A 56114-nucleotide genomic window follows, 5' to 3' on the forward strand; every position below is an offset into this window, starting at 1 on the left:
CCTGAAGGTGGGAGGAGATTTGAGCGAGCTGGTTGCAACAGCGACTACTCACACCTTCAGGGGGAGGCCGGGAGGGGGGGCCGCGTGCCCGTTCCTTTTACAACTCGCTCTTCTGGTACTGCGCCTTGTCCAGCCAGTCCTTGCGGATTTCGACGCCCCAGCCGGGACCTTCGGGGATCTGCACCTTGCCGTCCTTGGCGACTAGCACGGGATCGAAGAGGCCGATTTCCCAAGGGTAATAATCGAGGCCTTCGATCGAGTACTCGACATAGGGGCCGGCATTCTCGATGGCGCCCATCAGATGGAGCGTGAAGACGGTGACCAGTGACTGGTTGGCCGAATGCGGCGTTATCGGCAGGCCGGCGGCCTTGGCCATGTCGACGACCTTCATCGTGCGGTTGATGCCGCCGAGATAGCAGATATCGGGCTGCGCCACGTCGACCGCGCGCATGTCGATGGCGAAGCGCCACAAAGCGAGGTCGCAATCCTGCTCGCCGCCGGTGACGTCGAGGTTCAAGGCTTCCTTCACCTCTTTGGTCCAGTGATATTCCCAATAGGGGCAGGGCTCCTCGAAATGAATGATGCCGTGCTGCTCCAGCATGCGGCCCACTTCGATGGCCTTCTGCGGGCTGTAGCCGCTGTTGCCGTCGACCAGCAGGCGCACATCGTGCCCTAGTGTCTTGCGGATCAGGGGTACGATCTCGTCGGTGCGGCCGGGCCATTCGTCCTGGTCGTGGCCGCATTCCTTCCCCACCCGGAACTTGAAGGCGTCATAGCCATGCTTGTCGCGCAGCTCGATGAAGCGCGCGGCCTCGTCCTTGGGCGTGATTTCGCCGCGCTTCATGCTGGAGGCGTAGACCGGGAAGGGGCGGGGTTTGCCCCCTAAGAGTTCGCAGACCGATTTGCCCTCGATCTTGCCGCGCAGATCCCAGAGCGCGGTATCGAGGCCGGTCAGTGCCCGCATCAGATAAGAACCGGGGAACTTGTGTTCGCGTTCCGGGATCGCGGTCACCAGGGCCTCGATATCGAGCGCGTCGGCGCCCAAAGCATGGCGCGCGACCTGGCGATGGAAGATCTGGCAGGTGATGTCGGCATTGTAGGTCGAGACCTGGCCCCATCCCTGGCGCCCGTCATCGGTCGTGACGCGGACGAAACCCACATATTGATTGGAGAAGGTCTCCAGGCTTTTGATCTTCATGTACACGCGCCCCCAAAACCCACGATTGAATTCGCGTGCAATCTAGTCCGTGGTTCCTAAGGCTGCAATCGATGCGGTGTTGCCGGGCTCTCCCATCGCATGACACTTTCATGACGCGGGTGCGGGGCGGCGGTGTGCCGAACTGGCCCCAGAATTGGCGATCCATTGGGTCTTGGAGCGGCCAGTGGCCGGCCCTATGAGTGCTATCGGTCCGGGTCGGCTTGCAGGTGTTTCGCGGCTGCGGTAAAACCCTCGGCCAGATCAGCGATCCCTTTGCGGAGAGACCGATGTCGTGTGATTTCACGTTTCCGGTGGCTTGCGGCAGGGCGCTGGCGCGCGCCGTTCCCCAATATCTCAGTATCGATCGGTCGCAGGAATTTCTCGCGATGCGCGCGCCAAGGGCTGGTTCCATCGCCGCGAGCTTCGTATCGCTTTCGCGGCGAAACCAAGAGCATTCACTTTTTTTGGCGGCGATGTAAAAATATGCGCCTCATCCAACGATCCGCGATGGCGCAAACTAAATAGGAGTGGTTCAAAAAACAGCAACATCTAACGGTGAATGATTGCCGCGGCCGGGCATTCCGTCGGGTCGCCAACAGGGAGGTTTGAATGACAAAGAAAATTCTGAGTTCGGCGCAGGAGACGATGCGCGCTGCCAATTTGTCTCGCCGTACCATGCTTCGTTCCGCTGCCGCCGTCGGTGCCGTCGGGCTGAGCTCGCCGATGCTGGTGAAGAACGCCTTCTCGTCCTCGGGCGAACTCAACCTGCTGATGTGGTCCGACGAATTTCCGGATCCGGTGATCCCGAACTTCGAAAAGGCGAGCGGCATCAAGGTCAACCAGACGCCGTTCTCGCAGAACGAAGAGCAGATCAACAAGCTGCAGGCGACTGGCGGCGAAGGCTTCGACCTGTGCCAGCCGACCTGCAACCGCGCCCCGCAATACAAGGACCTCGCCGTCCTGGCGCCGATCGACACCAACAAGCTGAAGAACATGTCGGCTCTGGTGCCGTCGATGATCGACAGTTCGCAGAAGCTCTGGACCTGGGAAGACGGCCTCTATCATGTGCCGCATTGCTGGGGTTCGGAAGCGATCTCGTATCGCACCGACCTCTACAAGGGCGACCTCGCCAATCTCAGCTACGGCTCGCTCTGGGCCGACGATGTGAAAGGCCATACGCAGGGCCGCGGCCATTCCTTCCTGCTCGGTATCGGCCTGTGGATGGATGCCACCGGCAAGCTGCCCAGCAACCGCATGCTCGACGGCTACAAGGACGAAGAGAATTTCAAGAAGATCTGGGATCCGATCCTGGCCTTCGCGATCGAGCACAAATCCTGGGTCAAGCAGTTCTGGGATTCGGCTGATAACACGAAGTCCGGCCTGATGGAGAACGATGTGTGGATCGGCCAGACCTGGGACGGTCCGCCGCTCTCGCTCAAGAAGGAAGGCAAGCCGGTCAACTACACCTCGCCCAAGGAAGGCGCCATCGTGTGGCTCGACGGCCTGTCGCTGATGAAGGCTGCCAAGAACACCGATCAGGTCTACGAATTCCTCAACTACCTGATGACGCCGGAAGTTTCGGCCCAGGTCGCCGAAGGCTCGGGCTACAACCCGGTCGTCACCGGCGGCGATGCGCTGACCTCGGAAGTCTTCAAGAAGAACTTCCAGGAAGCCTATCCTGGCGATGCGCTGAAGAACGTCTGGCCGTGGCCGGCGGAGCCCGCCTGGTATGCGGAAATCCGCAGCCAGTACGTCGACCAGTTCAAAGCCGCGTAACAGCGACTGCCTAAATTGTAGTCAGCCTCGGTTCGCCGAGGCTGACTCTTTTTTAGCTGAGGTCCGATCGAGCTTGATCTCGATTGAGCAAGCGCGGAAACTCGGCTCAACGACAAAAGTATAAAAGTTAAAAAACAGGGATGACATATGAGTGCGGGCGTCGAGCTTGACCACATAACGGTCCGCTTCGGTGAATTCACGGCTGTCGACAATGCGACACTCGACATCAAGGGCGGCGAGTTCTTTTCCTTCCTGGGGCCGTCCGGCTGCGGGAAGACCACGATATTGCGCACCGTGTCCGGCTTCCTGGAGCCGTCCGAAGGGACAGTGAGGATCGGTGGCCAGGACATGCGCGGCAGCGGTCCGAACAAGCGGCCGACCGCGCTGATCTTCCAGAACCTCGCGCTCTTTCCCCTGATGAGCGTTGCCGAGAACATCACCTATGGCTTGCGCGTGCGCGGGGTGGACAAGGCCACGCGCATGAAGAAGGCGGGCGAGCTGCTCGATCTCATCGCGCTCCCCGGTCAGGGCGACAAATTGGTGAGCGAGCTATCGGGCGGGCAGAAGCAGCGTGTCGCCATTGCGCGCGCACTTGCCGTGCAGCCCAAGGTGCTGTTGCTCGACGAGCCGCTCTCGGCGCTCGACTTGAAGCTGCGCCAGCATATGCGCAATGAACTCCGCGCCATTCAGCAGATGGTCGGCATCACTTTCATCTACATCACCCACGACCAGGGCGAAGCGCTCACCATGTCGGACCGTATCGCGGTCATGAGCGACGGCGTCATCCAGCAGGTGGGCGACGGCAAGGCGGTCTATGACAGTCCGACCACGGCTTTCGTCGCATCCTTCGTCGGCGAGAACAACGCCTTCGCCGGCACCGTCAGCCGCGCCGAGGGCGATTATGCCGTGGTCGATTCACCGCTCGGCGCGTTGCGCGGCCGCAACCTCCACGGATTGAAGGCCGGCGCCAAGGCGATCCTCTTCGTGCGGCCGGAATCGGTCAAGCTCGGCTCGGGCCCCGCCGATACGACTTTCTCCACCAAGGTGAAGAGCGTCGCCTTCGAGGGCAATATGACCCACGTCTTCCTCGAAGGCATCGGCAAGAAGGATGTCACGGTTACCGTCGGGCGCCACAGCAACGACACCATCCCGGAGCAGGATGAGATGGCGGCGGTGACCTACGATCCCGATCTCGGCCTGGTGCTGCCGGAAGGGAAGATGGCCCGTGAGTAGTCGTCTTTTCGTCTTCATCCTTCCCATCGTCGTCATCGCCATCTTCTGGGCGATGGCGCGCCGGGAAGTCAAGCGCGGCGTCGATCCCACGCATAAGAGCTTCTTCGAGCGCAACGGCACGACGCTGGGCATCGTGTTCATCATGCTGGTTGCGTTCTGGACGCTCTTCCTGGTGGCGTTGCCATACCTCTACATGGTGGTGGAAAGCTTCCATCCCCAACTGCCGCCGCTGAAGCGTGGCGGACCCGACGACTATCTGACGATCGCACAGTACAAATCCTTCTTCGTCACGCCGAACAGCGGCCTGGCGAATGCGACGCATATGTGGGCGTTCGTCTTCTCGATCCTCGCTTCCATGGCGGTGACGGCGCTCAATTTCGCGATCTGCTATCCGCTTGCCTATTACATGGCCCAGGCCGGCACACCCCAGAAGGTGCGCCTGATCATGCTGGGGCTGATCGTGCCCTATTGGGTCAACGAGATCCTGCGGGCCTTTTCGCTGCGCCTGCTGCTGGCATCCAAGGGGCTCATCAACCAGGTGCTGATGGCGAGCGGCATCACCGATACGCCGATCGATTTCCTCGGCAACAATACCGGCCTCTATGTCGGCCTCTCCTATGCCTATCTGCTGGTGATGATGTTCCCGCTCTACAATGCGATCGAGAGCCTGGACAAGAACCAGATCGAGGCGGCGCGCGACCTTGGTGCCCCCTGGTGGCGGATCCACAAGGACGTCGTCATTCCCTATGCCAAGCCGGGCATCGCATCCGGCTGCACGATGGTGTTCATGCTGTCGGCAGGATCCCTGGCGGCGCCCCAATTCCTGGGCGGTCCGCGCACGCTGTGGTTCACGGCGATCATCTATGACTTCTTCTTCCAGAACTTCAACTGGGCGCGCGGGGCGGCTTATTCCTTCATTCTGCTCTTTGCCTGCATCGCGTTGGTGATGGCCATGTTGCGTCTCTTCAAAGTGTCGCTTGGGGAGACGATAAAATGAGCTCGAAATTCGTGATGAAGGGGATGATCGGTTTCTACATCGCTCTCTTCTTCCTCTATCTCTTCGGGCCGCTCATGGTGATGGGCATCACGGCCTTCAATACGCCGTCCTATCCGCAGGCCTATCCGTTCGAGGCATTCACGCTGGACTGGTTCGTCAAGCTGTGGAACCACCGGGCCATGATGGAGGGCTTGCGCAACTCCATCATCATCGGCCTCGGCGTGGTGGCGATCTCGGTGCCGGTGGGGCTTGCCGCCTCGATCATCATGAGTCAGATCTATCATAGGGCGCGGAGCCTCTATTACCTCATCACCATCTCGCCATTGCTCACCCCGGGCGTCATCATCGGCATCTCGACAGTGATCTTCTGGAAGGATGTTCTGGGCCTCACCGAGGTCACCAAGGCCGTGTTCTACAAGGGCATGATCCTTGCCATCCTGGGTCAGGCGAGCTTCGTCTCGGCCTATTGCCTGCTCATCTTCATGGCGCGCCTCACCCGGTTCGACCGCTCGCAGGAGGAGGCGGCACTCGACCTCGGCGCTTCCTATCCGCAGGTCTTCTGGCACATCCTGCTGCCCTTCCTGAAGCCTGCGGTCGTGTCGGCCTTCGTCATCGGTTTCCTGTCCTCGTTCGAGAACTACAACACGACGACCTTCGCCATCCTCGCCGACAAGACGCTGGTGACGGTGCTGGCCGGCGAAGTCCGGCAGGGCACGACGCCGGCCCTGTCGGCGCTGGCGGTCATCATCATCGGCGTCTCGCTGCTCGGCGCCATCGTCTACGAAGTCCTGAAGCGCCGGGAACAGATGCGGGCCGAGCGGGCGCAGCGCGAGGCCATGATTGCCGAACGCGAGGAGGTGCCCGCTTAGCCGGTTGCCTTCGGGCCAAGCTTGTGGTGACGTGGTGCCAATGGGGCCAGATCGGTCTGGCCGACGGGTAGGGGGCATTCGCATTGGGCCACGACAGCCGCGCAATATTGTTTCACCTGGAGCATGACCGGACGACGACGCTGCAGGCGCAGCTGCGGCGCATGCTGGTTTCGGCCATCCTGGACGGCCAGATTCCCGCCGGCAGCCCCTTGCCTTCCTGCCGGGCCCTGGCCCAATCGCTGAAGATCGCGCGCAACACGGTGGTCCTGGCCTATCAGGATTTGACCGAAGAGGGCTTCCTGATCGCCAAGGAGCGGAGCGGATTCTTCGTCAATCCGGATGTCCTCTCGTCCCGGCCCAAGGAATCGCCGGTCCGTGGCGAGCCCGGCGCGGCGGACGAACCGGACTGGCTGACCCGTTTCAAATGCCGGCCGACCCTGCAGCGCAACGTGGTGAAGCCCGCCAACTGGCAGGACCATCCCTATCCCTTCATCTACGGACAGATCGACCAGACACTGTTTCCGCTGGCGGCCTGGCGGGAATGTTCGCGCCAGGCCCTGAGCGTCAATTCGGTGCGCGAATGGGCCAACGATCGCTTCGCCGAGGACGACCCGCTTCTCATCGAGCAGATCCGCACCCGTTTGCTGCCGCGCCGCGGTGTGCGCGTGGGCGCCGATGAGATCCTGGTGACGGTCGGTGCGCAGCAGGCGCTCTATCTGCTCTCGGCTCTGCTCTTCGACCATAAGACCATGTTCGGCATCGAGGATCCCGGCTATACCGACGCCCGCAACATTGCCGGCCTGCGCGGCAGCCGGCTGGTCTCGCTTCCTGTCGACGAACAGGGCCTCGTCCTCGGCCCGCAGCTCGACGGCTGCGACTATGTCCATGTGACCCCCAGCCATCAGTTCCCGACCACGGTCACCATGTCGCTGGAGCGCCGCCATGCGTTGCTCGAACGGGCGATGGCGAAGGATTTCCTCCTGATCGAGGACGATTACGAAAGCGAACTCACCCATGCCGGCTCGCCGCAGCCGGCGTTGAAGTCGCTCGACCGGCATGGCCGCGTCATCTTCATCTCCAGCCTCTCCAAGACGCTGGCGCCGGGCCTGCGCATGGGCTTCCTGGTGGCGCCCAGGCCGCTCATCGCCGAGCTGCGCGCACTGCGGCGCCTGATGATCCGGCACCCGGCCGCCAACAATCAGCGCACGGTGGCCCTGTTCCTGGCCGACGGCCATCACGACACGCTGCTGCGGCGCCTGTGCAACGTCTACCGCGAGCGTCTGGCGGCGGCGGTGACGGCGCTGGCCAAGCATCTGCCGGAATTCACCGTCAATCTCACCGCCGGCGGCACGGCCCTCTGGATCAAGGGACCGAAGGAGTGCGACATGGCGGCGATCGCGGCGGCGGCGGAGCGGCGCGGTGTCGTCATCGAACCCGGCGCCGTGCATTTCCTCAATCAGCCGGGCCCGGCCAATTTCTGTCGCCTCGGCGTCTCCTCGATTCCCACCGAGCGGATCGAAACCGGCATCCGCCTGCTGGCCGATGCCGTGCGCGAAGTTGCGACCAGATAGCTGGCCCATAGCTGTGCCCATGGCTGGACCTATGAAGGTGCCAGCCCACTGCCTATCGTGGCGGCATCTTTTCGACTTTCTAACGGAATGGACAATTCACCATGAAGATGACGACTGAAGAGGCCTTCGTGAAGGTCCTGCAGATGCATGGCATCGAGCACGCTTTCGGCATTATCGGTTCGGCTTTCATGCCGATTTCCGACCTCTTCCCCAAGGCCGGGATCAAATTCTGGGACGTCGCTCATGAATGCAATGGCGGCTATATCTGCGACGGTTATACGCGTGCCACGGGCAAGATCGCGATGTGCATCGCCCAGAACGGTCCCGGCATCACCAATTTCGTGACGGCGGTGAAGACGGCCTATTGGAACCACTCGCCGATGTTGCTGGTGACGCCCCAGGCCGCCAACAAGACCATCGGCCAGGGTGGCTTCCAGGAAGTCGAGCAGATGGCGCTCTTCAAGGACATGGTCTGCTATCAGGAGGAAGTGCGCGACCCCAGCCGCATCGCCGAAGTGCTCAACCGCGTCATCCTGAAGTCGCTCCGGAACTCGGCGCCGGCCCAGATCAACGTGCCGCGCGATATGTACACCCAGGTCATCGACATCGAACTGCCGCAGATCGTCGAGGTCGAACGCCCGGCCGGTGGCGCGGAAGCGATTTCGCGCGCGGCCAAGCTGCTCTCTGGCGCCAAGTTCCCGGTCATCCTGTCCGGTGCCGGCGTCGTCATCGGTGGCGCCATTCCGGAAGCCCAGGCCCTGGCCGAGCGTCTCGATGCGCCGGTCTGCAGTTCCTACCAGCACAATGACAGTTTCCCCGGTTCGCATCCGCTGGCGGCCGGTCCGCTCGGCTACAATGGCTCCAAGGCGGCGATGGAACTCATCGCCAAGGCCGACGTCGTGCTGGCACTGGGCACGCGCCTCAATCCGTTCTCGACCCTGCCGGGATACGGCATCGACTATTGGCCGAAGAATGCCAGCATCATCCAGGTCGACATCAACCCGGACCGCATCGGACTCACCAAGAAGGTGACGGTGGGTATCGCCGGCGACGCCAAGCAGGTGGCGCGGTCGATCCTCGCGCAACTCGACGCGTCCGCCGGCAATGCCGGCCGGGCCGAACGGAAGGCACTCATTCACCAGACCAAGTCCGCCTGGCTGCAGACGCTCTCCAGCATGGATCATGAGGATGACGATCCCGGCACCGCCTGGAACGCCAATGCGCGCGCGCGCCAGCCCGAGCGTCTCAGCCCACGCAAGGCGTGGCGCGCGGTCCAGGCCGGGCTGCCCAAGGACGCGATCATTTCCAGTGACATCGGCAACAATTGCGCCATCGGCAACGCCTATCCGACGTTCGAGGCGGGCCGGAAATATCTGGCGCCCGGACTGTTCGGCCCCTGCGGATACGGCTTCCCGTCGATCCTCGGCGCCAAGATCGGCTGCCCGGATACGCCCGTCGTGGGCTTTGCCGGCGACGGCGCCTTCGGCATCAGCATGAACGAAATGACCTCGATCGGCCGCAAGGAATGGCCGGGCATCACCATGGTCGTCTTCCGCAACTACCAATGGGGCGCCGAGAAACGCAACACGACCTTGTGGTACGACAACAATTTCGTCGGCACCGAGCTCGATCCGGATTTGAGCTATGCCAGGATCGCCGATGCCTGCGGCCTCAAGGGCGTGCAAGCGCGTACCCAGGCCGAGCTCACCGCGGCGCTGAAGGAATCCTGCGAGGCACAGAAGAAGGGGGTCACCACCTTCATCGAAGTGATCCTCAACCAGGAACTCGGCGAACCCTTCCGCCGCGACGCCATGAAGAAGCCGGTCGTCGTCGCCGGCATCGACCCAAAGGATATGCGGCCCCAGAAGGGGGCGTGAGGCCGGATATCGGAATGCTGCAAGGGGCGGGCCTTCGGACCCGCCCTTTTTCGTCAGGCGTAGATCCAATCGTAGATTGCCTTGCCGAGAGTGAGCAAGGCGAGCCCCATGAGAATGACAAGAACCATCCGGCGGAAAAGCGCCTGATCGATGTGGCGGAAGCCGTGGGCGCCGGCCCAGACGCCGACCAGCAGGGCCGGCAGCCAGACGGCGAACTGGGCGAAGCTCTGCGCCGTCAGCAATCCTTCGAAATAGTGGCCGGTGAGGCCGAGCAGGTCGGTCGACAGGAAAAAGGCGATCACCGAAGCCCGGCTGACAGCGGCGGCGGCGGGGGTCGAGAAGAAGAACAGGACGACCGGCGGGCCGCCGATCCCGAAAGCCCCATTGAAAATGCCGGAAGCAGCACCCGTCGCCGTCGTGGCCGAGGCTCCCGGTGTCTTTTGCAGGCGGAACCCATGCAGCATCATGATCGCGGTCGCCAGCACGAAGATCGACATGGCGAGCTGCATCGGCGGCTCCGGGAAGCGGGCGAGCGCGAAGATGCCGAAGGGCAGGGCGACGATGTAGCCGAGCAACAGCCAGCGGATCGAGCGCCAGTCGATCTCGCGCCAGATGCTGGGAATGAGATTGATGGAGGCCGCGACCTCCAGCAGGAAGATGGAAGGCACGATCTCGCGCGCGGGCAGCAGCAGCGAAATGGCGGTGATGCTGAGCAGCGAGAAGCCGAAGCCCGAAAAGCCGCGCACGATCGCCGCCAGGAAGATGGCGGCGCTGCTGATGGCTAGAGTCTGCCAATTGTCGGCGGCGTAACCGAGCAGAGTGTCGATCATTGGACGGCCACTCTATCCGAGCCTGGAACCGCTCGATAGGCCAGCATTCGAATTTTGATGGGGGCAGAACTAGGGCGTTTCACCGTTACTCAGAATCGCTCGCCCTACTACGTCATCCCCGGGCTTGACCCGGCGATCAGCTTGCAACTGAAGAACAGAGCCCAGTCGTACATGATCCCCGGGTCAAGCCCGGGGATGACGGAAAAGGAAACAGCGTTTCCGCCAAACTGTGAAACGCTCTAGGGAAGCTGGTCGAGCGCCGAGGCGGCATCGATGCGGCCGGCACCGAAGGCCGGGTCGCGTGCCGGGGCGCCGAGATCCACGGCGGAACCTTCCACCGCCTTGCGCAGCTGCGTCACGGTGAGGCCCTTTTCACTTGCCATCAGGAGTGCCGCGACGCCGGTGACGTAGCCCGTCGCCATGGACGTGCCGCTGAAAAAGTCATAGGTGCCGCCCGGCCTGGCGCCAAGGATATCGACGCCGGGTGCCGCGACGGAAATATAGTCGCCGTGATTGGCTTTCTTGTAGAGGCGGTCCGCGGCATCGGTCGCGGTGACGGCGATGACGCCGTCCTGCGCCGCTGGGTAGGCCGGGCCGGCTTTCGGTCCCTCGTTGCCGGCTGCCGCGATGACGCTGACCTTGTGCAGCAGGGTTTCATTGACCATCTGCGCGACCAGCTTGTCCTGCGGGCCGGTGAGGCTGAGATTGACGACCCGGGCGCCGTTCCTGACCGCCGTATCGATCCCCAGCGACAGCAGGAAGGACGAGCTCTGCGCCGCCCCGAGCTTGGGCTCCACTTCCCGAAAGGCGCGGATCGCCACGAGATCGGCCGCCGGGGCGACGCCATGCAGCGGACCTTGCCCCACCAGGATGCTGGCGATGACGGTCCCGTGGGTCTCGGGTGCAACCGCGTCACCGTCTATGACATCGATCGCCTTGATGCGCGCGCCGCGCAGGGATTCGTGGGACATGTCCACGCCGCTATCGACCAGTCCGATGACGATTCCCGCACCACCCGCGGCCTGCGCGGCGGCGGCATCGGCGCGAATCTGCTGCAGTGCATATTGCTGGCCGGCGGTATCGCCGGTGCTGCTGCGATAGACATAGTTCTTCTGTACCCAAAGCGGCCGCTCATCCGCCGAAGCGCGCGTGAAGACCTCGTCCGGATCGGCGCCGTCGCCGATGCGCATCAGGTGAACGCGCAGGCCCAGGCCGCTCATGGTGAAGTCGCGCGTCGGCTCCAGGTCGAAGTCGCCGGCGAAGCGCTGTGCCGTATCGGCATCCGCCGAAGGCGCGAAGATCACGCACAGTTCGTTGGGCACCGTTTCGCCGCCGCCGGCTTTCTTGCGTTTGTCGTCCCCATCGGCGGACGGCTCATCCAGAATATCGGGGACCGAGGCATCCGGCCCCTGGCCGGGCATGTTGATGGTCGGCGTCACCGGCGCGGGAACCGAAGGCCGGGTTTGGGCCAGGCTTGTCCCGTGCAGGCCGGCGAGGATGAGTAACACCGCCGGCAGGATGTTCATTGGCAGCCGCATGGTGGTCTGGCTTGTCCTCAGCGCCGCTGCGCACTGGCGACCAGATCGGGCCGCGACTGCAGCTTGGCGATCGCATTGTCCGCGCTTGCGGCATCCGCGAGGCCCAGGATGAAGGTCTGGCCGGGCTTGGGCCCATCGATCACCGTGGCGTCGATCTCGCTCAGCATCTGCGTAAGCTGCGCGGCCGTTACGTCCGGCCGGAAGGAGACGATGAGGCTCGCCGCCGGCTGGGCCAATTCGCCGCCGGCGCTGGCCGTTGCATAGCTCTCGCTCCCCGGCTTCGTAGAGAAGCCGCCCAACTGATAGAGGAAGACACCTTGCGCGACGATGAGGGCGCAGGCGGCGACCAGGGCGAGTTGCAGAGCCGGGCGGGGTGCCGCCCAGGAACCCAGCAGGCGTTCGAAGAAGCCGGGTTCGTCGGCCACCACATAGCGGCGCTGCTTGGTACTTTCGATCTGCTGCAGCAGCTTTGTCAGATTGCCGGCGCTGGGGGCTCCCGCCGCCTCGCTGCTGTCGATCACGGCGCGCTGCTGGGCGCTGGCGGTATCCAGCTGCCCGCGCAGGTCGGCCGAGTTCTTCAGCATGTCGTCGATGGCGTCACTCTCAGCACGGGAGAGCTTGCCGGTCAGATACCAGGGCAGCAGCTCCTGCGCATCTTCCAGGCTGAGGGGGCGCTTCTCGTTGTTCCGGGAAATCATGCCACCGCTCCTTTCACGCCGGCCTGCTCGAGCAACGCCTTCAGACGCTGGCGGGCGTAGAACATTCGGGTCTTCACTGTGTTTTCCGGCAGGTCCAGCACCTCGGCGATCTCCTGGACCGAAAACTCCTGATAGTAGGCGAGCTGCAATATCTCGCGGTGATCCAGGGACAGGCATTCGATCAGCCGAGCGAGCAGCCGCGACATGTCCTTGTCGGAAGCCTGCTTGTCCGGTGTCGGACCGCTATCCTCGATATTCGCCGCCACCTCCTCGTCCAGCGCCACTTCGCGCATGCGGCGCAGGCGGCTGACGGCCTTGTGGTGGCCGATCGAGAAGAGCCAGGTGGTAACGGACGATTTACCCTCGAAGCGCCCGGCCTGGCGCCAAACGTCGAGCATGGTCTCGCTAAGAACCTCTTCAGCCAGTTCGCGGTCCCGGACCATTTTGACCAGGAATGCGAACAGCGAGCGGTTATGCCGCTGATAAAATTCGGTAAACGCTGCCCGGTCGCCCTTGGCAATGCCGTCCAGGAGCTTTCCGTCGGGGATAACGCCGCCCGCCTCCAGCTTCATAAAGCGTCCGCCATGTTGAAAGATCCGTCGTCCAGTTGGAGAAAATGGTTCAAATCGACTGCCGGGAAAGTAATCCGACCGCCCTGGCTTGTATAGGCTGCTTGCCAGGGCGGGGTCCCTGGGCTAATCGGGTCGAAACGGGTCCGCCATGAGCCCCGATTTGACCTCTTACCGGAGCAACCATAGATGGGTCGCGTCGTAGATTGCGCTATTTATGAGGGTGGTCGCCGGGTGGGCAGCCTGGACATCAACGATCCCGAGCAGATGAAGGTCCAGCCGGGCCGCGTCATCTGGATCGGCATCTACGAGCCGGACCATGAAGAGCTGTTGAAGCTGCAGCGCTATTTCGGCCTCCACGAACTGGCGGTCGAAGATGCCTACCGCGCTCATCAGCGGCCCAAGCTCGAACTCTACGGCGAAACCCTGTTCGTGGTCATGAAGACGGCGCAGCTGGACGGGGTCCATGTCGCCATGGGCGAGACCAGCTTCTTCATCGGCCGCGGCTATGTCATCACGGTGCGTCACGGACCGTCGGTGAGTTATTCCGACGTGCGGATGCGCTGCGAGAGTTCGCCGGAGAATTTCAAGAAGGGCGAGGATTTCATCCTCTATGCGCTGATGGATTTCATCGTCGACCGTTATTTTCCGATCGTCGAGAGTATCGAAGACGATATCGAGAGGCTGGAGGAGGCGGTGCTGGACGGCCGCAGCACGATGGATGTGCTGGAGGAGATCACGGTCCTGCGGCGCGACCTCCTGCATATGCGTCACGCGGTAGCGCCCTTGCCGGAGATCTGCCAGCGCCTGATGCGCTACGACATGGCGCTCATCGACCGCAATACGCATCCCTATTTCCGCGATGTGTTCGACCACAGCACCATTCTGCTCGACCGGATCGAGAACCTGCGCGAACTGATCAAGACGGTGGTCGATACCAAGATGCTGATGAGCGCCATGAAGCAGAACGAGGTCATGCGGCAGCTGGCTGCCTGGGCCGCCATGCTCGCCGTCCCCACCGCGGTCGCCGGCATCTATGGCATGAACTTCGACCATATGCCGGAATTGACCTGGCAATACGGCTATTTCGGCGTGATCGGCATCATCGTCGTCATTTGCGCCCTGCTGTTCTGGCGCTTCAAGCGTTCGGGCTGGCTATAGCTTGTATTTCCGCAGCAGCCGCCGGAATTGATGATAGCTGAGGCCAAGCTGCCTGGCAGCGGTGGTCTGATTGCCGCCGGCCACCTGCAGCGCTTCTTGCAGAAGCTCTTTCTCGAATGCCGCCACCGACGGCGCAAAGCCGGTTGACGAGCGCGGACGCGGCGGAGCCGCGGGGACCACCCCGCCGAGCCGCCAGGGGCTTTCGAATGGATCGATCTGAATCTCCGCGATCGGCAGTTCGGTGGGGCCGGCGCGATAGACCGCGCGTTCGACCACGTTGCGCAGCTCGCGCACATTTCCTGGCCATTGATAGGCGAGCAGCGCCTTCCGGCAGGACGGTGTGAAGCCCGGGAAGAGCGGGTGGCTCAATGCCTTTGCCATGCGGATGCCGAACGCGTCGCTGAGGTCCACGATATCGGCCGGCCGTGCGCGCAGGGGCGGCAGGGTGACGACATCGAAAGCGAGGCGGTCGAGCAGGTCGGCCCGGAATTTTCCCTCGGCGGCGCATGCCGGCAGATCGACATTGGTGGCGCCGACGACGCGGACATCGACCTTCAGCGTCTGTTCTCCGCCGACACGCTCGAACTCGCCATATTCGATGACGCGCAGGATCTGCTCTTGGAGGCGCGGCGAGGCCGTTGCAACCTCGTCGAGGAACAGCGTGCCGCCATCGGCCCGCTCGAACCGTCCGCGCCGCCGGTTGCGCGCGCCGGTGAAGGCGCCGGCCTCATGGCCGAAGAGCTCGCTCTCCAGCAAGGTCTCGGTCAGCGCGGCGCAATTGACCTTGGCAAACGGCCCCTCCCAACGGGGAGAGAGATAGTGCAGGCGTTCGGCAAAGAGCTCCTTGCCCGTGCCACGCTCGCCGACGACCAGGGCTGGACGGTCCAACGGGGCCAGGCGTGAGACATGCTCCAGCGCCTCCAGAAAGGCAGGGTCCGATCCCAGCAGGGGCGCCGGCTCGGCGGACGGATGGCGCGGATTCATTTCCATGTGGCGAATATAGATGAATATGGCGAAATCCGATAGGCAGATTTAGCAATTCACATATCTGAAATGTTCTAACTAATTGATATATAATAAAACAGTCGTTGGCACGCCCTCTGCAATGTCACTGGCATCGCAATTCGAGGAGACGCAGATGACCGACGATACGAGCCCAGCCTTCCGCCGCAGCATTGCCGCCGATCTCGACCGGGCCGTGAGCTGGTGCCGGGCCTATCTCAGCAGCCGGACGGCATCGGACTGGGTTTTCTTCGCCTGCGGCGTGGCGCTCGGCCATTTCCTCTTCTGACCGTCTCTCCCTCTCCCTACCTCTGATTCTCAATAAAGGACTTCGACATGGGTATTTTTTCGCGCCTCAGCGATATCGTGAACGCCAACCTCAATGCACTGCTGGACCGGGCGGAAGATCCGGAAAAGATGGCCAAGCTGATGATCCAGGAAATGGAAGACACGCTGGTCGAAGTGCGTTCGGCGGCAGTGAAGAACATTTCGGAAAAGAAGGAAATCCAGCGCCGGCTGGAGCAGTTGGCGGCGGCGGAGGCCGATTGGGCGCAGAAGGCTGAGTTCGCCATTGCCAAGGGCCGCGACGACCTCGCCAAGGGGGCGTTGCTGGCCAAACGCAAGCTGGCCGAGAGCGCCGATAGCCTGCGCGGGGAACTGACGGCCGTCGAAGAGGCGCTGGCGCGCCACGACGAGGATCTTGCCCGCCTGCAGTCCAAACTGCAGGAGGCCAAGGCCAAGCAGAAGGCGCTGCTGATCCGCCTCAACGCCGCGCAGAAGCGGGTCCAGGTCCGCCGCACCCTGGCGGACGGCCGGGTCGACGATGCCCTGGCCCGCTACGAAACGCTGCACCGCAAGATTGACGAGCTTGAAGGTCGGGCCGAGGTTTACGATATGGGTCAGGCAAAGACCCTGGAACAGGAATTCGCCAATCTTGAAGCCGAAACCGGCCTTGATGCAGAGTTGGACGCGCTCAAGGAAAAGCTCCGTTCCGAGCGCAAGGCGTGAGCCCCATGTTCTGGCTGAGCGCCGTCGCTGCAACCGCCCACTCGACCAAAGGGATCGTCGATGAGTTTCCTGGAGTTCATGTCCGTTCCCGCCATTCTGTTCATGGTGATCGTGGCGCCGCTGTGGCTGATCTTTCACTACAAGACGCAGTGGAAGAGCCAGAAGGCCGACAGCAGCGCCGACGAGAAATCGGTGAAGGAGATGTGGGCGGTGGCGCAGCGGCTTGAGAGCCGCGTTGCCAATCTGGAAAAACTGCTCGACGCCGAGGCGCCGGGCTGGCGGGAGAGCAATCTATGAGTTGGGACAATTCCTCTGAGACGTCGCGCCCGTTCTGGGCATTCAATGGCCTGAGGCGCATCCCGGAAAAAGGTCGCATCAGCGGCATCTGCGCCGGCATCGCCCGGCACTGGGGCGTCAATCTGAGGTGGGTACGTATTTTCGCGGTCGTCGCCCTGATCTTCGCGCCGATGTTCACCCTGATCGCCTATGGTCTTGGCACCTTCTTCCTGAAGCCGGTCGATGAGGCGCCGGTGGCACCGAAGGCGGCCGCGAAGGACGATTGGGCGACGGGCGACCTGCCGCCGGATCTGAGCTTCCCCAATCTGCGGCGCAAGTTCCGCGAATTGGAAGAACGCGCCGGCGCCATGGAAACACAAGTCACGTCGCAGGAATTTCACCTGCGGCGCGATTTCAGGCAGATGGGTGGCGCGTAAGGCAAAATAGATCCGTCACTTGGCGCCCCCACCCTAACCCTCCCCCTGAAGGGAGAGGGAATTGGAGCGAGGTGTCGGTGCGAACTCAGGCATGGTCCCCTCTCCCTTCAGGGGGAGGGTTAGGGTGGGGGCGGAGCTGCTGTCGATCTATCAGCTTAAAGCACTTTCCCCGGAAACGGGTTGGACCCAGTGCGATCCTCGATCTCGACCACCCAGAGATCGGGGTCGCGCTGGATCGACTTTGTGATATAGGCATCGGCGTCCGCTTCGCTGAGCAGAGCACCGGCCATAACCGGCAGCCAGGCAATCTCGCCATCGGCATCGCGTGTCTGGTTGAGCAGCTTGCATCCCGGTCCCAGCAGATTGAGCTTCACCAGGATGGCGCCGCCCCAGGCATCGCCCCTATGCGCGACGACAGCCGTCAATCCTTTGGAAAAGCACTGACGGATATGTGCCTGGACGTAGAGCTCGGTCGAGAGCCGGTCGTTCAAGCCTTCTGTGCCTTCAATGCCGCCTCGCGCAGGTCGGTGAGCGAGGCCTTGGGGGTGATCGCTTCCGGATCGATGCGCAATTCCAGCAATGCGGGCTTCCCGGCAGCCAGGGCGCGCTCGAAGGCCGGCGCGAAATCGGCCGTCTTCTCAACCAGTTCCGCATAAGCACCGTAAGCCTTGCCGAGCGCCACGAAGTCGGGGTTGTGGAGTTCGGTGCCGCTGACGCGGCCGGGATAGGTCTTTTCCTGGTGCATGCGGATGGTGCCGTACATGCCGTTATTGATGACCAGGAAGACGACATTGGCGCCGTATTGCACGGCGGTTGCCAGTTCCTGGCCGTTCATCATGAAGCAGCCGTCGCCGTTGAAGGAGACCACGATGCGGCCGGGCGCCGCGAGCTTCGCCGCCACGCCGGCCGGGACTCCGTAACCCATCGAGCCGTTGGTGGGGCCGAGCTGCGTGCGGTACTTGCGATACTGATAGAAGCGGTGACTCCAGGTCGCGTAATTGCCGGCGCCGTTGGTGAGGATGGCATCGGCCGGCAGGCGCTCGCGCAGCCAGGCCATGATATCGCCCATCTGCAGGGCGCCGGGAATGGCACTGTGCTTGATATTGTCGAGATAGTCGCTGCGCGCACCAGAGGTCCAGGAATCCCAGGCCTTGTGATCGACCGGCGCCAGTTTCCGGGCCGCACGGGCAAAGGCCGCCATGCCGCTGTTGATGGGCAGGGTCGCCTGATAGACGCGGCCCAGTTCCTCGACGCTCGCATGCACATGGACGAGCTTCTGTGCCGGCACCGGAATGTCGATCAGCGTATAGCCTGAGGTGGTCATTTCGCCGAGGCGCGCGCCGACGGCGATGAGGAGATCGCTTTCCTTGACGCGCTGGGCGAGCTTGGGATTGATGCCGATGCCGACATCGCCGACATAGTTCGGCAATGTGTTGTCGAAAAGATCCTGGCAGCGGAAGGCGCAGCCGACCGGCAGATTGTTGGCCTCGGCAAAGGCGCGGAAGTCGGCCACGGCTTCGGCATCCCAGCCGCCGCCACCCAGAATGACCAGCGGGCGCTGCGCCTTGGAAAGGAGCGTGCGGAACTCCGCCATATCCGTGTCGCCCGGATGGGCGCGGCTCACCTTGTAGTGCATCGCATCGCCCACTTCGGCGATGTCGGTCAGCATGTCTTCGGGGAGCGCCAGCACGACCGGTCCCGGGCGGCCGTTGACGGCGCGATGGAAGGCCTGGCTCACCAGTTCCGGGATGCGCGCGGCGTCGTCGATCTCGGCCACCCATTTCACCATCGGGCCGTACATGCGGCGGAAGTCGATTTCCTGAAACGCCTCGCGCTCGACCTGATCGCGTGCCACCTGGCCGATGAAAAGGATCATCGGAGTCGAATCCTGGAAGGCGGTATGAACGCCGACCGAGGCGTTGGTGGCACCGGGCCCGCGGGTCACGAAGCAGATGCCGGGCTTGCCGGTGAGCTTCCCGTAGGCATCGGCCATGTAGGCGGCGCCACCTTCCTGGCGACAGACGATCAGCTTGATCTTGTCCTTGGAATCATGGAGCGCGTCGAGGGCCGCCAGATAGCTTTCACCCGGCACGCAGAAGGCCATTTCGACACCGTGAGAGATCAAGGCATCGATCAGGATTCGGCCACCATTGCGCGGCTTAACGTTCTTGGTCATCGGGGCACCCAGGATTGAAGGTCGGAAGTGTGAAACGCGGGGCTAGGGCTAGCGCCTTTTGCCTCATTTTGGCAAGGGCTGGCCTCAGAGAGGCGGCCGTTTGTCCCACCAGGGGGCCAGTTTTTCCAGCGCCGCCCCCAGACCGAGGACGCCCCGGTCGTCATGGCGGCGACCGATGATCTGCAGGCCGATGGGCAGTTTGTCGCTGGTGAAGCCGGCCGGCACCGACAGGGCCGGGCAGGGGCTGACGAAGTTCCAGACGGAGGTGAAATCGAGGGCGTGATAGCGGCCTTGCGCGTCCAGCTGCCAATATTCGGTATCGTTGCGGCCGACCTTGGCCGCCGGCTGGCACATGGTGCCGGTAATGATTGCCTCGTTGCGGGCAAGGATCGGCTGGATCTCGCCCCACATGCGCGTGCGCACGATTTCGATCTTCTTGAATTCGACCGCGTTCATGGCGAGGCCGTTCTCCATCAACCGCACGACGTTGGGATCCATCCTGGCGCGGTAGTCCTTCAGCACATGACCGAAGAAAGTAGCGAGGTAGACGCCCCAATGCTGCGACCACAGATCGTCCTCGTCCTTGCCCCAGGAGATCGAGACTTCCTCGATGATGGCACCGGCCTTGGCATAGGTGTCGGCGGCGCGGCGCACGGCGGCTTCGACCTCCACGTTCCAGACATGATTGCCGGCCTTGAGCAGAAGCGCCAGGCGACGGCCCTTGAGATCGGTCGATAGCGGCGCCATGAAATCTTGTGGAGACGTGAGCGATTGAATGTCGCGATCGTCCGGCCCTTGCGTGATCTGCATGAACAGGCAGGCGTCGCCGATGGTGCGTGCGAGCGGCCCGAAATGCGAGAGCTGGTCGAACTGGCTGGGCAGGATGGTGAAAGGGATGCGGCCGAAGCTCGGCTTCAGGCCGACAATGCCACAGAAGCTTGCCGGGATGCGGACCGAGCCACCCATGTCGGAACCTTCCGCGAAGGGCACGCAGCCGCTGGCGACCGCCGCGCCCGAGCCGCCGGACGAACCGCCAGCGGTGCGTTCGGTATTCCACGGGTTGCGCGTGATGCCCCAGAGCGGACTTTCGGTGAAGCTCGAATAGGCGAATTCCGGCGTCGTCGTCTTGCCGATGAGAATGCCGCCGGCATTGGCCAGGGCCTCCGCGATCGGCGCGTCATGGTCCGGCACCCAATGCTCGTAGGCGTATGAACCGAGCGTGGTGCGCTTGCCCCTGGTGGGCGTCAGATCCTTCAGCGCATAGGGGACGCCATGGAGCGGCCCGCGGAAGTGGCCGGCCTTGGCCTCGGCCTCCATCCGTTCGGCGAGTGCCAGGGCTTCGTCCGCATAAACGAAGCAGAAGCAGTTCAAGGTCGGGTTGACCTCGGCGATGCGGTCGAGCGCATTCTTGACCAGGGTCATCGGCGACAGGCTGCCGGCGCGGATGCGGGCGGTAAGTTCGGTGGCGGGCGTGAAGCAGAGATCGAGATCGGTCACGACAAGATTCCATTCCGTGGATGAGCGAGGCGCTTGAGGCTGCGGGTGACGAGAGCGAGCAGCACCACGTCGACCAGCACCATCACGGCAACCAGGGCATGATAGAGCGGCGAGACGTTCTGGGCGACCCCGGAGAGAATGGCACCGGGAAGCAGGAGCGTGTCGCCGGAAAGGGCATTGCCAAGGTAGAAATCGCCCAGCGACAGGATCATTGCCAGTATGGCGCCGAAGCCCATGAAGGGCTTCAGGAGCGGAAAGGTGAGCCGGCGGAAGATGGTCATTTCGTCGGCGCCGGCTTCAAGCGCCGCCTCGCGCCAAGCAGGATCGACCCGGCGCCAGCCGAGGCACAAAATAGCGGCGATCAGGGGCGCGGCGACTGCGGCCTGGCTTGCCGCCACCAAAGCAAGGCCCAGAGCGTTGCCGCCCCATTGCGCCAGTTTGAGGCAGGCAAGCAGGAAAAGGGCGCCCAGTCCGAAACGCGGCAGGAGGAAGGGCAGCGCCGAAGCCATCAGAGGGAAATAATGCCGCCGGACAATCCAATGCCGCCATAACAGCGAAAGAGCGAGACCCCAGGCGCTGGCAAGCAACGTGACGGCGATGGCGATGAGTGGCGTCTGCAGGAGTGCCGGCGCGATGCCGGATTCCTTTCCGAGGGCCGCCATCATCTGGCTGGCATCCGCCACGAGAAAGATGCCAAGCGTGTAGTAGAGACCGAGCCCGAAGATGGCGCCGATCGGCAGCAGAAGAAAGAGTACCAGCAGCAAGCCGATGAACTGCAACATCCAGGAAGGTACTCGACTCACGCGGCGGATCATGGCGCGGGCCGCCGGCGCTGGATGAGGAAAAGCGCGAGGGCGAGCGGCAGGGAGGCCAGCAACAGCATCAGCAGCAGCATCGAAGCGGCATAGGGCCAGCCGGTCTCGCTTTCGAGGGCACGCTGCAGCCATTCGCTGGCCTGTTCGAACTCGCCGGTGCCGAGCAGGCGCGGCTCGAGAAAGCTGCCGATCGAACCGCAGAAGACGAGCGTTACGGTCAGGGCGACGGTCCGGCGGCTGAGCGGCCAGACGATACGGTGCAGCAGGCCGAAGCCGGTCGCGCCGCATTCGCGCGCCGCATCCAGCAGCGCCGGACAGATGCGTGAAAAACCGGCGGCGAGGGCCAGCGCCGACAAAGGCAGCCAGGCGTGGATGCTGGCGATGAGCTCGGCGGGAAACCCGGCCAGCAGCGCGGCCGGCAGGAGTTCCAGAAATGCCAGATCCTTGAAGGCCTGCATCCAGCCGAGGATGCGCATGCCTGGATCGAGAAACCACATGAGGATGACGAAGCCAAGCAGGAGGCGGCCGAGAAAGCGCCCGCGTATCGCGACGAGATAAGCCAGCGGCATTGCCAAGAACGTTGTCAGCAGCGCCGTCAGGGCTGCGAGCGACAGGCTATTCGACAATGCGATGCGTGCCTCGCGAGAGCCGAGGAGGCTGGTCCAGGCGGTCAGCGACAGATCGGCCGGCTGTGCACCCTCTGCCATAAGGCTGAGCCAGAGAACCAGCAGCAGGGGCGCTGCAAAGATCGCAACCTGGAGGGACAAGGCAGTCCAGGCGATGCCGGCGAGCGGCCCGCGCAAGGTGATCGTATCGGCGAAGGGCCCGGTCATTCGGCCGGCAGCAGATATGAGTCCGCGCGGTTCCAGCCCAGCGTCACGCGCCGCCCGCTCTCCAGCGGAAAGGGCGAGGGCAGCGGAATTTCCGCCGTGATGCCGGGCGCGAAGCCATCGATGGCAACGCGGATCTGTGCACTGGTGCCGTGCGGCATGACGTCGGCGATGGTGCCATCGGCCAGCATATCGAAGCGACGAATACCGAGGAAAGGCCGCACCACCTCGGGGCGGACCAGCAGCAAAGCCGGGCCGTCGATAAGCTGCGGGTGGCAGCGCTCGCGGCCGAGTTCGCCGCCGCCGGATTGCAGCAGGGGCGAGCGCAGGATTGTCCTGGTCTCCTGCATGTCGATCGTGACTGGCAAAAGATTGCAGGGGCCGGCGAGACGCGCGACGGTGGCGCTGGCCGGGCGGCTGAACAGTTCGTCCGCCTTGCCGCGCTGGATCTCGCGCCCGCCGACGATGACGGAGATGCCATCGGCCAGCGCCATCGCCTCGGTAAGATCGTCGGTGGCGAGGAGGGTGGTGAGGCCGAACTGGCGGTGCAGCCGTTTGAGCTCCGGCAGGAAGCCGCGCCGTGCGGCGCTGGGCAGGATCTGCAGTGGGCGCTCGAGCAGCAGGATTTCAGGCTCGCCGCCGATCGCGCGGGCGAGTGCCACGCGGAGCTGCTGTTCGGCGGAGAGGGCGGAGGGCAGCAGGCCCTTCAGCGCGGTCCCGATGCCGCACTCCTCCGCCAGGCGCTCAAGCCGGTTGGCGATCTCGTTGCGGTCGTGGCCGCGCTGTTCGAGCGGGAAGGCCATGTTGGCGCGCGCATCGAAATGCGGGAAGAGGGCAAGGTGCGGGCGTACGCTCATCACGCCACGCTCGCCTGGCGCACGCAGGCCCAGATCCTTGCCGTCGATCAGGATGCGGCCATGGCGGGGCCGCGCGAAGCCGGCGATGAGGTCGACTGTCGTGCGCAGGACAGCCGGTTCGGGCGAAACCAGGGCGTAGAAGGTGCCGCGCTCGATGCTGGCCGAGAAGCCGTCGAGGAGTGCCGTACCGGCGCCCGCGGTGAGGTCTCGGAGGTCGAGGTGGCTTGCCGCCGACATGCTCAGTGGTGATGTGCTTCGTGCAGCATCGCCTGGCGCATGCCGGTGTCATAGGCATGGCCGGCCGGGGTCAGGATGCATGCCCGCGGGAACATCGACTGGATGAGCCCCTTGCGCTCCAATGCGCGCCAGGCGGCTTCGTTGCCAAGGCCGGTCGCATCACTCGCGGAAAGAACCCAGGGGCCCAGATGGAAATGATCGCCATGGGCATGGGGCAGGCGCTGGATGAGCGTATGGCCCGCTTCCTCGGCCGGCACGGCATAGCCTTCGAGGCCGGACAGTGCCTGGAATAGTGTCAATGTCTTCAACTGGAGGGCGTTGAGGTTGAGGGGATTCTTCTTCGGCGGCATCTGCGTCTTTCCTTTACCCGGCCAGATTCTTTTCCATGAACAGCGAATTGGGGTCCGGCCGGTAGCTGCCGAAGGGCCCGATCTCGCGGAAGCCGGCGCGGCGGTAGAGTGCTGCCGCTTCCGGCTGTCTGTTTCCCGTTTCGAGGCGCAGGCACCTGATACCCACCGCCCGCGCATCCGCTTCGAGGGCGGCGAGCAGGCGGCTGCCGAGCTTCAGGCCGCGCGCTTTCGGGTCGACGAACATGCGCTTCACTTCGGCATAGCCGTCTTGGCGCAGGATGGCGCCGATGCCGTGGGCCTTCCCATCGACCCGGGCAACGAAGAAGCTGGTCTCGGCCCCCTGCAGCGTGGAGATATCGACCAGATGATTGCTCTCGGCAGGATAGAGCGCCGCATGATAGGCATCGCTGGCGGTGAGCAATGCGCGGATCTCTGGTTGGTCCGGATTCTCGATGCGGATGACGGGTGTCAGCACGGGCGGCCTCAATCGCGGAAGTTGGTGAATTGCAGCGGCTGCTCGATCTTGAGGCCTTTAACGAAAGCGATGGCGTCCTGCAGATCGTCGCGTTTCTTGCCGCTGACGCGCAGCTCGTCGCCCTGGATCGAGACCTGGACCTTGAGCTTGCTGTCCTTGATATCCTTGACGATCTTCTTGGCCAGGGTCTGTTCGATGCCTTGCTTGACGACGACTTCCTGCCGCCGCGAATTGCCGGTGGCTTTCTGCTCGTCCTTGAATTCGAGGCAGCCAGGGTCGAGCTTGCGGCGTGTGATGTGGACGCGCAGCAGTTCCTGCATCTGCTTCAGCTTCAGGTCGTCATCGGCATTGATGGTGATGACGGCTTCCTTGCGCTCGATGGTGCAGTGCGAACCCTTGAAGTCGAAGCGGGTCGAAACTTCGCGCACGACGCCCTGCACGGCATTCTCCACTTCGGCTAGTTCGGTCTTCGAAACGATATCGAACGACGGCATCGGAACCTCCCAAAATCTGCCCGGAATCTGCCACAGGCATACTCAATGCGCCAGCGCCCGCGGGATGCGGGGATACCACAGGTAGAGGGTAAGCGCGCGCAAAACGAAGAACAGCATCAGCGACCCCCATAGGCCGTGATTGCCGAACAGCGGTATGGCGAAAAACTGTGCCACGATGGCGCCGAATGCCGCGATAACCATGCCGTTGCGCATCTCGCGCCCGCGCGTGGCGCCTATGAACACGCCATCCAGGACGTAGCACCACAAAGCCACGAGCGGCGTGGCGATCAGCCATGGCAGATAGGGTAGGGCGTGCGCGATCACGGCGGGGTCGTTGGTGAAGAGGCCGACGATGCCGGCGCCGAACTGCTGCAGAAGAACCGAGAGGCCGAGGGCCAGGAGCAACGCCCAGAGCAGGGAACCCCCGATTGCGGCCCGCAGCTGGCCGCGGTCACGGGCCCCGACCGCCTGGCCGACCAGCGTCTCGGCCGATTGCGCGAATCCGTCCAGGCTCTGCGCGATCGTCGCGAGCAGCGTGAAGAGGACCTGATTGGCTGCCAGTGTCGCATCGCCCATGCGGGCGCCGAGCCCGACGAAATAGACCATCACGAACATGATGGCGAGCGTGCGCAGGAAGATATCGAAATTGACCGACACCAGGACGAAGAGCTTGTCGAGGTCGATGAGCGAACCGGCTTCGTCGCTCAGCGGCACAATGCGCAGCAGATGCCTTGCGACAACCAGCCCGACGATGGCGGTGAAGGTTTGCGCCAGTGCCGTCGCCATCGCGGCGCCATCGACGCCCAGGTGCAACTGGAAGACGAAGAGATAGCACAGGAGGACGTTGAGGCCGTTGAGCAGAATCTGCAGGCCGAGCGCCCGGCCCATGCGCTGCAACCCGACCAGCCAGCCGAAAATCACGTAATTGGTGAAGTCGAAGGGAGCGCTGAACAGGCGATAATGGAAATAACGCGCCGCCAGATCGGCCACCGCCTCGCTCGAATCGAAAAGGGGCACGGCGACGAAGGCCAGCGGCACCATGAGCAACAAGATGATGAAGCCGAAAATCCAGGCCAGGGCCAGGGCTCGGTTGAGCGTCGCCTTGATTTCATCGCCGTCCTCGGCCCCATAGGCCTGGGCGGTGAAACCGGCTGTCCCCAGTCGCAAAAAAGCAAAGGCCCACAGCACGAAAGTGGAGAGCGAGGCGCCGACGGAGATGCCGCCCAGTGCCACGGCATCTCCAGTCTGGCCGATCAGCGCCGTATCGACCAGGTTAGGCAACACTGCGGAGAAATTGGCCAAAATGGCTGGAATCGCCACGGCGAGGATGCGGCCGTGGGTGACCCGGGGTGTCTGAAGAGCTGTCTCGGTCATGGCCTGTACTGGGATGGGCGGCGCAATATAGGCGGGTGCCGTCCGGGCTGGCAAGCTGCCCGGTCGCCGAAAACCGCGGGATTGCGCCAGTTTTTCCCGCTATTTCAGGGCACTAAGCGGCTGGTAAGATATCTTTAAACAATTCAATCTAGTTAACGAAGACTATTTTCGCGATTGAATGTGGTCATGGCAGGATATGACTGGGTTCAGCGCTCTCAGGTGCGGGGCCGGTATGGATCGGCCCGAGCGAGATTGGTTGGCACGATGCTTGACGGCCACATTCTCTGTCTCGTTGATGACGACGCCGAGCGCGCGGCCGTTGAGGCTGCTCTCGGCGCAGGCCGATACGATGTCGATTTCACTGCGACCCGCGAAGAGCTAGGCGCCGACAAAAGCGGCGACATTCCGGCCGATCTACTGCTCTTGCGCGTACGCAGCATGGCAGATGGCGATTTCATCCGCGCCTTGCGCCAGCAGCACGATAGCGACCAGTTGCCGGTCGTTCTTCTGATCGAGAACGGTGCGGAGGCCTTGGTCGAGCATTGCCTGGCCAGCGGCGGCGACGATTTCCTCACTCTGCCGATCCACGGCACGGAACTGCTGGCCCGAATCCGCAGCCAATTGTCGCGCGTGCGCGCCATCGCCGCGACCCGGCTGGAGCGGGAACGCTTTGCCCTGGCCGTTGCCGGATCAAGCGATGGGATCTGGGATCTGACCCTCGACAACGATGCGCTTTTCATGTCGACGCGCTGCTTCGATCTGCTCGGCCGTTCGGGTGAGGACGGTTTCAAGCGGCTTGACGATTGGCTGGCGATCATCCACCCGGACGATGTCGACCAGTTCCAGGTCGAACTGCGCAATCATCTGGAGGGCATTACCCTATCCTTGCAGATGGAGTGCCGCATGCTCCACAAGAACCAGACCTATCGCTGGTTCCTGGTGCGGGGGACGGGGCAGCGCAACGCCACCGGCAAGGCTTTCCGTATCGCCGGCTCGTTGACCGATATCAGCGAACGCAAACTGACCGATGCGATGACCGGCCTGCCGAACCGGATCGTCCTCTACGACCGCCTCAACCAGACCATCGTCAAGAACCGGCGCAAGGCATCGGCCAATTTCGGCATCATCCTGCTTCAGATCGACCGCTACGAGACGATGCGCGAGGCCTATGGCCAGGTCTTCTGCGACGCGGTTCAGAAGGTTGTCGCCCAGCGTCTGGTGGGAACCCTGCGGACCACCGATACGCTCACCATCATGGGCGAGAATACGATGTGCATTCTGCTCGACGTCATGCGGGACGATACGGACCTGGTCCGCGTCGCGCATCGTGTCCGCGCCGCGGCGGAAGAGCCGATCACGCTGGGCGATGAAAGCGTTCTCCTCAGCCTTTCCATCGGCATGGCGCAGGCGCAGGCGCACCACCAAAGCGCCGAAGACCTCATCCGCGATGCCACCGCGGCACTCAACAAGGCGCGGGCCGAGGGTGGCGGTCAGGAAGTCGTATTCGATCCCGATATGCAGCGTCGCGCCCGCGACCGCCTGCGTATCGAGGCGGAACTGCATCTGGCTCTGAAACGTGAAGAGCTACTTTTGCTCTATCAGCCGATCATCGACCTCAATTCCGGGCGGCTTGCCGGGTTCGAGGCGCTGGTGCGTTGGCAGCATGCGCAGCGCGGCATGATTTCGCCGATGGATTTCATCCCGATCGCCGAGGAAACCGGCCTTATCGTCCCGATCGGAACCTGGGTGGTACAGGAGGCCTGCCGGCAGGGCCGCGCCTGGATCGAACAAGGCTTGATCCCGGACCTCTTCATCAGTGTCAATGTCTCTTCGCGCCAGCTCGACGGTCCGGCCTTGCCGGAGATCGTCCGCCAGGCGCTGCGCCAGGGCGGCCTTCCCGCACAGCATCTCAAGCTGGAAATCACGGAAAGCGCCGTGATGCGCGACTTCGAACTCACCATGAAGCTGTTGAAGAGGTTGAAGGAAATCGGCGTCGGCCTGTCGCTCGACGATTTCGGCACCGGCTATTCCAGCCTTAGCCTTCTGCGGCGGCTGCCGGTCGATACGCTGAAAGTCGACCGCTCTTTCGTGACGGCAATGACCACGGATGCCAGCGGCGTCAAGATGGTCGAAGCCATTCTTCAACTGGCGAAGCTGTTCGGCCTCAAGGTCGTTGCCGAGGGAATCGAGCATGAGGAAGAGGAACGCCTGCTCAAGGAGCGCGGCTGCGAGTTCGGCCAGGGCTGGCGCTATGGCAAGCCGCTCAGCGTCGATGCCTGTCTGGAACTGATGCGCAGCGAGGATATGGGGGCAAAGCGCGTTGCGCGCTGAACCGGGAAGGACGGGCGCCGCGCTTTGAACGCGGCGCCCGCAACGTTACTTTTCGGCCGCACTATTTGTTGGATTGCAGCGCCGCCTGGATATCCCTCTGGCGCCGCTTGTCGCTCCGCGTCATCAGGACATGCGAGGTGATGACGCCGGTTGCCACCACCGTGATGATGATCGTCGCCAGCGCGTTGATCGTGGGATCCACGCCGCGACGCACCTTCGAGAAGATCAACTGCGGCAGCGTGCCCGAGCCCGGCCCGTTGTTGTAGATCGTGATCACCAGATCATCGAGCGAGATGGTGAAGGCAAGCAGCCAGCCGGAAATGACGGCCGGTGCCACGATCGGCAGCGTGATGACCAGGAAGGTCTTGAGCGGCTTTGCCCCAAGATCAAGCGCCGCTTCCTCGAGCGACATGTCGAACACCGAGAAGCGCGACTGCATCACAACCGTCACATAGGACATCGAGAAAGTGATATGGGCCAGGATGACGGTGGAAAAGCCCATGCTCTTGGGCCAGCCGAACCAATAGCCCATCTCCTTGAAGAGCAGCAGCAAGGAAAGGCCGGTGATGACTTCCGGCATGACGAGCGGGGCCGTGACCATGCCGCTGAAGGCCGTGCGGCCGTGGAATTTGCGATAGCGTGCCAGGACATAGCCAGCCATGGTGCCGAGCACGGTCGCGAAAGTGGCACTGACGGCGGCGATGATGAAGCTGTTCTTGGCAGCCGTCAGCACGGCGGAATCCGACAGCAGCACCGGATACCAGCGCGGCGAGAAGCCTCCCCACAAAGTCATCAGCTTGTTGGCGTTGAAGGAGTAGGTGACCAGCACCACCATCGGCCCATAGAGAAACAGAAAGCCGAAGATCATGACGGCGATGACGAACCAGGAAAGCCGATTGGTCATTTCGGCGCCTCCTGGGCCTTGTTCTGGTAGTACTGAAAGAACATGATCGGTATGACGAGTGCCATCAGGATGGCCACCGCCACCGCCGAGGCCATCGGCCAGTCGCGATTCTGCGCGAACTCATTATAGACGACCCGCCCGATCATCAGCGCGTCGGGGCCGCCGAGCAATTCCGGAATGACATATTCGCCGACGGCCGGGATGAAGACCAGAAGCGAGCCGGCGATGATGCCCGGCAGCGACAGCGGAATGGTGATGACGCAGAAGGCCTTGAACGGCCGGCAGCCCAGGTCGGCCGCCGCTTCCAGGAGCGACAAATCCATCTTTTCGAGATTGGAATAGAGCGGCAGGATCATGAACGGCAGGTAGGTGTAGACGATACCGACATACATCGCCGTCGGCGTGTAGAGAATCTGCAGCGGTTCGTTGATGATGCCGAGCGCCAGGAGCGCATCGTTGAGTACGCCTTCCCGTCCCAGAATGCTCATCCAGGCATAAACGCGGATGAGGAACGAGGTCCAGAAGGGCAGGATGATGGCAAGGAGCAGCAACGACCGCGTCGACGGCGCGCAGCGGGCGATGCCGTAGGCCATGGGATAGCCGATGAGAAGGCACAGAATTGTCGAAATCGCCGCCAAGGTCAGCGAGTTGCCATAGGCGATGAGATAGAGCAGATCGTCGCCAAGGCGTTTGAAATTGTCGAACAGCTGGCCGTGAGGCACGCTGTCCGGCCCGAACATCGGCGTGTAAGGAGGCTGGGCGATCAAGGTCTGGGCGAAGCTGATCTTGAGAATGATCAGGCAAGGCACGAGAAAGAAGATCGTCAGCCAGAGATACGGCACCAGGATGACCGCCGTGCGCTGCCTGATGCCGATGGCCGTCAGAAATCGATGGACCTGAGTGCCGAAGGGCAACGAGGTCTGATAGGGAATGTCAGTCGCCATATTGCCCTCAGCTCAGCAATGCCACGGGGCTGTTCGCGTGCCAGGTAACGAAGACCTTGTCATCCCAATCGACGATGTGCTCGGCGGCCCGGCGCTGGTTCGACATCGTCACTTTCACTTCCTTGCCGCTGTCGAGCTTTATCAGATAGATCGAGAGATTGCCCATATAGGCGATCCCCTTGACGATGCCCGAGGCGGAATTGAAAGCATTGCCGGGCGGCGGTAATTTGGAAAGATCCATCTTCTCGGGCCGGATGGCGACCCAGACCTTGGCACCGGGAGCCGCCGAAATGCCGTGGTCGATATAGATCTGCGTGCCGCCCTCGGTCGAGCCGATCAGGACATGGTCCGGCTCGTCCTCGATGATGTTGCCTTCGAACAGATTCACGGAGCCGATGAAATCGGCCACGAATTTCGTGTTGGGGTATTCGTAGATTTCCTTTGGCGTGCCGACCTGGACGATCTGCCCGCTGTTCATGACCCCGATTCGCGTCGACAGCGTCATCGCTTCTTCCTGGTCGTGGGTGACGACGATGAAGGTGATGCCGAGTCGGTCCTGAATGTTCATGATTTCGAACTGGGTGGCTTCGCGCAGCTTTTTGTCGAGGGCGCCAAGCGGTTCGTCGAGCAGCAGCAGTTTCGGTTCCTTCACCAGCGAGCGGGCCAGGGCCACGCGCTGGCGCTGGCCGCCAGAGAGCTGATGCGGCTTCCGATGAGCGAACTGGCGCATCTGCACCATGTCGAGAATGGCACCGACGCGGGTTTTGATCTGGTCGGCCGGCACCTTATCCTGCTTGAGGCCGAAGGCGATGTTCTGTTCGACGCTCATATGCGGAAACAAGGCATAGGATTGGAACATCATGTTGGTGGGGCGTTCGTAGGGCGGGATATCCGCCATGTCGACGCCGTCGATGTAGATCTTGCCGGAGGTTGGCTGTTCGAAGCCAGCCAGCATGCGCAGCAAGGTCGTCTTGCCGCAGCCCGACCCACCCAGCAGGGCGAAAAGCTCGCCGCGATAAATGTTGAGCGAGACGTCGTTGACGGCGACGAAGTCGCCAAACTTCTTGGTCACATGCTCGATGCGGATATAGGGCGTGGCGTTCGGATCGTTCCAGATCTGGGTGGTCGTTTCAGCTTTAGCTCGTTCAGCCGCCATGATGCTTCCTGTTAGTGCTGACCTGAATGCCTCGGTTCGGCGTCCCGCGCCAAGGCCGAAGAATAGAAAAAGGCGGCGCCTCCCACTGGCTGCGCCACCCTGCCTTTATTGCCCCGTCTTCACCCGCGTCCATTCTCGGGTGATGACACGGTTGAGTTCCTGCGACCTGACCACGGAGGGGAAGCCGCGCTTCAGCACCTCTTCGGTCGGGTAGATTGCCGGGTCTTCAAGGACTTCCTTTTCGACGAACTCCTTCGCCGGCACATTGGCGTTGGCGTAGTAGGTGTAGTTCGTCGCCGCCGCGATGACCTCAGGGCGCATCATATAGTCCAGGAAAAGATGTGCATTCTCCGGATGCGGCGCATCGGCCGGAATGAGCATGCCGTCAAACCAGATGTTGGTGCCTTCCTTCGGGATGGTGTAGGCGAGGTTGACGTTGAGACCCGCCTCGGCGGCCCGGGTCGAGGCGGTTGCATAATCGCCTGACCAGCTCATCGAAATGCAATATTCGCCGTTGGGCAGAGAGTTCAGATATTGCTGCGAGTCGAAATTCTTGATGAAAGGCCGGACCTTCATCACCAGATCGGCCGCGGCGACGATATCTTCTTCCTTCTGCGAAGTAGGATCCTTGCCGAGATAGGCCAGCGCCAGTGGAAAGACATCTTCCGGCGAATCGAGGAAGGTGACGCCGCAATCTTCGAACTTCGCGATCACGTCGGGATCGAAGATCATCGCCAGGCTTTCAAGCGGCGCATCGGGCATCCGCTCCTTCACCTTGTCGACATTGTAGGAGAAGCCGTTCGTGCCCCACATATAGGGTATCGCATGATCGTTGCCCGGATCGGCTTCCTGCGACAGGATTTCCATGATCTTGGGATCCATGTTCTTCAAATTGGGCAGCTTGCCCTTGTCGAGCTTCTGATAAAGCCCGATCTGGATCTGGCGAGCGAAGAAGGAGGAGGAAGGGAAGACGATGTCGTAACCTGTGCCGCCTGTCACCAGCTTGGCTTCAAGATCTTCGTTGCCGGTATAGGTGTCGTATTGCACCTTGATTCCGGTTTCCTTCTCGAAATCGGCAATGGTTGTTTCGCCGATATAGTCCGACCAATTGTAGACGTTCAGTTCTTTGGGCTCTTCGGCCTGGACGGCGCTCAAGGAAGCAGTCAACAGAATTGCAGCGCCGAAAAGTGCGCTGCCAGTGATCGGCTTTTTCATCACGACTCAATCTCCCTAGTTGCCACGCCACAACCGACACGACCGCTGACATTGCGTCAGTCATTGCATCTCGCGTACGGTATCCCTGTTTATGCATTCTTAATTATTTCTCATATCTGACCCCGCCGACGCATGGGCTGTCAACCCTCGGCGGGCATATCGACGATGCGCAAAGCGTCAGGATCATGATTCAATCCGCCGCACGCGCAACAAAAGACCCCGCGGCGTTAACCGCGGGGTCAAGTCCGAGAATATGGTTAGCGCCGGCTCCTGGCGCGAACCGTCAACTGATTACTGGCCGGTCTTGATCTTCGTCCAGGTACGGGTGCGCAGGCGCTCCACTTCCGGCGTCGCCACCTTGTCCGGGAACAAGCGGGCCTGCACATCCGGCGTCGGATAGATGTTCGGATCGTCGATCAGCGCCTTGTCGATCATCGGCATGGCGGCTGCAACCGGGCTGCCATAGGCAACATAGTTGGCATTCGCCGCGGCCACCTTGGCCTCAAGGTTGTAGTTGATCCACTGATAGGCCTGATCGATGTTCACCGCATCGGTCGGCATGGCGATCGTATCCATCCAGATCAACGTGCCTTCCTTCGGGATGGCGTAGCCGATCTCAATGCCGTTCTTCGCTTCCTCGGCGCGGGCGCCGGCCAGGCTGAAATCGCCCGACCAGCCAAGCGCCAGGCAGATGCTGCCGCTGGCGATGTCGTTGATATAGCTGGAGCTGTGGAAGTATTTCACGTAAGGGCGCACACCCAGCAGCAGCTTTTCCGCGGCGGCGTAATCATCGGCACTGGCGGTATAGGGATCCTTGCCCAGATATTTGAGCGCGATCTGCAGCACTTCCGACGGCGCATCGAGCATCGAGATGCCGCAATCGGCGAATTTCTGCGCCAGTTCCGGCTTGAAGAGGATGTCGAGGCTGTTGACTGGCGCATCCGGCATGCGCTTGTTGATCTCGGCGACATTGTAGCCGATGCCGGTCGTGCCCCAGAACCATGGCACCGCGTATTTGTTGCCTGGATCGAAGGCAGCCAGCACTTCCATGATCTTCGGATCCAGATTCTTGTAGTTCGGAATTTTGGCCGGATCGATCGGCTGATAGATGCCGGCTACGATCTGGCGGGCAAGGAAGGCAGCCGAAGGATGGACGAGGTCATATCCGGTGCCGCCAGCCATCAGCTTGGCTTCGAGCATCTCGTTCGAATCGTAGACATCGTACTGGACGGTGACGCCGGTTTCCTTCTCGAAATTGGCGACCGTGTCTTCGGCGATGTAATCCGACCAGTTGTAGACGTTGAGCTTGCCGCCGGAGCCTGCCGCCGCTTCCGAGGTCGCGGTGCTGGCGGCTTCGGAGGTCGCGGCACTCGCGGCTTCCGAGGTTGCGGTGCTGGCGGCGGAAGATTGCTGCTGGGTTTCGGCTTCTTTCTTCTCCTCGCCGCAGCCCGCGAGCAGCAGCGCGGAAATAAAGGCAATCCCAATCAATCTCGACTTTTGCACCATGGCCTCCTGAGTGCTGTTGATGTTTGGTTTGGCGATGAGGGCACGCGGCCCGGAATCAATCTGTTAATCTAATCGTTAACGCGTGGAATGAGGCATTGTCGCACCTAAAAGGGTGGTTTTGTCAACAAATGCCCGTAAGCACGGGGATGCGGCCGAATCACTCGCTCCAGTTCTGGCCGTCCAGGGTCATCAACACGGTGTAGAGATCCGGCCGGCGGTCCCGGAACAACCCCCAGCCGGCGCGCTGACGGCGCAGAGCCTGGAAATCGAAGTCGGCCGTCAGAATGGCTTCCTCATCCCCGGCTGATGCAATGATCTCGCCGCGCGCCCCGGCGATGAAGGAGCGGCCATAGAAGGTGAGGGAGCAGGTCGCCCCATCCTCGCGGCCGATGCGGTTCGAGGCAACCACGGGAATCATGTTGGCTGCCGCATGTCCCTGCATCGCACGCTGCCAATGATCGGCGCTGCTGAAATCCGGATCGTTGGGCTCGCTGCCGATGGCGGTCGGGTAGAATAAAATCTCCGCCCCCATCAGCGCCATGGCGCGGGCGCATTCCGGGAACCACTGGTCCCAGCAAATACCGCAGCCGATCCGCGCATAGGCCGTATCCCACACCTTGAAGCCGGTGTCGCCGGGATTGAAATAGAATTTCTCCTGGTAGCCGGTGCCATCGGGAATGTGAGATTTGCGATAAAGTCCCAACATCTCGCCGTCGGCGTCGATGATGGCCAAGGAATTGTAATAGGCGTTGTTGGCCGCCTCGAAAAACGAAACCGGAAGCACCACTTCGAGCTCGCGCGCCAGTTCCTGCATGCGCGCCAGGGTGGGGTGATCGTCGGCCGGCTGTGCCAGGTCGAAGAGTTCGGCCATCTGGTCCTTGCAGAAATAGGGCGTTTCGAACAGTTCCTGCAGCTGGACGATCTGCGCGCCGCGCCGCGCCGCCTGACGCACCAGGGCCTCGGCGCGATCGACATTTTCGGCAGGATCCGGCGAGCAGGCGAATTGTGTTGCCGCGACAGTCACCGTAGCCATTCAAGCATCCCCATCGATCTGGTCAATCTGGCTCGATTCATAGCCGTTGCTGGCCACCGATCAAGCCTTTCCTGGCGTACGGCCCCTCCTTTAGGAGGACTTGCGCGCTGTTCCGGAATCGTCACATTGTGTCGCGGGCGGCGCGCTGAGCGGCCATGGTGTCTCGGCTTGTCCCTGAACCGGCCTTAGGACTGCGGCAACGCGGCTGGCGCCCGGTAGCATCGAACCGGCGGCCCGGACAAAAGGGTCCCGGAAATGAACCTCAAATTGGGAGGAACCCCCTAATGCTTCGTCGCAATTTCTTGAAGGGCGCCGGTATTGGCGTCGCCGCCAGTGCCGTGGCCGCTCCGGCCATCGCCCAGAGCAGCCCGGAACTGAACTGGCGCCTGACCTCAAGCTTCCCCAAGAGCCTCGACACCATCTATGGCGCTGCCGAGACCTTCGCCAACTACGTATCGGAAGCGACCGACGGCAAGTTCAAGATCCAGGTTTTCCCGGCCGGCGAACTTGCGCCCGGCCTCGAAGCTGCCAACGAAGTGTCGAAGGGCTCCGTCGAAATCTGCCATACCTGCAGCTATTACTACTGGGGCAAGGATCCGGCCTTCGCCTTCGGGACGGCGGTGCCGTTCGGGCTCAACAGCCGCATGCAGAATGCCTGGATGTATCATGGCGGCGGCATCGACCTGATGAACGAGTTCTACGCCACCCACAATCTCTATGGTTTGCCCTGCGGCAATACCGGCGCCCAGATGGGCGGCTGGTTCCGCAAGGAGATTAAATCGGCCGAGGATCTCAAGGGCGTCAAGATGCGTATTGCCGGGTTCGCCGGCAAGGTGATGTCGGGTGTCGGCGTGGTGCCGCAGCAGATCGCCGGCGGCGAAATCTATCCGGCCCTGGAAAAGGGCACGATCGATGCCGCCGAATGGGTCGGCCCCTATGACGACGAGAAGCTCGGCTTCTACAAGGTGGCGCCGTTCTATTATTACCCCGGCTGGTGGGAAGGCGGCGCCTATCTCCACATCATGGTCAACAATGAGAAGTGGAACGCCCTGCCCAAGAGCTATCAGTCGATCGTCAAGGCGGCGGCGCAGGCGACCACGGCCGACACGCAGGCCAAGTACGATTTCCTCAACCCGACGGCACTGAAGAAACTGGTCGCCGGCGGCGCGAAGTTGAAGCCCTATCCGCAGGATGTCATGGAAGCCTGTTTCAATTCCGCCAAGGCTGCCTATGAGGAAATCAGTGCCGGCAACGCGGCATTCAAGAAGATGTACGATGCCATGTCGGCCATGCGCGCCGATGAGTATCTGTGGTTCCAGGTGTCGGAGCATACGTTCGACACCTTCATGATGAACCAGCAGCGCAAGAAACAGCTCTAAGCTCCGCGCTGGAGCACTGAGGCCCGGCAATCGCGAGGTTGCCGGGCCTTTTCTTTGACCGCTATTCGACGGTCGGCGGTGAGAGGTCGAGAGCCGGCAGTTCTTCGAGCCCGCCACCTTCCAACCCATCGCCCCCGGGGATCGTGATCTCGATCTTGTTCGGATCGACCTCGGACGCCTCGCCCCGGTAATGCGTGACCAGTTCGGGCATGAGCATAACCGCGGCGACCATGATCACCTGCAGCAGGATGAAGGAGACCGCGCCGCGATAAATCTCCGTTGTCTTCACGCCGGCCAACGTCCGGCCCGTCACCTTGTCCAGCCAGTTGCCGGTGGGTGCCACCGACCGCATGTAGAACAGGGCGAAGCCAAAGGGCGGGGTGAGGAAGCTGGTCTGCATGTTGACGCCAAGCAGAACGCCGAACCAGATGAGATCGATTCCCATATTGGCGGCGACAGGCGCCAGGAGGGGGATGATGATGAACGCAATCTCGAAGAAGTCGATGAAGCAGCCCAGGACGAAGACCAGGATGTTGACGGCAACGAGGAAGCCCCATTCACCGCCCGGCAAGGTCGACATCAGTTCTTCGACCCAGACATGCCCATTGACGCCATAGAAGGTCAGCGAAAAGACGCGCGCGCCGATCAGGATGAAGAGGACGAAGCAGGAGAGGCGCGTCGTCGCATCCAGCGCTTCGCGCAGCGACCTCCAGGAAATACGGCGCTTGGCGAGAGCCATCGCCAGGGCGCCGGCGGCACCCATGGCACCGCCTTCGGTCGGCGTGGCGATGCCGAGGAAGATCGTGCCCAGCACCAGGAAGATGAGCGCCAGCGGCGGGATGAGAGTGATGACGACTTCCTGGGCGAGCCTGGAAAGCCAGCCGAGGTTCATCGTCTTGTTCGCGACCGCCAAGACATAGATGGCGATAGCACCGATCGTCGCCCCCCAGATGCCGGCGCCGTTCTCTATCGAATCGCCGATGCTCAAGGAAACGGCCACGGCGATCGCCGTGCCGGCAACCATGACCACCAGCAACGACAAGGCGCCGCTGCCCAGCGTCCGCGCCTCGATCGGCAGCGCCGGGGCGGCCTTGGGCCGGATGATCGTGATGACAAAGACGTAGAGGCAATAGATGCCAGTGAGGATCAGGCCGGGAAAGATGGCGCCGGCATACATGTCGCCGACGGACCGACCGAGCTGATCGGCGAGGACGATGAGGACAAGAGACGGCGGGATGATCTGCGCCAATGTCCCCGACGCGGCGATGACGCCGGTCGCGAGAGATCGGTCATAGCCATAGCGCAGCATGATCGGCAGCGAGATAAGACCCATCGCCATGACGGACGCAGCCACGACGCCGGTCGTGGCGGCCAGAACGGCGCCGACGAGAATGACGGCATAGGCCAAGCCACCGCGGATCGGGCCGAAAAGCTGACCCACGGTATCCAGCAAATCTTCGGCCATGCCGGATTTCTCCAGCACAATTCCCATGAAGGTAAAGAAGGGGATGGCGAGCAGCGTCTCGTTGTTCATGACACCGAGAAGCCGGCCGGGCGAGGTCTGCAGCAGCGGCCAGGACAGGGTAATCTCGCCGCCCGACAGCGGCGCCAGTTCCACGCCGATGAAGAAGAAGAACAAGCCGTTGGCGGCCAGCGCGAAGGCGACGGGATAGCCGGAGATGAGGAAGATAATGAGCGCCGCGAACATGATCGGCGCCAGATTGTGGGCAATGAGCTCGATCATTGCGCGCCTCCTTGGCCATCGCGTTTGTCGGCGTCGGGACCGGCGGGGTCTCGTCCGGCGGCGGACAGTTGCGGTTCGAGCACGGCGGGGGCGGCATGATGTTCATCATGGTCAGCCAGGATGCCGGCCAGGATGGCTATTCGCTTGATGATTTCCGATATGGCTTGGGCAAAAAGAAGAACGAAGCCGATAAGAATGATCAATTTGGCGGGCCAGATGATGAGGCCACCGGAATTCATCGACATTTCCTGCGAGCGATAGGAGTCGAGGAAGAAGGGCCAACACAGCCAGATCATCATCAGCACGAAAGGCAGCAGGAAGACGATATGGCAGAAGAGGTCGATCCAGTCCCGTGTCCGCTTCCTGAGATGCGCGGAAACGACATCGATGCGGATATGGGCGTTGCGTTGCAAGGTGTAGGCGGCGGCGAGCATGAAAACCGCGCCGAACAGATACCATTGCAGTTCCAGCCAGGCATTGGAGCTGCTGTCGAAGGCTTTCCGGACGATGGCGTTAACGGCGCTGATGATGATGGCTGCCAGGACAAGCCATTTGACATGGCGTCCGATAAAGGCCGTGACCGCGTCAATGCCGCGGCAGGCCGCAAGCAGTGCTTGCATCCGTTCTTCCTCCCAGTCAGCCACCGGTTCGGTGGATTTTTTTTCAGGTTCGAGCCAAGCTAACTAAAGCCTTGATGAGACGCAATCATTCCTCATCTGGCGCCAAATCCGACTTTAGTCTGGGGGCAGTGGGTTTGTTTGCCTATCAGCTTTGCGCAGCACGTGTGGTCGCGGTCAGGATCCCGGCGCCAATGAGGAGTGAGCCTCCCACCTTGTTGGCCGCGCCGACCACCCGTTCGTTCCGGATGGCTGCGCGGGCACGGGATGCAATCAAGGCGTAGCCAAGGGCATTGGCGAAGGCGAGCACAAGGAAGGTCGTCTCGAACACCGCCATCTGGGTAAGGAAATCGGCGTTGGGATTGAGGAACTGCGGAAGGAACGCAACGAAGAAGATAATGCTCTTCGGGTTCAGCGCGGTGACGATCCAGGCATGGCCCAGCATTCGCGCCATGCTGGCGCCGCCGCTACGCGGCTTGGCGTTCAGTGCGCCGCCAGCTCGCCATAGTTTGATGCCGAGCCAGACCATGTAGGCGGCACCGGCCCATTTGAGGACGGTAAAGACCGTGGCCGACGCGGCCAACAGCGCGCCCAGCCCCAGCATCGACAGTGTCATCGCCGTGAAATCGCCGAGCGCCACGCCGACGGCCATCGGCAAGGCCGCCCGCCAGCCTTGGCCCAATGCATACGAGATCACGAGGAGAATGGTGGGGCCTGGTATGATCATCAGCAGCGCGGAAGCTGCGGAAAAAGCAAGCCACGTTTCCCAGGTCATCGGTCATCTCCCCTTGTTCGGGAAGAAGCAAGCCACAGCCGCTCGGCGTCGTCCAGCCTTTATAGGGCGTATTTATGCGATTGGAATATATGAATTATCCGGTCGGAAATTCAAACCCAAGATCGCGCGCGGCGAGATAGCCGCCCTCGCTCACCCGCGTCCAGGTAAGCGTTGTCTTGCGGTATTTCAGGTAGGACGCGACGATCCGCTTGGTCACGTCGTCTCCGTTGTCGAGCACGCCCTGGATCACTTCGCTGGACGCGTTGCCGAAAGCGATCAGCACGTCGCGCGAGAACTTCTTCAGCTGGACGTCATGCTCGTTGACCAGGGTCGCCAGGGCGGCCGGGCTGCGCCCGCTATATTCCGCCGCTGTCAGGCCGTTCTCGGCCATGCAGGCGGCGGCGACGATCTGCTTCAGATCGTCAGGCAGCGCCGCGAATTTGCCCTTGTTGACGATGCATTCCAGCCCGGTCCCGGGCTCCTGGAAGCCGGGCCAGTAATAGAATTTGGTGATCTTGTAGAGGCCGAGCGAAAGGTCGTTATAGGGCCCGACCCATTCTGCACCGTCGATGGCACCGTCCTGCAGCTTGGCGAACAATTCGCCGCTGGCCATCGGCATGACATCGACGCCCAGTTTCTTCAGCGCCTCGCCGCCATAGCCGGGAATGCTGAACTTGCGGCCCTTGAGGTCGGCGACATTGTTCACTTCCTTGAGGAACCAGCCGCCCATCTGCACGCCGGTGTTGCCGGCAAGGAAAGGCTTTACACCGGCAGCGTCGTAAAGCTCGTCCCACAATTCCTGCCCGCCGGCGAAATTGATCCAGCCGTTGAATTCGGTCGGGATTAGGCCGAAGGGAACGGCGCTGAAAAAGCCGGCGGCCGGCATCTGGCCGATGTGATAGAGCGAGAAATCATGGGCCATTTCGGCAGTGCCCTGGGACACCGCGGCAAAGCCCTGCAAGGGCGAGACCAGTTCGCCGCCGGCGAACACCTTGACCGTCAGCCGTCCGCCGGACAGCTGGTTGATCCGTTCGGCCAGGCGCTCGGCGCTGGAGCCAAGGCCGGGCAACCCTTTCGGCCAGGCCGTCACCATCTTCCATTCGATCCGATCCTGGGCGATGGCGGGCTTGGGAAACGAGCTGCCCATGGTTGCAGCACCCGCGGCACCAGCCGTCAGGGCACCGGTCAGAAAGCGACGACGTCGCATGGCAATCCTCAATCTGGTCAATCTGGGCCCTGCGCCATCCCGTTTTCCGGAGAAATCGGCGCTGTCCCGTCGGTCTGTCTCGGTGCGGAAACTAACAGGTCACAATCCGCAAGGAAAGCGGCCTCAAGGGCGGAGTTGGAGAAGCTGTTGGCGTCAATCTTCCCGGGGCAGTGCCGTCCAGCCATCCCGCCCATAGCCCTCAAGCGGCTGGAAGCGTCGTTTGTAATCCATCTTCGCGCTGCCCTTGACCCAATAGCCGAGATAGAGATAGGGCAGGCCGGATTGGCGGACGAGGTCGATAAGCCGTAGGACGACGAAGCTGCCCAAGCTGTTGCGTGCCTGATCCGCCGCGAAGAAGCTGTAGACGGCGGAAATTCCGTCGGAACTCCAATCCGTCAGACAGGCTGCAATCAGGTTCCGGGCCCCGTCGCGAAATTCGATCATGCGCGTATCTATCGGGCTATCCGCGATCATGCTGGCATAGTCCTGCGGGCCCATGCCGACCATTTCACCGTCATTGTGACGCAAGTCGAGATAGCGGCTGAAAAGCTGGTACTGCTCCTGCGTCGGATGTGCCGGCCGGATTTCCGATACCAGATCCGCATTGCGCGCCAGCACCCGGCGAAGCGAGCGCGAAGCATGGAAATTGGCGACATCGATCCGCACGGGCACACAGGCCTGGCAGCCCGCACAGGCCGGCCGATAGGCGATCGAATGGCTGCGGCGGAAGCCGGCGCGCGAGAGCAGCTCGAACAAGTCCGTCGCCTGGCTGCCGGACAGTTCGGTGATGATCTTGCGTTCCATCCGGTCAGGCAGATAGGGACACGGGACCTCGGTGGTCACCATGAAGCTGATCGGAAAGTTGCGGCTCTGCACGCTCATGGAATTAGTCTAAGCCAATCCTGACAGCGTTACCAGTATTGGAGGTGGGGGCGTTCAGGCGGGCCTGTTCCGCACCATGACGGTTCCGACCACGATGTCGTGGAGTAGTCGGGACCGTTCCGTAAAGAAGCCGATCAGAAGGACCGGTACGAAAATCGGCACGGTGGCAAAGAACATCGCCGTGGTGAGAAATGCCTGAACATGGTCGATCCGGCGCCCCTCCAAATTGACCAACCGTATTCCACAGGCGCGCATGCCGAAACTTGCCCCGGTCGGGCCACCCAGCAGGTAGGTGCATAGCAGGATGTGGATAACCACCGGCGCAAGGATAAAGGCAGGCAGAGAAACCAGCCCCAGTGTGCCCAGCGTGGCGACGCAATTGGCAAGCCAGAGTAGGATCGACAACACCGATACAATGACGAAGTCGATCATCGCCGCAACACATCGGCTGAGGAGAACACCCTCATAGCGGCGCAGGTCGGAAAGGTCGATTCCGGCCGTCGGCCGCGGCTCGAACTCCGCGTCGAAATCAGGTTGCCGGCGCGATTCCAGTGAACCCAGTTGAATGGAAGGTGGTTTGCGGTCAGTCACGGCTGCCGGCTTTCCTATCGCTTGTCATGAATGCGATATGTGCCGGCGGAAGTCCGGGCGCAAGGGCGTTTTGACGCGCTCACACGATTGTCAGCCGCCGGACCCGTTCCCCACGGGCGATGGCGGAACGATTTCCGCAGGTGGGCCCGCTGGCTCAGCTTGCGCTGGCGCTGGCGCCACGGTGTCGGTCGCACCCGGATTATCGTGCACTTCGCTGAGGAGGACGATGGAGATACGCCGGTTCTGCGGATCGTTCGGATTCTCCTTCACGAACGGATCGTTATCGGCCCGGCCGACGACATTGCGCACATGGCCGGGATCGACGCCGTTTTCCACAAGGACGCGTCGTGCCGCATTGGCTCGGTCGGAGGACAATTCCCAATTGGTGCGGCCGCCGGCGCCGACAAAAGGTGTCGCATCGGTATGGCCCGAAATGGCCAGCTTGTTCGGCATATCTTTGACGGCCTGCGCGACCAGGCCCAGCAACCGGCGGCTCTTCTCGGCCATATCGGCGCTGCCGGAAGCGAACATCGATTCCTTCTCCTTGTCGAGAAGCTGGATGCGCAAGCCTTCCGGCGTCTGGTCGATCTTCAGATTATCCTGCAGCCCGGAAAGATCCGGTGTCTGGGCGATCACCTGCTGAATCTGTTTTTTCACTTCTTCGAATTTCTTGGATTCCTCGGCCTTGAGGGCGGCCTCCGCCTCCTTGGCGTCGATTGGCTTTTCGCCTTGTGCTTCGGCGACGGGCGCCTCGCCTTCCTCCGTCTCGCCGGTGCCATCGCCGGTCTGGCCGGTGCCGTCCTCTTCGACATCGACTTCCGCCGCGGCACCGCCGCTGGTGGTTTCCATCACTTGCGGCTGGCCATCCATAACCGCGACGGTCGTCGAGGAGGAGGAAGTGGCAAGCGTCGGCTTGAAGTATTCGCCGATTGCTTTCTTTTGTTCTTCGGTCGTATTGCCGAGCAGCCACAGCAGCAGGAAGAAGGCCATCATCGCGGTCACGAAATCGGCATAGGCGACCTTCCACGCGCCGCCATGATGGCCGCCGCCCGATTTCTTGATGCGCTTGATGATGATTGGTCTTTCATCCGCCATCTGGCAGACCTTTCAGCGCGTTGCGTCTAGCGGATCAGGGCGCCGGCAGGGCGCTGACCGCCTGTTCGACTTCGTAGAAGCTGGGCCGTTCGGTCGACCACAGGACCTTGCGGGCAAACTCGACGGAAACGGCCGGCGGGTAGCCCTGCATATGGGCGAGCAGACCGGCCTTCATGCATTGGTAGTATTTGGCGTCGGCTGTATCCACACCATTGACCGAATTGGCGATCGGCGCGAACACGCCGTAGGACATCAAGATACCGAAGAACGTTCCGACCAGCGCCGCGCCGATGAGTTCACCCAGGATCTCCGGCGGTTCCGTGATCGAACCCATGGTGTGAATGACGCCCAGCACCGCGGCGACGATACCGAGGGCCGGCATGGCATCGGCGGTGTTTTGAATGGCATGCCCGCCGACATGGAGTTCGGCATGATGCGTTTCGAGCTCGGCGTCGATCAGCGTCTCGACCTCATTGGGATTTTCCGTGCCCAGGGTCATCATGCGCAGATAGTCGCACAGGAATTCGACGGCGTGATGGTCGTGCTGAAATTTCGGGAATTGAGCGAAGAGGGTGCTCTCGTCCGGCTTTTCGACATGCTGCTCGAGGGCCAGCATGCCCTTGGTCTTGGCCAGCCGGAACAGCTGATAGAGGACCGATAATAGTTCCAGATAATCGGCCTTCTTGTAGACGGGGCCCTTGATCGCCCGCTTGAAGGCGGCGCCTACGGCCTTGAGACCTGTCTTGGTGCTGGAAATGATGAGGGCGCCGATGGCGGCGCCCAGAATGATGACGAATTCCGATGGCTGCCATAGCACGCCCAGATGGCCACCATGCACCGCGTAGGCGCCGAAGACGCAGCCAAAGACGACAACGATACCAACAATGACCAGCATGGAATGCCGAAGCCCGCCCCTCTTGATTCCGCCCCAAGATCGCCGGTTTTAGTTAACACTTGGTTTAGGAGTCGGGGCAAGAGCTTGAATTGAGGTTCAATTCGGCTTTGAAGCGCCCGGTTGCATCATGGCGCTTCGGTGGGCTGCAGGATCAATTGTTCGACGCCGCCATCGCCGATCGTTCGGTATAGCCCATCGCGCCAGTTGGCCAGGCCGTCGGCAAAATGGGGTGAAAGGGGATTGCCCGATTGTCCGCCTGCCAGGGCGAAGAGCGCTTTGTCGGGAGCGGCGAAATCCATCAGGAATCTGAGGCCAGGGCCATGCACATGCGTCAGCGAAACGTCTTGGCGCGGTGGCATGGATGTGCCGCGGTTGACGGAGAAGAAATCGCCATCGGTCGGCAGGTCGGCGGCAAGCCAGTCGCCGATCAGCGGAAGATGCCGGTAGACCGGATGATTGAACGGCGCCCGGTGGCTGTCGCCCCAGCGCCATTTCGTGGTGTCCGCGCCATAGGCGGCGGCAAGGTCCTTGCGTGTATCGTCGAGCGCCGCGCGCACGATTTCGTCGCAACTTTCCTTGGCTGGACTATCAATATCGTCACAGGCGCGGCCATCATCGAGCGCCGCATCCAGGCGGTCTAACTGCCAGAACCACCAATCGGCAAAGTGGCCGCGCATTTCATCCTTCAGCAAACGCTTGGCGAGGCGGTCGACCCAGATCGTCGCAATAAGGGGTGCCGCTTGGTCGCGAGCCATTGTTCCGTCCCAGGCGGCCAGCATGGCAAGGTCCGGATCGGCTTGCGCCTGCTCGGCAAGATCGAGCCAATGTCGCACGAAAGCCAGCAGGGGAGCGGAATGATTGTCGGTTTGGATCGCCTGCATCGCTGCCAGATCCAGGAAATCCTTTGCGCCGAGGAGGCTGCGGATGCGTTTCGCGCGCCCGTCCTCCGGCCAGTCCGCGGTGATGAAGGGGCGGTAGCCCAGTGGCCGAATATCGTTGTTGGCGGTGACGAGGAAGTCGCCGCTGTCGCCGCGGAGCTGCGGCAGAGAGGACATCGGCAAGGTGCCGATCCAATCGTAGGTGCCGCTCCAGCCCGGGGCGGGCAGGCGGCTCTCCGCGAAAATGGCACGCCGCTCAGGCACGCGACCCGCCGCGACGAAACCGGTGACACCCTCGGCGTCGGCGTAGACGACATTCTGTTCCGGCGCGTGAAAATCGACCAGGGCGACTTCCAGGGCGGCGGCATCGCGCGCCCGGTTCATCGCCAGGATGCTCTCCGGCGTGCGGTCGCCTGGCAGCAAGGCCGTCCAGCTCAGGGCCAGGACGGTGTCAGGCGTCCCCGGATCGCCACCCAGATCCGATACGACAGGACCGTGGCGTGTGCTGCGGATGGTCAGTTCGACTTCCGGCGCACCCTTGATCGCGATCGTCTCTCGGCGGATGTCGAACGGCTTGGGCCCGTCCGGTGTTTCATACCGGTCGGGATGGCCCGTGACGAGCTTTTCCTCGAACAGGTCCTGCGTATCGCCATGGGTCGTGGTGAAGGTCCAGGCAACGTGCCCGTTGCTGCCGATCATGACGAAGGGTAGGCCCGGTGCGGTGGCACCGGTCCAGGTCATTTCCGGTGTCTCGATCCGCGCAAGATACCAGGTCGCGGGCAAGGCAAGGCCAAGATGCGGATCGTTGGCAATGAGCGGCTTGCCGCTGGCGCTTTTATGCGGACCTACCACCCAGCTATTGGAGGCTTCGCTCAATGGCTGGCGCCAGGCCGGGGCCCCGTCGCCATTCTGCGCGCGGGCCGGCGAAGGCGATGCCACGAGGAGATTGAAGAGGTAATCCGGCACTCCCCGCCGCAGGCTGCGATTGCTGACCTCCGCCTGCCAGTTGTTGGAGAGGTCAAGTGCCATCAGCCGGCCCCAGACCAGCGAATCCGCGGGCTGCCAGGGTTCCGGGCGATAGTTCAGCAGATAGAACTCCGGCGGCCAGGCGCCCTCATGCGCGGCGATGAAGGCATTCACGCCGGCGGCGTAGGCATCGAGGGCGGCCTTGAGCGCGGGGCTGGCGGCCCGAACCTGGTCCTCGGCCGACCGGTAAAGGCCCAGCGTGCGCATGAGGCGGTCGGTCTCCAGCGTGTCGGCGCCCAGCACTTCCGAAAGCCGTCCGGCCCCTAGCCGGCGCATGGCGTCCATCTGGAACAAGCGCTCCTGGGCATGGACGAAACCGAGGGCGAAATAGGCATCGGCCGAGGATTGTGCATTGATGGTGGCGATGCCGCGCTCGTCGCGGGTGACCGATATCTCGGCGGCAGGGCCGTTGAGTGCGATCGTTCCATCGGTCAGCGGCAGACTGGTGCGCAGCCACAGGAAACCGCCGATGCCGAGAACGATGACGAAAGCCAGGATTCCAACGAAGACACGCAGGAGCCAGCGGAGCCCTTTGACCATGGTCAATCCCTAAATCGCGTGACGGACGGAGCTTAGCGGCTTCAAGGGAAATCGGCCAGGATGCGGGTGCGATCTTCGTCGAGGTCCGGCGCGCGGGGGCGGCTGGTCGCCGCCGGGAAGCCTGAGAATTTGATCGGCGATCCGGCGACCCCAAGTGGTGCCACGCTTTCGTCCGCCACGGGAAGGACGACCTGACGGTGTTGCACCTGTGGGTCGTTGATGGCTTGGCCGATATCGTTGATCGGCGCCGACGGGATGCCATTGCGGTTGAACAGATCCAGCCAATGCGCCGTCGGCTTCTCGGTGAGGAAGAGTTCCAGCGTTTCCTTCAACTGCGCGACATTTTCAGACCTCTTAGCGTTGGTGGCAAAGCGCGGATCTTCGGCCAGATGCGCATGATCGATCACGCTGCAGAAGGTGCGGAAGAGCGAATCGTTGCCGCAGGCGATGACGACATGGCTGTCCTGCGTCCGATATGCCTCGAAGGGCGCGATGGAAGGATGGCGCGCGCCCATGGGTCTTGGCGCCTTGCCGGTGGAATAATAGCGGGCGATGGCGTTCTCCAGCAGCGCTAACTGGCTGTCCAGCATGGCGACATCGACCGTGATACCCTCGCCGGAGCGGTTGCGGTGATGGAGTGCCGAGACGATTCCCAGTGCCGTAAAGAGCCCGGCGCCGAGATCGCCGATCGAGGCGCCGACGCGCGTCGGTTCGCTGCCTTCATGTCCGGTGATGCTCATGATGCCACCCATCGCCTGGGCGATGATGTCATAGGCCGGCCGGTCGGCATAAGGGCCGGTCTGGCCGAAGCCGGAGGTCGAGGCGAAGATGAGCTGCGGATATAGCTGTTTCAGTTCGTCGGGTCCGAAGCCCAGGCGAGCCATCGTGCCGGGCCGGAAATTCTCAATGAGGACATCGGCGCGCTTCAGCAGCCGGTGCAGGATGGCCCGATCCGCCTCCCGCTTGAGATCGAGGGCAATCGATTCCTTGCCGCGGTTCTGGGCGATGAAATAGCCGCTCTTGCCCTTAATGAAAGGGCCATAGGCGCGGGAATCGTCGCCCTCGTTGGGGTTTTCGACCTTGATGACCCTGGCGCCGAGATCGGACAGCAGCATGGTGCAAAATGGCCCCGCCAGGACGCGCGTAAGGTCGACCACGATGATCCCTGCCAGCGGTCCTGTGGCAGGGCCCTGGTTAGCGCCACGCTGCGGCATGTCTAAGTTCCCCTGTTCATCCCTGGTGTCATTAATATGACTTGTTAATTGGGCATCTAGATAGCTGATCCGGGGGGCGGGTGACAACACCGGGGCTATGGGCTAGAAGCCAGGAAAGTCCGGCAAAAAGCCTCGGGAGCATGGCATGGCCAAGGAATTCGACAGCGTCCGCAGCATGATCGAGACTCTGAAACCCAGTTATCCGGTCTATTGCCTGCGGCCCGAGCTCATCGACCAGGCGGCAAGCCGCTTTCTCGAGCAGTTTCCCGGCCGTGTCCTCTACGCGGTGAAGTGCAACCCGCATCCGGAGGTTCTGCGTGCCTTGCACCGGGCCGGTATCCGTCATTTCGACACGGCGTCGCTGCCGGAAATCGCCCAGGTGCGCGAGAGCTTCCGCGACGCTGCCTGCTATTTCATGCATCCGGTCAAAGGCCGTGCGGTCATCGGAACGGCCGCGAAGGTCTATGAGATCGACACCTATGTCGTCGACCATCCGAGCGAGCTTACCAAGATTCTGGCTGAGACGGGCGGAGCCGAGGGTCTGACCATCTATGTCCGCTTCAAGACCCCGGCGGTCGATGGCGCGCTCTATCATCTGGCCGCGAAGTTCGGTGCCGAGCCGGACGATGCTGCGGCGATCCTGCGCGACGCCGCCTCGCGCGGGTGCCGCGTCGGCCTTGCCTTCCATGTCGGCTCGCAATGCCTGGTTCCCGGCGCCTATGCCGACGCCCTGAAGATCGCCGGCGAGATTCTCGAGAAGGCAAAGGTCGATATCGTCGGCCTCGATGTCGGCGGCGGCTTCCCCGCTGAATATCTCGGCACCAACATGCCGCCGTTCGAGGATTTCATCGCCGAGATCGAAGAGGGCGTCAAAAAGCTGAAACTGCGCCGCGATTGCGTGCTGATGTGCGAACCGGGACGCGCCCTCGTCGCGCCGGCGGTTTCGGTGGTGACCCAAGTGCAATTGCGCAAGGACGATCAGCTCTACATCAATGACGGCATCTACGGGTCGCTCTCGGAGATGGTCGATGCCGGTATCCGGCTGCCGGCGCGCGCGCATCGCCTGTCCGGCGCCTTTTCCGGCGCGCCCAAGGACTTCACGCTCAACGGTCCGACCTGTGATTCCCTTGATGTGCTGCCCTCGACCTTCTCCCTGCCGTCCGATATCGACGAAGGCGATTGGATCGAGATCGACCGTGTCGGCGCCTATTCCAACGCGCTTGCCACCCGTTTCAACGGCTTCACGCCGGAGACCTTGGTCGTCGTGCATGATCAGCCGATCGGGTCGGTGCGTTGATGCAGATGCGGCAGAATTCCTTTCTCGGCCTCAGCCCGGCTGGCTTTCACCGCATCGCTTATACCGAATGGGGCGACCCGGCTGCATCGCGCGCCATCGTCTGCTGCCACGGGCTCACGCGCAACGGCCGAGACTTCGATGCGCTGGCGGGTGAACTCTCCAAGCAGGCCCGCGTCATTTGCCCGGACATCGTCGGGCGCGGTCGCAGCGACTGGCTGCGCGATCCGTTGCACTATGGCTATCCGCAATATTGCGCCGACATGAGCGCGCTGATCGCGCGCCTCGATGTGACAGAACTCGATTGGGTGGGAACCTCCATGGGCGGCCTTATCGGCATGACGCTGGCGGCGCAGGCTGGCACGCCGATCCGCCGTCTCGTCGTCAACGATGTAGGGCCCTTCGTGCCTAAGGCCGCCTTGCTGCGCATCGCCGATTATGTCGGCCTCGACAACCGCTTCTCCTCGCTGACCGCGGTCCAGACGCATCTCAAGAAGGTGCTGGCGCCGTTTGGTCCGCTGACCGAGGCGCAATGGCAGCATATCGTGGCCTATGGCCATCGCCGGCGCGAGGATGGCACGTTCGGCCTCGCATACGATCCCGCTATCGCCGTCAACGTAAGGATGGCTGTGCAGGATTGGGATCTGTGGGCGCTGTGGGACCGGATCGCCCTGCCGGCATTGGTCCTGCGCGGGGCGGATTCCGATCTGCTCCTGCCCGCCACGGCGGAGGAAATGACCAGGCGCGGACCGCGTGCCGAACTGGTGACCTGGCCCGGCATGGGTCACGCGCCGGCGCTGATGGCCCAGGACCAGATAGACGTCGTGAAGGAATGGCTGACGGCGAACTGAGGATATTGCAGAAACTCGATCTGCCGCCCTTCCGTCCGTTGCGGCTATGGCGTGGCGGCGATCTGCAGACGCTGCGCAACTGGCTGCGTCCCCCCAAGGACAAGCTCGATCTCTGGCCCGGCGAAGGGTACATTTTCACCTGCCGGGATGGCAGCGGTGACCGGCTTATTGCCAAGCTCCATCGCCCCGCGCATCCCGGCAGGCGGCCGCTCGTCCTGCTGATCCACGGCCTTTCCGGCAGCGAGGACAGCTATTATTGCCGTGTCAGCGCCAGTCTTCTGCTGGAGGCTGGATATCCGGTCATGCGCCTCAACCTGCGCGGTGCCGGACCGGGCCGCGACTTCGCCAAGGGCACCTACCACGCAGGGCGCAGCGAGGACATCGCTTCCGTCATTACGGATATCGATCCGAAACTGAAGCGCCATGGAATCGTCGCCATAGGCTATTCGCTTGGCGGCAATGTGCTGCTGAAATATCTCAGTGAAGCCGGGACCGATGCGGATCTGCTGGGCGCCGTCAGTATCTCGGCGCCGATCGATCTGCGCGCCACGGCGCATTGCATCACCTCGAAGCGCAACCGGCTCTATCACGCCCATCTCATCGAGGGCATGCGCAAGGAACGGGGCAATGTCGCCAAGGATATCCGCACCATCACCGAATACGACAATCGCATCGTGGCGCCCGAGAACGGCTTTCGCGACGCGGAGGAATATTATGCCGAAAGCTCGGCGGCGCGGCGTCTGGGCGGTGTGCGCGTGCCGACCTTGGTCATTCATGCCTCGGACGATCCATGGATTCCAGTGGCCTGCTACGGCGAGGTGCGCTGGGGCGACAATCCGTATCTGCAGTTGAAGCTGCCGGCATCCGGCGGGCATGTCGGTTTCCACGGCCAGGGCCTCGACCGGCCCTGGTACGACATGGCTTTGTTGCGCTTCCTAGCGCTGCTTCACTAACCTTTCCGCCATCTCGATCGCCGAATAGGTGAGGATGCCGTCGGCGCCAGCGCGTTTGAAGGCGAGCAGGCTTTCCATCACGACACGGTCATTGTCGAGCCAGCCATTCTGCGCCGCCGCCTTGATCATCGCGTATTCACCCGAGACCTGATAGGCGAAGGTCGGCATCTTGAAGGCTTCCTTCACGCGCCACACGATATCGAGATAAGGGAGGCCCGGCTTCACCATCAGCATGTCGGCGCCTTCGGCGACGTCGAGCGCGCATTCGCGCAATGCTTCGTCGCCATTGGCGCTGTCCATCTGATAGGTGCGCTTATCGCCCTTGCCGAGCGACGATTTCGACCCGACCGCATCGCGGAAAGGGCCATAAAAGCCGCTGGCATATTTGGCGGCATAGGACATCAGCTTCACGCGCTGGTATCCCGCGGCATCCAGTGCATCGCGCAGGCGCCCGATGCGTCCGTCCATCATGTCGGAAGGTGCGGCGATATCGACGCCCGCTTCGGCCTGGGCCAGGGTCTGGCGGATCAGCACCTCAATGGTGGGGTCGTTGAGAATTTCGCCATTCCTCATCAGCCCGTCATGGCCGTGATCGGTATAGGGATCGAGCGCCACGTCGCAGATGATGCCGATCTCGGGCACAGATTTCTTCAGCGCCTTCACTGCCCGATTGCACAGATTGTCGGCGCGGAACGCCTCCTCGGCGCCTGGCGATTTCTTCTCGCGCGGGACCACCGGGAAGAGGGCGAGGGCGGGAATGCCAAGCTTGGCCGCTTTCTCCGCCGCCTTCAGCAAGGCCGGGATGGTCAGCCGGTCGACGCCGGGCATCGAGGGGACGGCCTCTTTCGCGGGGCCGCCTTCCTTGACGAAAACGGGCCAGATCAGATCGTTGACCGAAAGGGCGTTCTCCGCCACCAGGCGCCGCGACCAATCCTCCTGCCGGTTGCGGCGCATGCGGATGCGCGGAAACTGGCCAAAGGGCTGGCGCTTGGCGTGGCTATCGTGGCTGTGCTCGGTCATCTGGCGAAGGTTCCTGGGCGGCGGCTCTATGTCACTACGGTTACCGTCCGATACAACGGACCGAACCGGCGCGCAACGGGTGGTCGCGTCGCGGCCTCGTGGAAATAAGGCCGGCTCCACCGGAACCGGCCTCTTTCCAGCGAATTTTGCTGCTTACTCCGCCGCTTTCGCCGCGCCGGTGGCGGCATCCAGCGCCTGGCTGATATCGGCAAGGATATCGTCGATATGCTCAAGGCCGATGGACAGGCGGACGTAAGAGTCGGAGACGCCGCTGGAGAGCTGTTCTTCCGGCGACAGTTGCGAGTGCGTGGTTGAGGCCGGATGAATGGCCAGGCTCCGCGCATCGCCGATATTGGCGACATGATAGAGCAGCTTGAGGGAGTCGATGAAGCGGCGGCCGGCCTCGAGCCCGCCCTTGATCTCGAAGCCGAGCAGCGCGCCGTAACCGCCTTTCAGATAGGCGTCGGCGCGGCGCTTGTCTTCGCCTGTGGCAAGGCTCGGATGAATGACTTTGGTGACCGACGGATGGCCATTGAGGAAATTGGCCACGGCCTGCGCGTTCTTCACATGCTCGCGCATGCGCAGGGGCAGGGTCTCGAGCCCCTGGATGAAGAGGAAGGCGTTGAACGGGCTCATCGCGGCACCCAGGTCGCGCAGCAAGGTGACGCGCGCCTTGATGATATAGGCGATGGGGCCCAAGGGCTTCACGGCCTGCGTCCAGACGGCACCATGATAGCTGGGGTCCGGCTGGTTGAGACCCGGGAAACGCGCGGCATTGGCTTCCCAGTCGAAATTGCCGCCATCGACGATGGCGCCGCCGATCGAGGTGCCGTGGCCGCCAATGAATTTCGTGGTCGAATAGACGACGATCGCGGCGCCATGCTCGAAGGGCCGGCAGAGGACGGGTGCTGCCGTATTGTCCATGATCAGCGGCACGCCAAGCTTGCGGCCGATATCGGCCACTTCCTTGATCGGGAAAACGCGCAGCTTCGGATTGGGCAGCGTCTCGGCGTAATAGGCGCGGGTCTTGGCATCCGTTGCCTTGGCGAAGGCCTCCGGATCCTTCGGATCGACGAAGCGGACTTCGATGCCCTGGTCCTTCAGCGTGTTGGCAAAGAGATTCCAGGTGCCGCCATAGAGATCGGTCGAGGAAACGATATTGTCGCCGGCCTTGGCGATGTTCTGGATGGCCATCGCCGAAGCCGCCTGGCCCGAGGCGACGGCAAGGGCGGCGACACCGCCTTCAAGTGCCGCCAGGCGCTCTTCGAGCACGCCCGTGGTCGGGTTCATGATGCGGGTATAGATATTGCCGAAGCGCTTCAAACCGAACAGGTCGGCTGCATGCGAGGTGTCGTCGAACTGATAGGAGGTCGTCTGATAGATCGGCACCGCCACGGAATTGGTGGCACTGTCGCGGCGATGTCCGGCGTGCAGGACGATGGTTTCGGGATGCTTGCTGGCAGTCATTTCACGTCTCCAGAGTGTTATATTTTATGCGGCAAGTGAATTATTGTCTCGTAGGTTTATGGAAATCTCAAGGCGAGTGGGTGTGGCTTGACGTAGCAGGTCAAGGATCGGATCGTGCCGTTCGACGGTGATGCGCAGACGCTCCAGCGCATGGATGTCGGCCGCGCTGGTGAGCCGTGCTTCGGCGCGGATCGTGCTGGGCCCCGCACGCACACCGTCCCTGGCCGCCGCGAGGCCGTTGAGGTCGAGCCCCGCTTCGACGCGGATTTCCACATTGCTGAGCGCTATATCCAGGGCAGCGGCGAAGCGCCGGTAGGTCGCGGCCAGACTGCCGGCCAGGGCCTCCAGCACGCGCTGCACATGATCCACTTCGGGCCGCGCGGTTTCCGTGGCAGTGCCGGCCCGCGCCTTCAGCGTGATCTGCGCGCGCGAAGGGTCGCGCCGGATTTCATCCTGCAGGCGTGGGATCGTGGTGTCGGTATCGACGGTCATCGCACTCGTCCTCCAAAAGGCAACAATTCGCCCGGGGCCAAGGCATCGAAGCGCTTTAGCTCTTGGTGACGCGGTGCAAGCTGCCCCTCAAATCCCGCGGGTCCGTTGCCGGTGGACCAGGCCTGGAACGATAAAACCCGCCGCGTCTTCCTGGGACGGGCGGGCAGCCAAAACCGGTTTTCTTTTCAAAACCGCGCTTTAGCTGCATTTTTAACGCGCCCGCAAGCTGAGCTTCAAATCGGCGCGGGCCGGAGAATGGGCGCTTGGGCGCAGAGTGTCAAGCCGGCTTGACGCCGCCCCCTACTTGGCCGATGAAACCCGCCCGACCGCAATTCGAGCGACGAAAAGCCCATGAGCGCATTCCAAGACGTCCTGTTTTCCATCGAGAACGGCCATGGCCGCATCGTGCTCAACCGCCCGCAGGCACTCAACGCCCTGACGCTCGATATGATAGACGCCATCGGCGCCCAACTCGCGGCCTGGGAGATGCGCGCCGACATCAAGGCGATCGTCATCACGGGGGCCGGCGACAAGGCATTCTGTGCTGGCGGCGATGTGAAGGCGGTGCGAGAGGCAAAGCTGCGGGGCGACCTGGGGCTGCTCGAAGATTTCTACCGGCGCGAATATGCGCTCAATCACCGCCTGGCCACCTATCGCAAGCCGATCGTCGCCGTCATGGATGGGATCGTCATGGGGGGCGGGGCAGGGATCGCCTTCAACTGTTCGCATCCCGTCGTGACCCACAAGTCTCTCTTTGCCATGCCGGAATGCCGCATCGGCCTGTTTCCGGATGTCGGCGCCGGGCATTTCCTCAACCGCGCCTCGCCGGCTGTGGCGCTGGCCCTCGGCCTCACCGGCCTCACCCTGCGCGGGCCCGGAATCATCCGTGTCGGCCTTGCCAGATATTTCGTCGGCAGCGGCCGTGTGGGGGAGGTCGCGATCGACAATCTCGACGCGCTCAATCTGGCAGTCGATTCGGCCGGCATCGATGAGATGTTGCCCAAGATCGAGCCGGTCTTCGGCCTCAAGACCCTTGACGAGATCGTCACGGTTCTCGCTGCCCGGCGCGATCCCTGGGCGGTCGAGACGCTGAAGGCGATGAGGAGCTTCTCGCCGACCAGCCTGCGTGTGACCTTCGCCCATATCACCCGTGCTCGCGGCCAGGATCTCGCCGAGGTGCTGAAGACCGAGTTCCGCCTGGTGCAGCATTTCATGACCGCGCCCGATTTCTTCGAGGGTGTTCGGGCCCAGCTGATCGACAAGGATGGGGCGCCGAAATGGCAGCCAGCCGAGCTGGGCGCGGTCACGCCCGAGATGGTCGAACGGTATTTTACGCCCGTTCCGGGCCTGAAGGATTGGGCGCCGCCGACCCGTTAATATGGTTAAGAAGTCCTCTAACCGCTGTCCCGGTTGGGAAAATGTTGGCGGAAGCCGTTAGCGGACTGGCGCCGGATTAACCATTGCTTTACGATGGGTAGCTAGCTTGAGACCGACTCGCGACCATCAGGGGCGCGCTGCGCTATTGGGGATTAGCGGTGAAAAAAGCTTATTTGGAAACGATTGCGCTGGTTGAGCGCCTGCATCGCGAGTGCCTTGAAGTCATCAAGGCCGACCTCGATCGGCAGGGCATCCGGGATCTCAACAACGTCCAGGCCATGATCCTGTTCAATATCGGCGGCGATGTGCTGTCGGTGGGCGAACTGACGAACCGGGGCTACTATCTGGGTTCCAACGTCTCCTACAACGTCAAGAAGATGGTCGAGAACGGGTATCTTATCCAGGAACGCTCGCCGCATGACCGCCGCGCCGTCCATGTCCGCCTGTCGGAGAAAGCGTTGGCCGTCGTCCAGAAGATGCACGACATGTACGATAAGCATCTTCAGGCGCTCAATAATGAGCCCTTCAAGGATGGCGAGCTTGATGGCGTCAATCTCACCTTGCGCCGCCTGGAGCGTTTCTG

Annotated in this window: 54 protein-coding genes and 1 riboswitch (1 of these 55 running past the window's edge); of the genes, 19 read left to right on the plus strand and 35 right to left on the minus strand. The window is 62.4% G+C overall.

The features are described from left to right. Window positions 1-97: 97 nt before the first annotated feature. Complete coding sequence (locus tag ACE3TY_RS18235) at window positions 98-1198, minus strand: mandelate racemase/muconate lactonizing enzyme family protein (protein WP_374655618.1); 1101 nt, start codon at window positions 1196-1198, stop codon at window positions 98-100. Between the two features lie 221 nt (window positions 1199-1419). Between ACE3TY_RS18235 and ACE3TY_RS18240 the strand changes: the two genes are divergently transcribed. From ACE3TY_RS18240 to xsc, 7 genes are all read left to right on the plus strand, one after another. Then, entirely contained in the window at window positions 1420-1677 is a 258-nt protein-coding gene (locus ACE3TY_RS18240) for a hypothetical protein (RefSeq protein ID WP_374655620.1), read from the plus strand. 130 nt (window positions 1678-1807) lie between these two features. Then, entirely contained in the window at window positions 1808-2974 is a 1167-nt protein-coding gene (locus ACE3TY_RS18245; protein WP_374655622.1) for an extracellular solute-binding protein, read from the plus strand. A gap of 147 nt (window positions 2975-3121) precedes the next feature. After that, the gene (locus tag ACE3TY_RS18250; protein WP_374655624.1) at window positions 3122-4207 is read left to right on the plus strand and encodes an ABC transporter ATP-binding protein; all 1086 of its coding nucleotides are present in this window, start codon (window positions 3122-3124) and stop codon (window positions 4205-4207) included. Next, window positions 4200-5204 carry an ABC transporter permease gene (locus ACE3TY_RS18255; RefSeq protein ID WP_374655626.1) on the plus strand — a complete coding sequence of 335 codons (1005 nt, stop codon included), beginning with the start codon at window positions 4200-4202 and terminating at the stop codon, window positions 5202-5204. Before ACE3TY_RS18250 ends, ACE3TY_RS18255 begins: the two co-directional genes overlap by 8 nt. Beyond that, window positions 5201-6073, plus strand: coding sequence for an ABC transporter permease (locus ACE3TY_RS18260; RefSeq protein WP_374655628.1), 873 nt, complete (start codon window positions 5201-5203; stop codon window positions 6071-6073). Before ACE3TY_RS18255 ends, ACE3TY_RS18260 begins: the two co-directional genes overlap by 4 nt. Before the next feature lie 83 nt (window positions 6074-6156). Then, window positions 6157-7644: a PLP-dependent aminotransferase family protein gene (locus ACE3TY_RS18265; protein WP_374655630.1), complete on the plus strand. Its 1488-nt coding sequence runs from the start codon at window positions 6157-6159 to the stop codon at window positions 7642-7644. Between the two features lie 101 nt (window positions 7645-7745). After that, window positions 7746-9521, plus strand: coding sequence for a sulfoacetaldehyde acetyltransferase (gene xsc / locus ACE3TY_RS18270; protein ID WP_374655632.1), 1776 nt, complete (start codon window positions 7746-7748; stop codon window positions 9519-9521). Between the two features lie 53 nt (window positions 9522-9574). Here xsc and ACE3TY_RS18275 read toward each other — a convergent pair whose 3' ends face one another. The 4 genes from ACE3TY_RS18275 to ACE3TY_RS18290 form a co-directional block, all read right to left on the minus strand. After that, window positions 9575-10351, minus strand: a complete 777-nt coding sequence (locus tag ACE3TY_RS18275) for a sulfite exporter TauE/SafE family protein (RefSeq protein ID WP_374655634.1) — start codon at window positions 10349-10351, stop codon at window positions 9575-9577. Between the two features lie 239 nt (window positions 10352-10590). Further along, the gene (locus tag ACE3TY_RS18280) at window positions 10591-11877 is read right to left on the minus strand and encodes a S8 family serine peptidase (RefSeq protein WP_374655636.1); all 1287 of its coding nucleotides are present in this window, start codon (window positions 11875-11877) and stop codon (window positions 10591-10593) included. Between the two features lie 29 nt (window positions 11878-11906). Beyond that, on the minus strand, window positions 11907-12587 hold the full coding sequence (locus ACE3TY_RS18285) for a hypothetical protein (RefSeq protein WP_374655638.1): 681 nt from the start codon (window positions 12585-12587) through the stop codon (window positions 11907-11909). Continuing rightward, window positions 12584-13159, minus strand: a complete 576-nt coding sequence (locus ACE3TY_RS18290; RefSeq protein WP_374655640.1) for a sigma-70 family RNA polymerase sigma factor — start codon at window positions 13157-13159, stop codon at window positions 12584-12586. The genes ACE3TY_RS18285 and ACE3TY_RS18290 overlap by 4 nt, the downstream gene beginning before the upstream one ends. 186 nt (window positions 13160-13345) lie before the next feature. Between ACE3TY_RS18290 and corA the strand changes: the two genes are divergently transcribed. Further along, window positions 13346-14317 (plus strand): magnesium/cobalt transporter CorA, encoded by a 972-nt coding sequence (gene corA, locus ACE3TY_RS18295; RefSeq protein WP_374655642.1) that lies wholly within the window; start codon window positions 13346-13348, stop codon window positions 14315-14317. Here corA and ACE3TY_RS18300 read toward each other — a convergent pair. After that, a complete protein-coding gene (locus ACE3TY_RS18300; protein WP_374655644.1) occupies window positions 14312-15307 on the minus strand; it encodes a sigma 54-interacting transcriptional regulator in 996 nt (331 codons plus the stop codon). The genes corA and ACE3TY_RS18300 overlap by 6 nt on opposite strands. A gap of 148 nt (window positions 15308-15455) precedes the next feature. On the opposite strand from ACE3TY_RS18300, the gene ACE3TY_RS18305 reads away from it, so the two are divergent. Genes ACE3TY_RS18305 through ACE3TY_RS18320 form a run of 4 tightly spaced genes read left to right on the plus strand, consistent with a single transcriptional unit; the run spans window position 15456 to window position 17040 of the window. Further along, window positions 15456-15608, plus strand: a complete 153-nt coding sequence (locus ACE3TY_RS18305) for a hypothetical protein (protein ID WP_374655646.1) — start codon at window positions 15456-15458, stop codon at window positions 15606-15608. Between the two features lie 47 nt (window positions 15609-15655). Next, window positions 15656-16327 (plus strand): phage shock protein PspA, encoded by a 672-nt coding sequence (gene pspA, locus ACE3TY_RS18310; RefSeq protein WP_374655647.1) that lies wholly within the window; start codon window positions 15656-15658, stop codon window positions 16325-16327. 60 nt (window positions 16328-16387) lie between these two features. Beyond that, window positions 16388-16624: an envelope stress response membrane protein PspB gene (gene pspB, locus ACE3TY_RS18315; protein WP_374655649.1), complete on the plus strand. Its 237-nt coding sequence runs from the start codon at window positions 16388-16390 to the stop codon at window positions 16622-16624. Then, complete coding sequence (locus ACE3TY_RS18320) at window positions 16621-17040, plus strand: PspC domain-containing protein (RefSeq protein ID WP_374655651.1); 420 nt, start codon at window positions 16621-16623, stop codon at window positions 17038-17040. The genes pspB and ACE3TY_RS18320 overlap by 4 nt, the downstream gene beginning before the upstream one ends. A gap of 155 nt (window positions 17041-17195) precedes the next feature. On the opposite strand, the gene ACE3TY_RS18325 is transcribed toward ACE3TY_RS18320, so the two are convergent. The 10 genes from ACE3TY_RS18325 to ACE3TY_RS18370 all read right to left on the minus strand — a co-directional run bounded on the left by ACE3TY_RS18325 (window position 17196) and on the right by ACE3TY_RS18370 (window position 26145). Further along, on the minus strand, window positions 17196-17531 hold the full coding sequence (locus ACE3TY_RS18325) for a DUF1491 family protein (RefSeq protein ID WP_374655653.1): 336 nt from the start codon (window positions 17529-17531) through the stop codon (window positions 17196-17198). Then, complete coding sequence (locus tag ACE3TY_RS18330; protein WP_374655655.1) at window positions 17528-19216, minus strand: thiamine pyrophosphate-binding protein; 1689 nt, start codon at window positions 19214-19216, stop codon at window positions 17528-17530. Before ACE3TY_RS18330 ends, ACE3TY_RS18325 begins: the two co-directional genes overlap by 4 nt. An 84-nt stretch (window positions 19217-19300) precedes the next feature. After that, complete coding sequence (locus ACE3TY_RS18335) at window positions 19301-20713, minus strand: amidase (protein WP_374655657.1); 1413 nt, start codon at window positions 20711-20713, stop codon at window positions 19301-19303. Continuing rightward, window positions 20710-21516 (minus strand): ABC transporter permease subunit, encoded by an 807-nt coding sequence (locus tag ACE3TY_RS18340; RefSeq protein ID WP_374655659.1) that lies wholly within the window; start codon window positions 21514-21516, stop codon window positions 20710-20712. Before ACE3TY_RS18340 ends, ACE3TY_RS18335 begins: the two co-directional genes overlap by 4 nt. A gap of 8 nt (window positions 21517-21524) precedes the next feature. Next, window positions 21525-22361, minus strand: a complete 837-nt coding sequence (locus ACE3TY_RS18345; protein WP_374655661.1) for an ABC transporter permease subunit — start codon at window positions 22359-22361, stop codon at window positions 21525-21527. Then, window positions 22358-23452 carry an ABC transporter ATP-binding protein gene (locus ACE3TY_RS18350; protein ID WP_374655663.1) on the minus strand — a complete coding sequence of 365 codons (1095 nt, stop codon included), beginning with the start codon at window positions 23450-23452 and terminating at the stop codon, window positions 22358-22360. The genes ACE3TY_RS18345 and ACE3TY_RS18350 overlap by 4 nt, the downstream gene beginning before the upstream one ends. A gap of 2 nt (window positions 23453-23454) precedes the next feature. Further along, the gene (locus tag ACE3TY_RS18355) at window positions 23455-23802 is read right to left on the minus strand and encodes a hypothetical protein (protein ID WP_374655665.1); all 348 of its coding nucleotides are present in this window, start codon (window positions 23800-23802) and stop codon (window positions 23455-23457) included. A gap of 13 nt (window positions 23803-23815) precedes the next feature. Next, window positions 23816-24277, minus strand: coding sequence for a GNAT family N-acetyltransferase (locus ACE3TY_RS18360; RefSeq protein WP_374655667.1), 462 nt, complete (start codon window positions 24275-24277; stop codon window positions 23816-23818). 8 nt (window positions 24278-24285) lie between these two features. After that, window positions 24286-24771 (minus strand): YajQ family cyclic di-GMP-binding protein, encoded by a 486-nt coding sequence (locus ACE3TY_RS18365; RefSeq protein WP_374655668.1) that lies wholly within the window; start codon window positions 24769-24771, stop codon window positions 24286-24288. Window positions 24772-24813: 42 nt separating this feature from the next. Beyond that, entirely contained in the window at window positions 24814-26145 is a 1332-nt protein-coding gene (locus ACE3TY_RS18370) for an MATE family efflux transporter (protein ID WP_374655669.1), read from the minus strand. A gap of 264 nt (window positions 26146-26409) precedes the next feature. Here ACE3TY_RS18370 and ACE3TY_RS18375 point away from each other — a divergent pair, with 264 nt between their 5' ends. Then, complete coding sequence (locus ACE3TY_RS18375; protein ID WP_374655670.1) at window positions 26410-28476, plus strand: putative bifunctional diguanylate cyclase/phosphodiesterase; 2067 nt, start codon at window positions 26410-26412, stop codon at window positions 28474-28476. A 61-nt stretch (window positions 28477-28537) separates the two neighbouring features. Here ACE3TY_RS18375 and ACE3TY_RS18380 read toward each other — a convergent pair whose 3' ends face one another. From ACE3TY_RS18380 to aguB, 6 genes are all read right to left on the minus strand, one after another. After that, complete coding sequence (locus ACE3TY_RS18380) at window positions 28538-29380, minus strand: ABC transporter permease subunit (protein ID WP_374655672.1); 843 nt, start codon at window positions 29378-29380, stop codon at window positions 28538-28540. Next, window positions 29377-30324, minus strand: a complete 948-nt coding sequence (locus ACE3TY_RS18385) for an ABC transporter permease subunit (RefSeq protein WP_374655674.1) — start codon at window positions 30322-30324, stop codon at window positions 29377-29379. The genes ACE3TY_RS18380 and ACE3TY_RS18385 overlap by 4 nt, the downstream gene beginning before the upstream one ends. A gap of 7 nt (window positions 30325-30331) precedes the next feature. After that, complete coding sequence (locus ACE3TY_RS18390) at window positions 30332-31480, minus strand: ABC transporter ATP-binding protein (RefSeq protein ID WP_374655676.1); 1149 nt, start codon at window positions 31478-31480, stop codon at window positions 30332-30334. A 105-nt stretch (window positions 31481-31585) separates the two neighbouring features. Further along, entirely contained in the window at window positions 31586-32695 is a 1110-nt protein-coding gene (locus ACE3TY_RS18395; RefSeq protein ID WP_374655678.1) for a polyamine ABC transporter substrate-binding protein, read from the minus strand. Window positions 32696-32986: 291 nt separating this feature from the next. Beyond that, the gene (locus ACE3TY_RS18400; protein WP_374655680.1) at window positions 32987-34201 is read right to left on the minus strand and encodes an extracellular solute-binding protein; all 1215 of its coding nucleotides are present in this window, start codon (window positions 34199-34201) and stop codon (window positions 32987-32989) included. Between the two features lie 157 nt (window positions 34202-34358). Beyond that, window positions 34359-35234 carry an N-carbamoylputrescine amidase gene (aguB, locus tag ACE3TY_RS18405; protein ID WP_374655682.1) on the minus strand — a complete coding sequence of 292 codons (876 nt, stop codon included), beginning with the start codon at window positions 35232-35234 and terminating at the stop codon, window positions 34359-34361. A 284-nt stretch (window positions 35235-35518) separates the two neighbouring features. On the opposite strand from aguB, the gene ACE3TY_RS18410 reads away from it, so the two are divergent. Further along, window positions 35519-36613, plus strand: a complete 1095-nt coding sequence (locus ACE3TY_RS18410) for a TRAP transporter substrate-binding protein (protein WP_374655684.1) — start codon at window positions 35519-35521, stop codon at window positions 36611-36613. A 61-nt stretch (window positions 36614-36674) separates the two neighbouring features. Here the strand turns inward: ACE3TY_RS18410 and ACE3TY_RS18415 are convergent, their stop codons facing one another. From ACE3TY_RS18415 to ACE3TY_RS18460, 10 genes are all read right to left on the minus strand, one after another. Further along, entirely contained in the window at window positions 36675-38357 is a 1683-nt protein-coding gene (locus ACE3TY_RS18415; RefSeq protein ID WP_374655686.1) for a TRAP transporter large permease subunit, read from the minus strand. Then, entirely contained in the window at window positions 38354-38977 is a 624-nt protein-coding gene (locus tag ACE3TY_RS18420) for a TRAP transporter small permease subunit (RefSeq protein ID WP_374655688.1), read from the minus strand. Before ACE3TY_RS18420 ends, ACE3TY_RS18415 begins: the two co-directional genes overlap by 4 nt. Window positions 38978-39122: 145 nt before the next feature. After that, window positions 39123-39749: a LysE family translocator gene (locus ACE3TY_RS18425; protein WP_374655690.1), complete on the minus strand. Its 627-nt coding sequence runs from the start codon at window positions 39747-39749 to the stop codon at window positions 39123-39125. A gap of 94 nt (window positions 39750-39843) precedes the next feature. After that, window positions 39844-40956, minus strand: coding sequence for a TRAP transporter substrate-binding protein (locus ACE3TY_RS18430; RefSeq protein ID WP_374655692.1), 1113 nt, complete (start codon window positions 40954-40956; stop codon window positions 39844-39846). Window positions 40957-41109: 153 nt separating this feature from the next. Continuing rightward, window positions 41110-41838, minus strand: a complete 729-nt coding sequence (locus ACE3TY_RS18435) for an arginyltransferase (RefSeq protein WP_374655694.1) — start codon at window positions 41836-41838, stop codon at window positions 41110-41112. A 54-nt stretch (window positions 41839-41892) separates the two neighbouring features. Further along, the gene (locus ACE3TY_RS18440; protein WP_374655696.1) at window positions 41893-42429 is read right to left on the minus strand and encodes an RDD family protein; all 537 of its coding nucleotides are present in this window, start codon (window positions 42427-42429) and stop codon (window positions 41893-41895) included. Window positions 42430-42519: 90 nt separating this feature from the next. Continuing rightward, window positions 42520-43524 carry a flagellar motor protein MotB gene (motB, locus tag ACE3TY_RS18445; protein WP_374655698.1) on the minus strand — a complete coding sequence of 335 codons (1005 nt, stop codon included), beginning with the start codon at window positions 43522-43524 and terminating at the stop codon, window positions 42520-42522. A 34-nt stretch (window positions 43525-43558) separates the two neighbouring features. Next, window positions 43559-44419 (minus strand): flagellar motor stator protein MotA, encoded by an 861-nt coding sequence (gene motA, locus ACE3TY_RS18450; protein ID WP_374655700.1) that lies wholly within the window; start codon window positions 44417-44419, stop codon window positions 43559-43561. Window positions 44420-44544: 125 nt separating this feature from the next. Beyond that, window positions 44545-46863 (minus strand): penicillin acylase family protein, encoded by a 2319-nt coding sequence (locus tag ACE3TY_RS18455; protein WP_374655702.1) that lies wholly within the window; start codon window positions 46861-46863, stop codon window positions 44545-44547. 41 nt (window positions 46864-46904) lie between these two features. Then, the gene (locus ACE3TY_RS18460; RefSeq protein ID WP_374655704.1) at window positions 46905-48077 is read right to left on the minus strand and encodes a CaiB/BaiF CoA transferase family protein; all 1173 of its coding nucleotides are present in this window, start codon (window positions 48075-48077) and stop codon (window positions 46905-46907) included. Between the two features lie 145 nt (window positions 48078-48222). Here ACE3TY_RS18460 and ACE3TY_RS18465 point away from each other — a divergent pair, with 145 nt between their 5' ends. From ACE3TY_RS18465 to ACE3TY_RS18475, 3 genes are read left to right on the plus strand one after another with little or no spacing between them, the layout of a single operon-like run. Beyond that, window positions 48223-49374 carry a type III PLP-dependent enzyme gene (locus ACE3TY_RS18465; RefSeq protein WP_374655706.1) on the plus strand — a complete coding sequence of 384 codons (1152 nt, stop codon included), beginning with the start codon at window positions 48223-48225 and terminating at the stop codon, window positions 49372-49374. A gap of 5 nt (window positions 49375-49379) precedes the next feature. Next, window positions 49380-50222 (plus strand): alpha/beta fold hydrolase, encoded by an 843-nt coding sequence (locus ACE3TY_RS18470; protein ID WP_374655708.1) that lies wholly within the window; start codon window positions 49380-49382, stop codon window positions 50220-50222. Further along, on the plus strand, window positions 50204-51175 hold the full coding sequence (locus ACE3TY_RS18475) for a YheT family hydrolase (RefSeq protein WP_374655710.1): 972 nt from the start codon (window positions 50204-50206) through the stop codon (window positions 51173-51175). Before ACE3TY_RS18470 ends, ACE3TY_RS18475 begins: the two co-directional genes overlap by 19 nt. On the opposite strand, the gene hemB is transcribed toward ACE3TY_RS18475, so the two are convergent. The 3 genes from hemB to ACE3TY_RS18490 form a co-directional block, all read right to left on the minus strand. After that, complete coding sequence (gene hemB, locus ACE3TY_RS18480; RefSeq protein WP_374655712.1) at window positions 51158-52195, minus strand: porphobilinogen synthase; 1038 nt, start codon at window positions 52193-52195, stop codon at window positions 51158-51160. The genes ACE3TY_RS18475 and hemB overlap by 18 nt on opposite strands. Window positions 52196-52348: 153 nt before the next feature. Further along, window positions 52349-53662: an O-acetylhomoserine aminocarboxypropyltransferase/cysteine synthase family protein gene (locus tag ACE3TY_RS18485; RefSeq protein WP_374655714.1), complete on the minus strand. Its 1314-nt coding sequence runs from the start codon at window positions 53660-53662 to the stop codon at window positions 52349-52351. 24 nt (window positions 53663-53686) lie between these two features. After that, window positions 53687-54154, minus strand: a complete 468-nt coding sequence (locus ACE3TY_RS18490; protein WP_374655716.1) for a hypothetical protein — start codon at window positions 54152-54154, stop codon at window positions 53687-53689. A gap of 179 nt (window positions 54155-54333) precedes the next feature. Next, window positions 54334-54409, minus strand: a riboswitch (SAM riboswitch). Between the two features lie 96 nt (window positions 54410-54505). Between ACE3TY_RS18490 and ACE3TY_RS18495 the strand changes: the two genes are divergently transcribed. Continuing rightward, window positions 54506-55531 (plus strand): enoyl-CoA hydratase/isomerase family protein, encoded by a 1026-nt coding sequence (locus tag ACE3TY_RS18495; RefSeq protein WP_374655718.1) that lies wholly within the window; start codon window positions 54506-54508, stop codon window positions 55529-55531. A 158-nt stretch (window positions 55532-55689) separates the two neighbouring features. Then, window positions 55690-56114: the 5' portion of a MarR family winged helix-turn-helix transcriptional regulator gene (locus ACE3TY_RS18500; RefSeq protein WP_374655720.1), read on the plus strand. Its footprint extends 31 nt past the window's final position; 425 of the gene's 456 nt are visible here — the first part of the coding sequence; the start codon lies at window positions 55690-55692; its stop codon lies off the right edge, out of view.

This window comes from Dongia sp. (assembly GCF_041918875.1).
Classification (GTDB): Bacteria; Pseudomonadota; Alphaproteobacteria; order Dongiales; family Dongiaceae; genus Dongia.

Coding starts and splice junctions, on each gene's coding strand:
- ACE3TY_RS18235 (WP_374655618.1), bottom strand. CDS start 1,198: ATGAAGATCAAAAGCCTGGAGACCTTCTCCAATCAATATGTGGGTTTC.
- ACE3TY_RS18245 (WP_374655622.1), top strand. CDS start 1,808: ATGACAAAGAAAATTCTGAGTTCGGCGCAGGAGACGATGCGCGCTGCC.
- ACE3TY_RS18250 (WP_374655624.1), top strand. CDS start 3,122: ATGAGTGCGGGCGTCGAGCTTGACCACATAACGGTCCGCTTCGGTGAA.
- ACE3TY_RS18260 (WP_374655628.1), top strand. CDS start 5,201: ATGAGCTCGAAATTCGTGATGAAGGGGATGATCGGTTTCTACATCGCT.
- xsc (WP_374655632.1), top strand. CDS start 7,746: ATGAAGATGACGACTGAAGAGGCCTTCGTGAAGGTCCTGCAGATGCAT.
- ACE3TY_RS18275 (WP_374655634.1), bottom strand. CDS start 10,351: ATGATCGACACTCTGCTCGGTTACGCCGCCGACAATTGGCAGACTCTA.
- ACE3TY_RS18280 (WP_374655636.1), bottom strand. CDS start 11,877: ATGAACATCCTGCCGGCGGTGTTACTCATCCTCGCCGGCCTGCACGGG.
- ACE3TY_RS18285 (WP_374655638.1), bottom strand. CDS start 12,587: ATGATTTCCCGGAACAACGAGAAGCGCCCCCTCAGCCTGGAAGATGCG.
- ACE3TY_RS18290 (WP_374655640.1), bottom strand. CDS start 13,159: ATGAAGCTGGAGGCGGGCGGCGTTATCCCCGACGGAAAGCTCCTGGAC.
- corA (WP_374655642.1), top strand. CDS start 13,346: ATGGGTCGCGTCGTAGATTGCGCTATTTATGAGGGTGGTCGCCGGGTG.
- ACE3TY_RS18300 (WP_374655644.1), bottom strand. CDS start 15,307: ATGGAAATGAATCCGCGCCATCCGTCCGCCGAGCCGGCGCCCCTGCTG.
- ACE3TY_RS18305 (WP_374655646.1), top strand. CDS start 15,456: ATGACCGACGATACGAGCCCAGCCTTCCGCCGCAGCATTGCCGCCGAT.
- pspA (WP_374655647.1), top strand. CDS start 15,656: ATGGGTATTTTTTCGCGCCTCAGCGATATCGTGAACGCCAACCTCAAT.
- pspB (WP_374655649.1), top strand. CDS start 16,388: ATGAGTTTCCTGGAGTTCATGTCCGTTCCCGCCATTCTGTTCATGGTG.
- ACE3TY_RS18320 (WP_374655651.1), top strand. CDS start 16,621: ATGAGTTGGGACAATTCCTCTGAGACGTCGCGCCCGTTCTGGGCATTC.
- ACE3TY_RS18330 (WP_374655655.1), bottom strand. CDS start 19,216: ATGACCAAGAACGTTAAGCCGCGCAATGGTGGCCGAATCCTGATCGAT.
- ACE3TY_RS18345 (WP_374655661.1), bottom strand. CDS start 22,361: ATGACCGGGCCCTTCGCCGATACGATCACCTTGCGCGGGCCGCTCGCC.
- ACE3TY_RS18350 (WP_374655663.1), bottom strand. CDS start 23,452: ATGTCGGCGGCAAGCCACCTCGACCTCCGAGACCTCACCGCGGGCGCC.
- ACE3TY_RS18355 (WP_374655665.1), bottom strand. CDS start 23,802: ATGCCGCCGAAGAAGAATCCCCTCAACCTCAACGCCCTCCAGTTGAAG.
- ACE3TY_RS18365 (WP_374655668.1), bottom strand. CDS start 24,771: ATGCCGTCGTTCGATATCGTTTCGAAGACCGAACTAGCCGAAGTGGAG.
- ACE3TY_RS18370 (WP_374655669.1), bottom strand. CDS start 26,145: ATGACCGAGACAGCTCTTCAGACACCCCGGGTCACCCACGGCCGCATC.
- ACE3TY_RS18375 (WP_374655670.1), top strand. CDS start 26,410: ATGCTTGACGGCCACATTCTCTGTCTCGTTGATGACGACGCCGAGCGC.
- ACE3TY_RS18380 (WP_374655672.1), bottom strand. CDS start 29,380: ATGACCAATCGGCTTTCCTGGTTCGTCATCGCCGTCATGATCTTCGGC.
- ACE3TY_RS18385 (WP_374655674.1), bottom strand. CDS start 30,324: ATGGCGACTGACATTCCCTATCAGACCTCGTTGCCCTTCGGCACTCAG.
- ACE3TY_RS18390 (WP_374655676.1), bottom strand. CDS start 31,480: ATGGCGGCTGAACGAGCTAAAGCTGAAACGACCACCCAGATCTGGAAC.
- ACE3TY_RS18395 (WP_374655678.1), bottom strand. CDS start 32,695: ATGAAAAAGCCGATCACTGGCAGCGCACTTTTCGGCGCTGCAATTCTG.
- ACE3TY_RS18400 (WP_374655680.1), bottom strand. CDS start 34,201: ATGGTGCAAAAGTCGAGATTGATTGGGATTGCCTTTATTTCCGCGCTG.
- aguB (WP_374655682.1), bottom strand. CDS start 35,234: ATGGCTACGGTGACTGTCGCGGCAACACAATTCGCCTGCTCGCCGGAT.
- ACE3TY_RS18410 (WP_374655684.1), top strand. CDS start 35,519: ATGCTTCGTCGCAATTTCTTGAAGGGCGCCGGTATTGGCGTCGCCGCC.
- ACE3TY_RS18415 (WP_374655686.1), bottom strand. CDS start 38,357: ATGATCGAGCTCATTGCCCACAATCTGGCGCCGATCATGTTCGCGGCG.
- ACE3TY_RS18420 (WP_374655688.1), bottom strand. CDS start 38,977: ATGCAAGCACTGCTTGCGGCCTGCCGCGGCATTGACGCGGTCACGGCC.
- ACE3TY_RS18425 (WP_374655690.1), bottom strand. CDS start 39,749: ATGACCTGGGAAACGTGGCTTGCTTTTTCCGCAGCTTCCGCGCTGCTG.
- ACE3TY_RS18430 (WP_374655692.1), bottom strand. CDS start 40,956: ATGCGACGTCGTCGCTTTCTGACCGGTGCCCTGACGGCTGGTGCCGCG.
- ACE3TY_RS18435 (WP_374655694.1), bottom strand. CDS start 41,838: ATGAGCGTGCAGAGCCGCAACTTTCCGATCAGCTTCATGGTGACCACC.
- motB (WP_374655698.1), bottom strand. CDS start 43,524: ATGGCGGATGAAAGACCAATCATCATCAAGCGCATCAAGAAATCGGGC.
- motA (WP_374655700.1), bottom strand. CDS start 44,419: ATGCTGGTCATTGTTGGTATCGTTGTCGTCTTTGGCTGCGTCTTCGGC.
- ACE3TY_RS18455 (WP_374655702.1), bottom strand. CDS start 46,863: ATGGTCAAAGGGCTCCGCTGGCTCCTGCGTGTCTTCGTTGGAATCCTG.
- ACE3TY_RS18460 (WP_374655704.1), bottom strand. CDS start 48,077: ATGCCGCAGCGTGGCGCTAACCAGGGCCCTGCCACAGGACCGCTGGCA.
- ACE3TY_RS18465 (WP_374655706.1), top strand. CDS start 48,223: ATGGCCAAGGAATTCGACAGCGTCCGCAGCATGATCGAGACTCTGAAA.
- ACE3TY_RS18470 (WP_374655708.1), top strand. CDS start 49,380: ATGCGGCAGAATTCCTTTCTCGGCCTCAGCCCGGCTGGCTTTCACCGC.
- ACE3TY_RS18475 (WP_374655710.1), top strand. CDS start 50,204: ATGGCTGACGGCGAACTGAGGATATTGCAGAAACTCGATCTGCCGCCC.
- hemB (WP_374655712.1), bottom strand. CDS start 52,195: ATGACCGAGCACAGCCACGATAGCCACGCCAAGCGCCAGCCCTTTGGC.
- ACE3TY_RS18485 (WP_374655714.1), bottom strand. CDS start 53,662: ATGACTGCCAGCAAGCATCCCGAAACCATCGTCCTGCACGCCGGACAT.
- ACE3TY_RS18490 (WP_374655716.1), bottom strand. CDS start 54,154: ATGACCGTCGATACCGACACCACGATCCCACGCCTGCAGGATGAAATC.
- ACE3TY_RS18495 (WP_374655718.1), top strand. CDS start 54,506: ATGAGCGCATTCCAAGACGTCCTGTTTTCCATCGAGAACGGCCATGGC.